Source organism: Rheinheimera soli, assembly GCF_031457405.1.
In the GTDB taxonomy this organism is placed as follows: domain Bacteria; phylum Pseudomonadota; class Gammaproteobacteria; order Enterobacterales; family Alteromonadaceae; genus Pararheinheimera; species Pararheinheimera soli_A.
The window spans coordinates 1-57,671 of record NZ_JAVDWR010000011.1; the positions used below are offsets into that span (position 1 = coordinate 1).

The 57,671-nt window shown below is 46.0% G+C and carries 56 protein-coding genes (1 of these 56 running past the window's edge); 13 read left to right on the top strand and 43 right to left on the bottom strand.

The features are described from left to right. Positions 1-275: 275 nt before the first annotated feature. Positions 276-791: a CS1 type fimbrial major subunit gene (locus J2W69_RS14415; RefSeq protein WP_310279738.1), complete on the top strand. Its 516-nt coding sequence runs from the start codon at positions 276-278 to the stop codon at positions 789-791. Between the two features lie 422 nt (positions 792-1,213). Here the strand turns inward: J2W69_RS14415 and J2W69_RS14420 are convergent, their stop codons facing one another. The 3 genes from J2W69_RS14420 to J2W69_RS14430 are packed head-to-tail and all read right to left on the bottom strand — an operon-like array spanning position 1,214 to position 6,252. Beyond that, a complete protein-coding gene (locus tag J2W69_RS14420; protein WP_310279740.1) occupies positions 1,214-2,419 on the bottom strand; it encodes an EAL domain-containing response regulator in 1,206 nt (401 codons plus the stop codon). Next, a complete protein-coding gene (locus J2W69_RS14425) occupies positions 2,420-5,632 on the bottom strand; it encodes a response regulator (protein WP_310279742.1) in 3,213 nt (1,070 codons plus the stop codon). It abuts the gene before it with no gap. Further along, positions 5,629-6,252: a response regulator transcription factor gene (locus tag J2W69_RS14430; protein WP_310279744.1), complete on the bottom strand. Its 624-nt coding sequence runs from the start codon at positions 6,250-6,252 to the stop codon at positions 5,629-5,631. Before J2W69_RS14430 ends, J2W69_RS14425 begins: the two co-directional genes overlap by 4 nt. A gap of 206 nt (positions 6,253-6,458) precedes the next feature. On the opposite strand from J2W69_RS14430, the gene sbcB reads away from it, so the two are divergent. The 3 genes from sbcB (at position 6,459) to J2W69_RS14445 (ending at position 9,946) form a co-directional block, all read left to right on the top strand. Next, positions 6,459-7,919 carry an exodeoxyribonuclease I gene (gene sbcB / locus J2W69_RS14435; RefSeq protein ID WP_310279746.1) on the top strand — a complete coding sequence of 487 codons (1,461 nt, stop codon included), beginning with the start codon at positions 6,459-6,461 and terminating at the stop codon, positions 7,917-7,919. Positions 7,920-8,167: 248 nt separating this feature from the next. Then, the gene (locus J2W69_RS14440) at positions 8,168-9,184 is read left to right on the top strand and encodes a hypothetical protein (protein ID WP_310279748.1); all 1,017 of its coding nucleotides are present in this window, start codon (positions 8,168-8,170) and stop codon (positions 9,182-9,184) included. Positions 9,185-9,400: 216 nt separating this feature from the next. After that, on the top strand, positions 9,401-9,946 hold the full coding sequence (locus J2W69_RS14445; RefSeq protein WP_310279750.1) for a hypothetical protein: 546 nt from the start codon (positions 9,401-9,403) through the stop codon (positions 9,944-9,946). A 196-nt stretch (positions 9,947-10,142) separates the two neighbouring features. Here the strand turns inward: J2W69_RS14445 and J2W69_RS14450 are convergent, their stop codons facing one another. From J2W69_RS14450 to J2W69_RS14495, 10 genes are all read right to left on the bottom strand, one after another. Next, entirely contained in the window at positions 10,143-11,219 is a 1,077-nt protein-coding gene (locus tag J2W69_RS14450; RefSeq protein WP_310279752.1) for a serine hydrolase domain-containing protein, read from the bottom strand. Between the two features lie 567 nt (positions 11,220-11,786). Further along, a complete protein-coding gene (lgt, locus tag J2W69_RS14455) occupies positions 11,787-12,602 on the bottom strand; it encodes a prolipoprotein diacylglyceryl transferase (protein ID WP_310279753.1) in 816 nt (271 codons plus the stop codon). 110 nt (positions 12,603-12,712) lie between these two features. Beyond that, on the bottom strand, positions 12,713-13,144 hold the full coding sequence (locus J2W69_RS14460) for an acetyltransferase (protein ID WP_310279756.1): 432 nt from the start codon (positions 13,142-13,144) through the stop codon (positions 12,713-12,715). Between the two features lie 65 nt (positions 13,145-13,209). Next, positions 13,210-13,449, bottom strand: coding sequence for a hypothetical protein (locus J2W69_RS14465; RefSeq protein ID WP_310279758.1), 240 nt, complete (start codon positions 13,447-13,449; stop codon positions 13,210-13,212). A 114-nt stretch (positions 13,450-13,563) separates the two neighbouring features. Further along, entirely contained in the window at positions 13,564-14,694 is a 1,131-nt protein-coding gene (locus tag J2W69_RS14470) for an alpha/beta hydrolase (protein ID WP_310279760.1), read from the bottom strand. A gap of 159 nt (positions 14,695-14,853) precedes the next feature. After that, a complete protein-coding gene (locus J2W69_RS14475) occupies positions 14,854-15,132 on the bottom strand; it encodes a hypothetical protein (RefSeq protein WP_310279762.1) in 279 nt (92 codons plus the stop codon). A 124-nt stretch (positions 15,133-15,256) separates the two neighbouring features. Next, positions 15,257-16,420, bottom strand: coding sequence for a serine hydrolase domain-containing protein (locus J2W69_RS14480; protein ID WP_310279763.1), 1,164 nt, complete (start codon positions 16,418-16,420; stop codon positions 15,257-15,259). Positions 16,421-16,464: 44 nt separating this feature from the next. Continuing rightward, positions 16,465-17,049, bottom strand: a complete 585-nt coding sequence (locus J2W69_RS14485) for a hypothetical protein (RefSeq protein WP_310279764.1) — start codon at positions 17,047-17,049, stop codon at positions 16,465-16,467. A 70-nt stretch (positions 17,050-17,119) separates the two neighbouring features. After that, the gene (locus tag J2W69_RS14490; RefSeq protein WP_310279766.1) at positions 17,120-17,431 is read right to left on the bottom strand and encodes a hypothetical protein; all 312 of its coding nucleotides are present in this window, start codon (positions 17,429-17,431) and stop codon (positions 17,120-17,122) included. Then, entirely contained in the window at positions 17,428-18,288 is an 861-nt protein-coding gene (locus tag J2W69_RS14495; protein ID WP_310279768.1) for a hypothetical protein, read from the bottom strand. Before J2W69_RS14495 ends, J2W69_RS14490 begins: the two co-directional genes overlap by 4 nt. A gap of 962 nt (positions 18,289-19,250) precedes the next feature. Between J2W69_RS14495 and J2W69_RS14500 the strand changes: the two genes are divergently transcribed. After that, positions 19,251-20,273 carry an alpha/beta hydrolase gene (locus J2W69_RS14500; protein WP_310279770.1) on the top strand — a complete coding sequence of 341 codons (1,023 nt, stop codon included), beginning with the start codon at positions 19,251-19,253 and terminating at the stop codon, positions 20,271-20,273. A gap of 48 nt (positions 20,274-20,321) precedes the next feature. Here J2W69_RS14500 and J2W69_RS14505 read toward each other — a convergent pair whose 3' ends face one another. Continuing rightward, positions 20,322-21,275 (bottom strand): redoxin family protein, encoded by a 954-nt coding sequence (locus J2W69_RS14505; protein ID WP_310279772.1) that lies wholly within the window; start codon positions 21,273-21,275, stop codon positions 20,322-20,324. 259 nt (positions 21,276-21,534) lie between these two features. Here J2W69_RS14505 and J2W69_RS14510 point away from each other — a divergent pair, with 259 nt between their 5' ends. The 3 genes from J2W69_RS14510 to J2W69_RS14520 are packed head-to-tail and all read left to right on the top strand — an operon-like array spanning position 21,535 to position 24,715. Next, positions 21,535-22,242 (top strand): 3-keto-disaccharide hydrolase, encoded by a 708-nt coding sequence (locus J2W69_RS14510; RefSeq protein WP_310279774.1) that lies wholly within the window; start codon positions 21,535-21,537, stop codon positions 22,240-22,242. Beyond that, positions 22,242-23,921 (top strand): GMC family oxidoreductase, encoded by a 1,680-nt coding sequence (locus J2W69_RS14515; RefSeq protein WP_310279777.1) that lies wholly within the window; start codon positions 22,242-22,244, stop codon positions 23,919-23,921. Before J2W69_RS14510 ends, J2W69_RS14515 begins: the two co-directional genes overlap by 1 nt. Next, positions 23,921-24,715 carry a gluconate 2-dehydrogenase subunit 3 family protein gene (locus J2W69_RS14520; protein ID WP_310279779.1) on the top strand — a complete coding sequence of 265 codons (795 nt, stop codon included), beginning with the start codon at positions 23,921-23,923 and terminating at the stop codon, positions 24,713-24,715. The genes J2W69_RS14515 and J2W69_RS14520 overlap by 1 nt, the downstream gene beginning before the upstream one ends. Before the next feature lie 235 nt (positions 24,716-24,950). Here the strand turns inward: J2W69_RS14520 and J2W69_RS14525 are convergent, their stop codons facing one another. From J2W69_RS14525 to J2W69_RS14560, 8 genes are all read right to left on the bottom strand, one after another. Then, entirely contained in the window at positions 24,951-25,340 is a 390-nt protein-coding gene (locus tag J2W69_RS14525; protein ID WP_310279780.1) for a DUF1801 domain-containing protein, read from the bottom strand. A 10-nt stretch (positions 25,341-25,350) separates the two neighbouring features. Next, positions 25,351-26,160, bottom strand: coding sequence for a class D beta-lactamase (gene blaOXA, locus J2W69_RS14530; protein WP_310279782.1), 810 nt, complete (start codon positions 26,158-26,160; stop codon positions 25,351-25,353). Positions 26,161-26,321: 161 nt separating this feature from the next. After that, on the bottom strand, positions 26,322-27,044 hold the full coding sequence (locus J2W69_RS14535) for a hypothetical protein (protein ID WP_310279784.1): 723 nt from the start codon (positions 27,042-27,044) through the stop codon (positions 26,322-26,324). Between the two features lie 192 nt (positions 27,045-27,236). Further along, positions 27,237-27,782: a DUF4256 domain-containing protein gene (locus tag J2W69_RS14540; RefSeq protein ID WP_310279786.1), complete on the bottom strand. Its 546-nt coding sequence runs from the start codon at positions 27,780-27,782 to the stop codon at positions 27,237-27,239. Positions 27,783-27,863: 81 nt separating this feature from the next. Continuing rightward, positions 27,864-28,100 carry a hypothetical protein gene (locus J2W69_RS14545; RefSeq protein WP_310279788.1) on the bottom strand — a complete coding sequence of 79 codons (237 nt, stop codon included), beginning with the start codon at positions 28,098-28,100 and terminating at the stop codon, positions 27,864-27,866. 159 nt (positions 28,101-28,259) lie between these two features. Next, positions 28,260-30,464, bottom strand: a complete 2,205-nt coding sequence (gene katG / locus J2W69_RS14550; RefSeq protein WP_310279791.1) for a catalase/peroxidase HPI — start codon at positions 30,462-30,464, stop codon at positions 28,260-28,262. A gap of 489 nt (positions 30,465-30,953) precedes the next feature. After that, complete coding sequence (locus J2W69_RS14555) at positions 30,954-31,103, bottom strand: hypothetical protein (RefSeq protein ID WP_186435240.1); 150 nt, start codon at positions 31,101-31,103, stop codon at positions 30,954-30,956. 358 nt (positions 31,104-31,461) lie between these two features. Continuing rightward, a complete protein-coding gene (locus J2W69_RS14560) occupies positions 31,462-31,833 on the bottom strand; it encodes a YebG family protein (RefSeq protein WP_310279796.1) in 372 nt (123 codons plus the stop codon). 137 nt (positions 31,834-31,970) lie between these two features. On the opposite strand from J2W69_RS14560, the gene J2W69_RS14565 reads away from it, so the two are divergent. Together J2W69_RS14565 and J2W69_RS14570 are read left to right on the top strand one after the other, a co-directional pair. Continuing rightward, positions 31,971-33,242, top strand: coding sequence for an anti-phage deoxyguanosine triphosphatase (locus J2W69_RS14565; protein WP_310279799.1), 1,272 nt, complete (start codon positions 31,971-31,973; stop codon positions 33,240-33,242). 33 nt (positions 33,243-33,275) lie between these two features. Further along, on the top strand, positions 33,276-34,313 hold the full coding sequence (locus J2W69_RS14570) for a patatin-like phospholipase domain-containing protein (protein ID WP_310279801.1): 1,038 nt from the start codon (positions 33,276-33,278) through the stop codon (positions 34,311-34,313). A 41-nt stretch (positions 34,314-34,354) separates the two neighbouring features. On the opposite strand, the gene J2W69_RS14575 is transcribed toward J2W69_RS14570, so the two are convergent. Both J2W69_RS14575 and J2W69_RS14580 read right to left on the bottom strand, forming a co-directional pair. Continuing rightward, complete coding sequence (locus J2W69_RS14575; RefSeq protein WP_310279803.1) at positions 34,355-36,220, bottom strand: hypothetical protein; 1,866 nt, start codon at positions 36,218-36,220, stop codon at positions 34,355-34,357. Then, complete coding sequence (locus J2W69_RS14580) at positions 36,154-36,372, bottom strand: hypothetical protein (protein ID WP_310279805.1); 219 nt, start codon at positions 36,370-36,372, stop codon at positions 36,154-36,156. The genes J2W69_RS14575 and J2W69_RS14580 overlap by 67 nt, the downstream gene beginning before the upstream one ends. 168 nt (positions 36,373-36,540) lie before the next feature. Between J2W69_RS14580 and J2W69_RS14585 the strand changes: the two genes are divergently transcribed. After that, positions 36,541-37,542, top strand: a complete 1,002-nt coding sequence (locus J2W69_RS14585; RefSeq protein ID WP_310279807.1) for a LysR family transcriptional regulator — start codon at positions 36,541-36,543, stop codon at positions 37,540-37,542. 117 nt (positions 37,543-37,659) lie between these two features. Then, positions 37,660-38,472, top strand: a complete 813-nt coding sequence (locus tag J2W69_RS14590; RefSeq protein ID WP_310279808.1) for a hypothetical protein — start codon at positions 37,660-37,662, stop codon at positions 38,470-38,472. Positions 38,473-38,572: 100 nt separating this feature from the next. On the opposite strand, the gene J2W69_RS14595 is transcribed toward J2W69_RS14590, so the two are convergent. The 8 genes from J2W69_RS14595 to J2W69_RS14630 all read right to left on the bottom strand — a co-directional run bounded on the left by J2W69_RS14595 (position 38,573) and on the right by J2W69_RS14630 (position 47,405). After that, complete coding sequence (locus J2W69_RS14595) at positions 38,573-39,070, bottom strand: GNAT family N-acetyltransferase (protein ID WP_310279811.1); 498 nt, start codon at positions 39,068-39,070, stop codon at positions 38,573-38,575. A gap of 121 nt (positions 39,071-39,191) precedes the next feature. After that, on the bottom strand, positions 39,192-39,581 hold the full coding sequence (locus J2W69_RS14600) for a hypothetical protein (RefSeq protein ID WP_310279813.1): 390 nt from the start codon (positions 39,579-39,581) through the stop codon (positions 39,192-39,194). 148 nt (positions 39,582-39,729) lie between these two features. Then, positions 39,730-40,923 carry a 2-methylaconitate cis-trans isomerase PrpF gene (prpF, locus tag J2W69_RS14605; protein ID WP_310279815.1) on the bottom strand — a complete coding sequence of 398 codons (1,194 nt, stop codon included), beginning with the start codon at positions 40,921-40,923 and terminating at the stop codon, positions 39,730-39,732. An 8-nt stretch (positions 40,924-40,931) separates the two neighbouring features. Next, positions 40,932-43,520, bottom strand: coding sequence for a Fe/S-dependent 2-methylisocitrate dehydratase AcnD (gene acnD, locus J2W69_RS14610; protein ID WP_310279818.1), 2,589 nt, complete (start codon positions 43,518-43,520; stop codon positions 40,932-40,934). Between the two features lie 203 nt (positions 43,521-43,723). Then, complete coding sequence (gene prpC, locus J2W69_RS14615) at positions 43,724-44,851, bottom strand: bifunctional 2-methylcitrate synthase/citrate synthase (RefSeq protein WP_310279820.1); 1,128 nt, start codon at positions 44,849-44,851, stop codon at positions 43,724-43,726. Between the two features lie 58 nt (positions 44,852-44,909). Next, positions 44,910-45,794 carry a methylisocitrate lyase gene (prpB, locus tag J2W69_RS14620; RefSeq protein ID WP_310279822.1) on the bottom strand — a complete coding sequence of 295 codons (885 nt, stop codon included), beginning with the start codon at positions 45,792-45,794 and terminating at the stop codon, positions 44,910-44,912. Further along, complete coding sequence (locus J2W69_RS14625) at positions 45,787-46,473, bottom strand: GntR family transcriptional regulator (protein ID WP_310279823.1); 687 nt, start codon at positions 46,471-46,473, stop codon at positions 45,787-45,789. The genes prpB and J2W69_RS14625 overlap by 8 nt, the downstream gene beginning before the upstream one ends. A 206-nt stretch (positions 46,474-46,679) precedes the next feature. Further along, positions 46,680-47,405 (bottom strand): DUF4386 domain-containing protein, encoded by a 726-nt coding sequence (locus tag J2W69_RS14630; protein ID WP_310279825.1) that lies wholly within the window; start codon positions 47,403-47,405, stop codon positions 46,680-46,682. Between the two features lie 249 nt (positions 47,406-47,654). On the opposite strand from J2W69_RS14630, the gene J2W69_RS14635 reads away from it, so the two are divergent. Further along, entirely contained in the window at positions 47,655-48,692 is a 1,038-nt protein-coding gene (locus J2W69_RS14635; protein WP_310279827.1) for a CNNM domain-containing protein, read from the top strand. A gap of 518 nt (positions 48,693-49,210) precedes the next feature. On the opposite strand, the gene J2W69_RS14640 is transcribed toward J2W69_RS14635, so the two are convergent. From J2W69_RS14640 to J2W69_RS14690, 11 genes are all read right to left on the bottom strand, one after another. Then, the gene (locus tag J2W69_RS14640; protein ID WP_310279829.1) at positions 49,211-49,990 is read right to left on the bottom strand and encodes a TatD family hydrolase; all 780 of its coding nucleotides are present in this window, start codon (positions 49,988-49,990) and stop codon (positions 49,211-49,213) included. A 42-nt stretch (positions 49,991-50,032) separates the two neighbouring features. Further along, positions 50,033-50,359 (bottom strand): PilZ domain-containing protein, encoded by a 327-nt coding sequence (locus J2W69_RS14645; protein WP_310279831.1) that lies wholly within the window; start codon positions 50,357-50,359, stop codon positions 50,033-50,035. A 12-nt stretch (positions 50,360-50,371) separates the two neighbouring features. Then, positions 50,372-51,277, bottom strand: coding sequence for a DNA polymerase III subunit delta' (gene holB, locus J2W69_RS14650; RefSeq protein ID WP_310279833.1), 906 nt, complete (start codon positions 51,275-51,277; stop codon positions 50,372-50,374). Beyond that, positions 51,270-51,941, bottom strand: coding sequence for a dTMP kinase (tmk, locus tag J2W69_RS14655; protein WP_310279835.1), 672 nt, complete (start codon positions 51,939-51,941; stop codon positions 51,270-51,272). The genes holB and tmk overlap by 8 nt, the downstream gene beginning before the upstream one ends. Next, complete coding sequence (mltG, locus tag J2W69_RS14660; protein ID WP_310279836.1) at positions 51,938-52,978, bottom strand: endolytic transglycosylase MltG; 1,041 nt, start codon at positions 52,976-52,978, stop codon at positions 51,938-51,940. The genes tmk and mltG overlap by 4 nt, the downstream gene beginning before the upstream one ends. After that, on the bottom strand, positions 52,975-53,739 hold the full coding sequence (gene pabC, locus J2W69_RS14665; RefSeq protein ID WP_310279837.1) for an aminodeoxychorismate lyase: 765 nt from the start codon (positions 53,737-53,739) through the stop codon (positions 52,975-52,977). Before pabC ends, mltG begins: the two co-directional genes overlap by 4 nt. Before the next feature lie 148 nt (positions 53,740-53,887). Next, positions 53,888-55,126, bottom strand: a complete 1,239-nt coding sequence (gene fabF / locus J2W69_RS14670) for a beta-ketoacyl-ACP synthase II (RefSeq protein ID WP_310279839.1) — start codon at positions 55,124-55,126, stop codon at positions 53,888-53,890. 124 nt (positions 55,127-55,250) lie between these two features. Further along, positions 55,251-55,487 (bottom strand): acyl carrier protein, encoded by a 237-nt coding sequence (acpP, locus tag J2W69_RS14675; protein WP_008898948.1) that lies wholly within the window; start codon positions 55,485-55,487, stop codon positions 55,251-55,253. Positions 55,488-55,670: 183 nt separating this feature from the next. Further along, positions 55,671-56,420: a 3-oxoacyl-ACP reductase FabG gene (fabG, locus tag J2W69_RS14680; RefSeq protein WP_008898947.1), complete on the bottom strand. Its 750-nt coding sequence runs from the start codon at positions 56,418-56,420 to the stop codon at positions 55,671-55,673. A gap of 15 nt (positions 56,421-56,435) precedes the next feature. Beyond that, positions 56,436-57,371 (bottom strand): ACP S-malonyltransferase, encoded by a 936-nt coding sequence (gene fabD / locus J2W69_RS14685; RefSeq protein ID WP_310279842.1) that lies wholly within the window; start codon positions 57,369-57,371, stop codon positions 56,436-56,438. A gap of 30 nt (positions 57,372-57,401) precedes the next feature. Further along, a protein-coding gene (locus J2W69_RS14690) for a beta-ketoacyl-ACP synthase III (RefSeq protein WP_310279844.1) crosses the window boundary here: on the bottom strand, positions 57,402-57,671 show its end. Its footprint extends 690 nt past the window's final position; only the last 270 of its 960 coding nucleotides appear in the window; the start codon falls outside the window, past its right edge — the gene reads right to left on this strand; its stop codon occupies positions 57,402-57,404.

Here is a 57,671-nt window from a genome sequence, read left to right on the forward strand (position 1 = left end):
CATCAAAGCAGGGCAATTACGGTCTTAGTTCCGGTCCATGAGCTACCAACTGACTGGTAACTCAATCGATCAGAATTAAATTGAAAAGGTACTAGCTCTGATCCTGAATGCTGCTTCTGCCCCTTGTACAGAATATTTTTATCCCGGCGCTATTTTCAGATTAGTCCGATAGAAGGGCCAGAGCGCCCCACTTAAGATAACCACTATGGTGAGTTGCTCATCATTGCGCAGTACCGCGAGGGCTGCATTACTTTTGATCACAGGAGCTTATGCCGATGAAAAATGTAACTACTCTCTTTGCCTCAGCCATGCTGTTAAGTCTTTCTGCGTCCAGCTTTGCAGCCCAGACCGAGCAAAAACAAATCACTATAGTGGCTGATGTGCCATCCACTGAGTTTTTTGTGAATGCATTGCCAGGGGACGACGTTTTTACTGCGCCACAGCGTATGGAATGGAACACTTTTAATAACGTATTAACCCCTATTCAGAAGCAACTGCATATGGGCAGCACCACTGGCGCTATTCAGGCCGCGGTGACCAGCTCAACCCTCATAGGCAGCACGTTCTCCAATACCATCAATTTAGCTGTTGCTGTGAATGGTGTGACTTTAACCACCACTGCCGCTGATGTAGTAGGTGCAAGTCAGGCTGCAGCAGGTCAGGTGGTAAATATGACCATAGCGCCAGTTGCCACCACCAGTTACACGCCGGATAACTACTCAGGTGTCGTCAGTTTGTCTTTTGAAACGCCGCTGCCAACAGCAGAGCCTGAACCAACCCCGGCTCCATAATCCTTCGTTAACCCCAACCGGTGCCTTGGCAGGTAGATGTTTTACCTGCCTTTTTTATTCCCGTCGTACTTGAAGCTGCAGCGTTGTTGACTGCGCTACTCGCCCCAGTCACATAGGACTACTATGCTCCTGGGGTCTCGCTCGCTTGTCGCCTAGCTGCAACTCCAATTACTTAGGGAATATCTATAACACCTATCGGGGCCAGCTAAAGCTGTTCAATAGTGCTCCCGGCACTATGGTGTCCGCGTCGTACTTGAAGCTGCAGCCTTGTTGACTGCGCTACTCGCCCCAGTAATTTTGGACATATCCACCTCGCACAAGTTACAACCTTGTTGACTGCTTGTTGTTCTGATAAAAAAACGGGCAGGGATCAACCCTGCCCCTACAGATCACCCCACCATCCCTGGCCCTGTTTATTTGTCTTAACTCGCTGCCTGTTGCTCCGGGCTATTACAAAGCACAAGAGTGCAGTCTTCTGCCGCTAAAGGCTTGTGGTACAAATAGCCTTGCACCAACTGGATGCCGCAGCGTTTTAACACCATGGCATCGGCCAGTCGCTCGACCCCTTCTGCGATCAAGCTTAAGCCCAGCTTATGTGCCAGTTGAATAGTATTTTCCAGTACCAGCCGCTGCTGTGGCCGCTCTGAAACGCCGTCGGTTAAACTACGATCCAGTTTCAGTCGGGTCGCTGGGATGCGGGATAACTGCTGGGCGTTGGCAAAACCTGTTCCGTAGTCGTCAATCGCAATGCCAAAACCCTTAAGACGTAAATTCGCCAGGCTTTCAATAGCGGCAGAGACTTGGGTAAAATCCTGGGTTTCTGTCACTTCAAAGCAGATCAGTTGTGGTTTGATGTCTGCCTGTTGCACTTTTTGCTGCAGTTGCTGAACAAAAGCCGCGTCCGACAAGGACAAAGGCGATAAATTAAAAGACAACTGCACAACAAGCCCTAAGTCGTGCCACTGTTGCAGTTGTTTTAACGCCTGCTCCAGTAACAGCAAAGTCAGTTCGTTAATCAGCCCCCACTGCTCTGCTGCTGCAATAAACACATCAGGCCTTACCATGCCAAGTTCTGGTTGGTTCCAGCGAGCTAAGGCTTCTACTGCGATGATCTGGCCTGAACTCATATCTACTATCGGCTGATAACAAAGCGAAAATTGCTGCTCACTGATGGCTTCGCACAACAGCTTTTGATCAAACACCGGAGTTTTTCTCTCAAAATCAGCAGGCCAAACCTCGGCTTTACGCCGACTTAAACATAAACTCAGTAAGTCTTTATTCAGCGGTTTAGCCAAAGTGCCAAGTACCTGCAAGCCGTCAGCTTCTGCCATAGTGGCCACGCTGTTGAGTAACAAGGCGTCTTTCGCACTGGTGATAATCACAGCCTGGCATAACTGCTGTGTTGCTATACGTCTTAATAACGCCACGCCATTCATGTGCGGCATGTCCAAATCGATCAGCATCACATCTGTTTGTTGTTGCTGTTGTAACAACTGAAGAGCCAGCTCACCATCGGATGCGTAACTGATGTGCTGGATCTTCAGCTGTTTTAATAGTTGTCCGGCATACAATTGCTGCGCCGCACAATCTTCGACTATTAACACATTCAATAGATTGGGGTTTTGCATTTAGTTTTCCTCGTTTGAGGCCAACTCCTTCTGGCTGTTGTCGCACCATAGCTGTGCTTCGCGGTTAAATACTTTTAAGGCGGCCAGCACACGTAAACTGGCACTGGTGATCTGCTGCTCTGTGGCTTTTTCTAATACCTCACAGCTTTCGAGTAACTGCTCTGCCTGCACTAACACTGCTGCACCTTTGATTTTATGCCCCAGTCGTTTCAACGCGTCCCAATCCGATTGTTGCAGCAGCAGTTTCAGCTGTTCTATGTCGTCACTATTGCTTTGACATAAAGTGCTCAGCATCTGGCGGGCAAAGGCAGGATCAGGCCCAGCTAGAGCGAACAAAGCGTCTATATTAAAAGCCGCTTTGCCTTTGGCGTACTTCTGAATACTTTGTTGTAATTCATTGATACTAATGGGTTTGAATAAGCAGTCATTCATACCAGCTGCTATACAGCGGGCAATTTCATCGGACTGAGCTCTGGCGGTCAGCCCCAGCACCGCTAAATGCTGCAAAGCCTGGGCAGCTCGAATGGCTTGAGCAAGCTGATAACCATCCATTCGTGGCATATTGCAGTCGGTCAGCACTAAATCCACCGGTTGTTGCTGTAAAAGCTCTAGTGCTTCTGCACCATCTGCCGCCTGCCAGACCTGATGACCTAAATAACTCAATTGGCGCTGCAATAGCATGCGGTTGACCTGATGATCATCCACCACCAACAGCTTTAAGGGTTGATGGTGCTGATCTGTGGTTGGTGCAGTTGTAATTTCGTTATGTTCACTATGCACTGCAGCCCTACAAGGTAGTTGCAGCTCAATCTGAATTTCAGTGCCCTGACCTTTTTCACTTTGGATAGAAAAACTGCCTTGCATCAGTTGCACTATGGTCTGGCAAATACTCAGGCCTAAACCTGTGCCTCGTTCACCAGAAACCTGTTCTGAGTTCGCCAGCTGTGCAAAAGGTTTCAGCACTTTTTCGCTTTGTTCAGGACTTAACCCCACGCCAGTATCTTTCACCTTCAGTTGAACCCGCAGTTGATCCCCCTGCTGCTCCAGCAAAGTTAAACTCAGTTCCACCCCGCCCTGCGGTGTAAATTTAATGGCATTGTTCAGCAGGTTCGACAGCAATTGTTTAAATAACAAAGGATCCAGCTCCACCTGATAGGGCTTTAAAGCCAAATCCATTTTGTAGTTCAGATACAAACCTTTGCTTTTGGCCATGCCCACAAAGACCTGATACAGCCGCTTTGCTTCATCCTGCAATTGCAGCCACTGGGGTTTGAGTTCCAGCTGGCCCGCTTCAATTTTGGCGATATCCAGAATATCGCCTATCAGCTCTTTTAAACCCTGGGCCGAGTCGTAAGCGATATCTATGGCGGTAAAATCCCACAGCTTGTCATCTGCCTGACGTTTAGCCAGCTCCAAAGTGCCAATAATGGCGTGCAGCGGAGTGCGAATTTCATGGCTCATAGTCGAGAGGAAAAAGCTTTTGGCTTTGCTGGCCTCAAGGGCCTGCTCTTTGGCTTGTTCCACTTGTTCAAGTAATAGCTGGCGCTCCCGCACCTGGCGGCGTAAATAGAAATTCCAGAATAAAAACGCCAACACAATCAGCACAAAAGCAGCAGCTGCCAGCATAAGCTGTTGGCGATAACTCTGCCAAAAGTTGGGGACCGCCGTATTCACCGACCAATCCGACAACAGCGCCAGTTGATCCGGCGGAATACTCAGCAGAGTTTTATCCAAAATGCTGTAAAGCTCTGGCTGTTGTTTTGATACCGCCAGACTAAAACGCGCTGCTGAGGGCATAAAGCTGGAGCTGATTTGCAGCTGATTTTTATAACTGTATTCAGCGTAAAAACGCGCTATGACCAGGTTTTCCACCAAAGCATCTGCCTGGCCCTTTAATACGGCATCCACGCTTTGCTGCAAGTTCTCAACATACTTCAGCTTTAGATCCGGATAGGTAGAGCGCAGATACGGATCTATTGCATGATGTTTCTGAATAGCTAAAGTTTTGCCAGCCATTTGCTCCAACCGCAGCTGTGACATAGACGCATCTGAGCGGGTTAACAGCGCATAGGAGGTCACCAGATAAGGCCTTGTGAAGTTCAGAAACTCTGCGCGCTCTGCATTTGGTGACAGAATGGCTGCCATGTCTGCTTTGCCCTCTTTAAGCAGTTGCAACAGCTCTGTTAACGATCGCGCCGCCACCCATTCAAACTCCAGCCCTGTTTTGGCGCTGATGGCTTCAGTAAGCGACTTTAAAATACCCACACCTTGGTTTAAGTCTTTTGAGCCCATCAAAAATGGTGTATCGCCCAGTATATGCACTAAGCGCACCGGCTTATTGCCTTCGATATAACGATGTTCAGCTTCGGATAACTCAATGCGCTCAGCCAGCATATAAAGCGCACGGCCTGCACTCCAGCGCTGCAAAATTTGTTGCTGCCCGGTTTGCGGCACAGCGGCAATAACTTTGTTCAGAAGTGCCAGCAGTTCTGTTTTTTGCGTTGAGGTATAAAAATTAAAATGCCCTGACGTTAAAGGCGTAAAGTTGCTGATGTGCAGCTCTGAAAAATGGCCGGTGTGAATTAAATAATGCGCGCTGATCACATTGCCCAGATACAGTTCCGCATGGCCTAAAGCCACAGCTTCTATGGCCTGAGTCAGATTGTCATAGGGCAACAGTGTTGCGTCAGGGAAACTTTGTTGCAGCAGTTCAGGGGTTAAATAATGTTTGGAAAAAGCCAGTTTGGGTGACTTCACAGTCTTTAGTTTTTCCGCTGACTGCTGATGAGTGCTGGTGACCAGCACTGGTATATCGTCTGCATAAGGCTCTGTCGCAACAATATCAGCCACATCCAGTTCATTCATACGGGCATAACTGTAGAAATCTATATCACCGGATCGCACAGCAGCTATCAGCTCTGCTTTAGTGGCGTAACTGCGGATCTCTACTGGCAAAGCCAAAGCGATGCTGATCAAACCCAGATAATCTGCGGTGATGCCCTCAAGATCTTTGCCATTGGTTTTAATCACAAAAGGCGGATGCTGATCGTCCAGCGCACCAAAGACCAGGCTTTTTTTTGCCATCAGCCAGTGCTGTTCAACCGCTGTTTTTTCGACTTGTATCACCGCAGTACTGCGGGAAAACAGCTGCAGTTGCTGTGCTGCCGACACCATAGGAATCAGCAACAGAAAAATCCACACCACTAACCTCATAACAGATTGTGCCTTTTGGCAAAATCAAACAGCTCCATTGAGGAGCCTAAATTCAGTTTGCTAAGAATATTGGTTTTGTGGGTACTGACGGTTTTATGGCTAATCGACATAGTTTCAGCAATGTCTTTATTGGCATGGCCTTTACATAAAAGCTCGACTATTTGCAGCTCTCTGTTGCTTAAACTCGCCAATAAAGCAGCTTCTGAACTTGCCAGCTGTTCGCCATAGAGTTCAGGTTGTGGGAATACTTTTTTCCCCTTCATCACCAAACGAGCCGCTTCTGCTAACTCTTCCAGCGGCTGGGCTTTGCAGACTATGCCACAAGCTCCGGCTTCAATGCAGCGTACTGCATAAACTGCCGGCTCCTGCGCTGTCAGCACCAGAATACGGGTGTCCGGATAACGCTGGTTGACCCGGCGTATCACTTCCAACCCACTCATTTGTGGAATATCCAAATCCAGGATCATCAACTGGCAAGGCGTTTTTTTCAGCAACCCAATCGCATCCACGCCGTTATCCGCCTCTGCAACCACCACAAAGTTATGCCGTTCCAGCACTGCTTTTACCGCCAAACGTAAAAACGGATGATCGTCCACCACAGCCACAGAAATGGGTAACATGCTTTTCTCCGGGTTATAGGTTCAGGGCTACAATTTAATTTACACAGCATAGGTAATTACGGACCGGCTAGCCTAAGCAGATCAGTCTGTTAAACACATAGGATTAATCTGATTTTGCTCTCACGCCATAGCAACCCAATCGACGCCTTTACGCACCAGTGCTACACTGCCCGTTCTTTGTCTTCGCATTTATGGATGCCACTGTTTTGAGCCAACCATCGACACCACTGGCAACACCACAGGCCAGCTTTTATTTTTATGACTTTGAAACCTGGGGAGCGGATCCAAAAAAAGACCGCCCGGCCCAGTTTGGTGGTATTCGTACAGATTTAGATTTAAACCCTATTGGCGAACCCGATATGTGGTATTGCCAGTTGGCGAACGATTATTTACCTCATCCTGTGGCTGCGCTGATCACTGGCTTGACGCCACAGCTGTGTAATCAAAAAGGTTTGCCTGAAACCGAATTCTGTCGCCGTATTCTGGAAAAATTCAGCCAGCCAAACACTTGTGTGCTTGGGTACAACAGCTTACGTTTTGACGATGAGGTCACGCGTTACAGCTTATACCGTAACTTTTATGAGCCTTATGGCCGCGAATGGCAACATGGCAACAGCAGATGGGATTTAATCGACATAGTACGCGCCTGTTATGCGCTGCGACCTGAAGGTATTGTCTGGCCAGAAAAAGCTGATGGCAGCCCAAGCTTTAAATTAGAAGATTTAACCAAAGCCAATGGCTTATCACACCAACGCGCACACGATGCCTTATCTGACGTGTACGCCACTATCGCCATTGCCAAACTGGTGAAAGAAAAACAACCTAAGTTATTTCAGTACCTGCTGGATTTACGTAAAAAAACTGAAGTCAGTAAGTTGTTTGATTTGGTGAATTTAACGCCGCTGGTGCATGTGTCCGGCCGCTTCCCTGCTATTCAGGGTTGTGTGAGCTGGATAGTGCCTTTAGCGCCGCATCCAAGCAATAAAAACGCCGTGATTTGCTACAACCTGCAAGCCGACCCCAAACCTTTGCTGGAGCTGGATTTAGCCTCATTGCAGCAACTTTTGTATACCAAAACTGCAGACTTAGATGAAAACCAACAGCGGCTTGGTTTAAAACTTATTCATATCAATAAATGCCCTGTGTTATCCCCTGCTAAAACTTTATCTGAGCAACGTGCTGCAGATTTAGGCATAGACAGAGCCGCCTGTTTGCAACATTTGGACTGGCTACGGCAAAACCGCTCTGCTATTCAGCCAAAAGTGATGGAGCTGTATCAGTTGCCAACTGATTACAGTGTGGAGACTAATCCGGACTATCAGCTGTACAACGGTTTTGTTTCAAACGAAGATAAACAGCGCATGGAACAGCTGCATCAGATGAATGCTGACCAACTGGCCTCCAACCCAGTGCTTTTTAGTGAAGACAGATTAAATCAATTGCTGTTTTTATACCGAGCCCGCAACTACCCACAAAGCTTAACCCATCAGGAGCAACAACGCTGGCAACGCTATCGCAGCGACAAACTAACGCATGGCCTGGATAAACCTAATTTAACTTTTGAAGAATTTGGTTTAGCGCTTGAAAACCTGGCGCATGAAGCAGGCGATGATGTGAAAAAAATGAATATCCTCAAGGCGTTATTTCAGTACGCTCAAAGTTTATAAAGCCGCCCGTCTAATGATACCGCGTGCCCATTGACGGGCTAGGACAAGCCACGGCCCCTACAACCCGCCCGTCTATCCCTTTAAATCTGCATTGCCCGAAATAAGGCAGCCAACAAAGCCGTAGCGTCGAACACAACAGTTACAGTTTTTTTGTTCAGCTGCCAGTCAGCTATCTATGTTTGACAGCCTATTTCTGCTAGCCTGCGCGCATTAATTAACCAATGTAGTTATTAGGTGTGGAGCCAGCTATGAAGTTGTGGTCAAAAATCAAAGTGATGTTGTGTAGTTTGTTATTAACAGGTTGTATTGCTCCGGCCTTATTAATGACCTCGCAGGCACAGCTTCTTGGTGAATTAATGCGCCCTTTGGTTGGCTTTAACCCGCTGGATGTGAACCTGTTTGAAAACCCGTTGATCCGAGACCCTATGGTGGCATTAATGGGTGAAAGTAATTACCGCACTGCAGTCACTTTATTAAATACAGCCACAGCCATACAGCAACAAGGCCCGTTGTTTTTTGTGGTATCAGAACACTCACCTTTGCCTCATCTGGCCGAAAAAGCAGGTTTTGTCTGGAACTCCGATCACAACCAAATGGCTATTTTGTTGGTGTCGGGCGGAAAAACCGAGATTTTCCATCAGGTTATTGAAGGTGCTGCAGGTAAAGTCATACCCAGTTGGCCAAAAGAGCTGGTCGACTACACCAGCCCTGAAAAGTTAAAACAAAAAGCTGTGGCCGCAGCTGCAGGCAAAATAGGCCAGGGATTGGGCTTGTCAGAAGAACAAACTGGTTTTGTTGAAACAGGTTTAGCAGGAGGTTCAGTGCAAAATGCGCTGGAAGAAAACCTGAAGCAAAAAGCCATGGATCCGCTGGAAGAAATCAGACAAAAGGTTGAAGAAGGCAAAGCCGATCTATTAAGCCAGCCAAAACAACGTTTTACCGAAATGAAACAAGAAGCCATGCTGACTGAAGAGGATATGTTCAAGCAATTTACCGGCAAATCAGCAGAAGAATTAAAAGCAGCGAAACAATACGCTGAAGAGGCCAAAGCCCGTGCCGAGGCCAATCAAAAGAAACCTTTCAACACCATCAAAGACAAAGCCACTTTAGAAAAAGAAGCTAAACAGTGGGCCAAAGATAAAGCCAATAAAAAAGTAGACGAAACCCGAGCCCCGGCTGATGAACTACCAAAAGAGTTAACCGAAGAAGTAAAACAAAAGACTACCCTGCCAGTGCCGGAGAAGAAAAAGGATGGCGGGGACTAGGTTTTATCCTGCAGCTACTCCGCTACCGATTCAGGATGGTACTTTGGTAAATTGACGTTCATAAGACGACTAACCATAATCGATAGAAACCACATCGAAGTACATGTTATTTAAACTAAAATTTGCTAAAAAATTAACGATTTCTAGTGTTCAATGCCGCAAGCTGCGCATCAGTTTTAAAAAGACTGCTTAAAGTGAAGGATAAAAGGCAACTATATGAAAGTATCTCAGAAAGGTTTGCTGGCGTCGGTTGTATTTGGCCTGATTCTGTGTGTTTCAGGATGCGCGACACAACAAAGTACGAAAGCATCGGCTCCAAATCAAACCAATCAAAACGAACCGCAGATTTCAAAAAGCATTTATTTTTTTCAACACAAACTCATCGCTCAATGGCTTTACGAGTCTGATGGTGCATTTTTTTCAGATTTGAAAAATGGCGATGTCACAAGGTTTATGGAAGTGGCCTCCGAAGTTATCAACCCAGAATACGCCAACAACATAGTGGTTACAGATCTGGCTGAACATGATGCCGTTCTGATCACATTTCCTGACCCCTATGATTTCCCAAACTGCTATTTTGTTTTGATGAAAAAACAAGGTGCAACCTTCTCTTATTACACTTATGAAAAAACCATGGATTTGGGGGAACAGAATATTGGCGGTGTATTGGGAGGCTGGACTGCTGAAGGAAGTCACCTGAATTACGGTCCTCGCAGCTACCGCACTGCTCCAGACTTTGTAAAGGATGTTTTGACAATGTAACAGCATGGGTCAGGTAGCCCACTTTGCTGCAAAAAAGAAACCCTCAGTGTCAGGTCTTGCATCGTGCCACATCCTATTGAGGCCTGCCTCAAAGTTGCTGGCTAAGAGGCCACGGTTCTTGCCCGGCGAAGCTGTCCCAATTGACTCCAGGTTCTATTGAACTCAATGGTGGGGTCTCAACTTTGTCATGCTACCGCTATTTCGGCACTATCAGCGTCTGGACCGAATCGACGAGCGTACTCGACCAGACACCATCTTTATTGCCGTTCGTCAGATAGATGACGATGTAATGATCATTGAGATCCTTATCGAACAGGATGCGCACCCTCACCTTGGTGCCACCGTCGTGGCCAACCTGGTGCCAGCGACCTGACCTGCCATAGTCCCAACCTGCAGCAAAAAAGCCAAGATCGCCGTTAGCGAACTGATAAGGCTGCCAAAGACGTTTTAGCTCCGCCTTTGAAACAAGAAGACCTTGCGCTACGGCGGACATAAATTTGCCTGCATCGTCCAAAGTCATGTAAGCACCTCCGTGCGCGATGCTGTAATCCGGCCAGGCGATCGTCAGATCAGGCACAAGCTTGCCCTCCTTCGCCCTGTAGCTTTCAACAAGGCGAGCCTTAGGAACGTCGGCGAGCTTAAGCCAGGTCTCCTGAAGGTCAAGCGCTTCAATAATGCGCTGGCGCACCAGTGTGCGGTATGGCGTCCGCGTGACAGACTCAAGGACAGCTGCAATCATCAGGTTGTTGGTATTGGTGTAGCGCGTTCGCTCGCCCGGTGCAGATACAGGCACATCTTTTAAGTTCGCAAAAACGGCCTCCAGGCTAGGCGGAAACGGCCGCGAAAAGTCATTACTGTCAAAATATTCAGGCACACCCGAAACATGGTTTAGAAACTGATCGATACGGATAGTGCGCCAGGACTGCGGCAGATTGTCGACATAACGGGAGGCTGGAGCAGAAATATCAAGCTTTCCTTCCTGCTGTAATTGCATAACGAGGGTGATGGCGAAGAGCTTGCTGACTGAGTAGACAGGGAAAACCGTCTTCGGCGTGACCAATGTGCTGCCATCGATCGCAGTAGTGCCAGTGGCATTGCGGTACAAAATATCGCTGTTGTGCAGCACAAGCACGGCCTGCGCGGGAATTCCATGTTTTTGTTCATTAGTGCGCAGTTGAGTATCAACTGCGGCATGGATATCAATAGCTGAAGTTTGTGCCCAGACGCACGCTGATAATAAGTAGAGCGAGGCAAACAGACTAAATTTTGTCATTTTATATCCAATTTAAATGGGGCAACATAAACCAAAATACTCTTCAGGAGACTCTGCTGACGCTGATATTGAGCCTTTATCATTGTTAATTCCAACGCCCCGCGCAAGCGCGAAATTGAGCATAGCCGCAGCCCGAAGGTGCATATGACGCGGTTTGTTATGAATGTTTATTTGTTACCACCTATGCTGAAGTGACTAAAATTTGGAACAACAACCTGTTCACTCTCAGTGAGCTTTGAACCACAGTAAGGACAAAATGCGATCTCTATCTGCACTGATTCTATGTCTTTCCCACTGACTCAAGCAGGTGATCCTTCTCAAGTTCTTCTTCAGTCGCAACCCGGCTCAGATTCAGAAAAATCGTTGAATCATCAGCTTCAAACCAAAGCTCTGCGAGTGAACAAGACCTGCATTCATGTATCAACATTGATGACCTCACTAAGCTGAGTATTCCTATGTCGTGCGCACGGGTGACAAACCGCCGCTTCTAAAACAATCATGCATAACCATAGTTCCTACCAAAAAACCAGATCGCACAAACTTCACTCTTACAACCTGACAACCGAATTAAGACATGCGGCGAAGCGGCTTCGGCTTAGACGTAATGTTCGCGGCTTTCGTTGCTCTCCAAATAAGGCTGATACCAAAAATAATGAATGGCACACTTAGTAACTGCCCGGCACTAAATAAAAGTGCTCCATCATACGAGGCTTGCGGTGTCTTGAAAATTTCAATAATTATTCGACTGCTGAAAACGAGGATCAAAGTGATGCCAAGCAAAAACCCAGAGCGTGCACCGACCCCCTTTCGGTACATCATCCATAGCATCAAGGCTATACAAAAATATGCACTAGCCTCGTATAGTTGAACTGGATGCCTGGCAACTTGATCTACTGACTCAAAAACGATCCCCCAACCGCCTGAAGTTGGATTTCCTACAATTTCTGAGTTCAGAAAATTGGCAACTCTAATAGCTGTAGCTGCAAGTAATGCAGGAATAGTGACGCGGTCGAATAACCAAACCACAGAAAGCGGAGGACTTTGCCGACGGGCAGCAAGAATCAGCCCTATTGCAAGTCCGACTATCCCACCATGGCTGGCAAGCCCACCTTCCCAAACCCGCAGGACTTGAAATGGATGTTGCATGTAGTACATTGGTTCATAGACAAAACAATGAACCAAACGGGCGCCAACAATGGCACCGACTAATGCATAGAGCAGTAAATTCTCAGCTATACGGGCATCAATACCTTCACTTCTGAACATCCGGCCCAAAAGCTGTTGACCAACGATGAAACCGCCGACGAACAAGAGACCATACCAGCGAATAGACAATGGCCCTAACTCCAACAGTATGGGATTAAAACTCCAATAAACGATCATAGTGATATCTGCTGGCTCCCAAATAGCTTACGCCGCCAGCATGCTCGGCTTTGTAGTGGAGGCGAAGCCGTAACGGAAAAGACGTCGCCAAGCCTGGCCTTGTTAAATTTTTAAAGCGCCATATGCAACAGCGGATAAGGCTTACCCTGACCATCTAGTGGTGAGCGACCTATCACTTTAAAGCCAATATGCTGATAAAATCCTAACGCCTGTTCGTTTTGTTCATTTACGTCGACCTTTGATGCACCCTGCTCTTTGATAGCGTGAGCTGAAAGCATTGCACCAATGCCTTTTCCGCGCGCATCTGGTGCGATGAACAACATTTCAATATTACCATCATGGACGCCGCAGAACCCTTGAATTTCACCATGCACATTTTTAGCACACCTTAAATCAACAGCGTCAAAGTAATGCTGCAGAATTAACGGCTTTAACTCCTGCAGATCATCTTCAGCTAAAAATTCGTGGGTTGATCTTACAGATGCCTCCCAGATTTCTAGCAGCTTAAGGTAATCAGCCTTTTCTACGATCTCAATATTCATCACTAAACCCGATTGAAAATTTAACGCAAAGCACATGGGCCGCGAGTGATGCGCCTTGTTAATTTTCATTTACTGTAAAAGACCTGATAAATCAGTATGCCTGCGTTTACCAAAGCAATAACAATGTTGAAAACGGCTATACGATTATTTGATTTACTTACTTCCTGTATTTGCTTGTGCTTCAGTAAGTCAATTTTCCTCTCATGCTCTTTAAGGGCATCGGGATCACCGAATCCACAACCTTGATCATGAATATTTATTAGCTCATCAAGCTCAGCTTCTATTCTTTTAGTTTTACTGAACACCAGACTCTCCATGAAATTTAACGCCCGCCACAAAACGCGAACAACTTGTTGTGAGTCGAGTGCCGCAGGTGCGGTTTGCTGGCGTTTGTTAGCGCATCTGAACTCGAAAACATGCTAAGTAAACAAAGCTTCAAGCTGTGCTTTTTGTTCAGGGCTAAGCTCATTTAATGTCTGCAATGCATCTCTAAGTGCTACTTTGGCATCTTCTGCCATTTTGAAATGTAAGTAAGCCTGAATTAAGGCTGTATGAGCATTCAAAGATTGCGGATAACTTGCTCGATTCCACTTCAGTAATGCCAACGCATCATCTTTCCGGTTTAAATATTGTAACCACCCAGCGTAACCGTTTGCTTTATCTTGTGGGATCATGAGGTCTGTTTTGAGAAGTTTCGAACGAATGGCAAATTTTGCTTGCAAATCAGCCAAAGTTTTAGGTTCACCTTCAGGAATAGGCCATTCGGAAAACAAATACTTTAACCCGGCATACTGCCCTTGCAACACGGTCGTATTGTGCGTTTCCTTGCTAAAAGTTTGAGACGCGACGAACAACTTGTCAGATGGATAACGTGCTAACAAATCAACAAACCTTTGATACGGCTCTGTCATGGTCGGTTCTTCATTGGCTATAGAAACAAACAAGCGCCCCTGCAGGCGATCACTTTTTAAAGCCGCCCCGGCAACGTCAAGCAATTGCTGGTTATCCCAATATAAAGAGGGGCTGATGGCGATAACACCATGAAACAAGTCTGGTCGTTTAACCAATGCATTGATAGCAAACTGACCACCATGGGATGTACCGGACAGTACTTGATAGTCCAGAGTTCGGTACTGTTGTTTCACAAAAGGGATAACTTCGTTTTCAACAAAGGCTAAAAATCTGTCTGCGTTTTCCAGCTGATTTGGGTTTTGCTTGTCTGAAGGGGTCAGCGTGAGATCTCTGTCTCGGGTTTGTCGGTTCACAATGCCAACCACAATCATCGGCGGCATCTGCTCGAATTTTGCTAAATAATCTATTGTGCCAGCGGTATGTGGTCCCTGAATGTCGCCATCGGTCAGGTATAACACCGGATAACGATCCTGACTGTTTTGGTAATCCGCTGGCAGGTAAATCACTAGGTCGCGCTTTTCGCCAAGCAAAGCACTATTAATCACCTGCTCTTTTACTGCAGGGAGATTCGCGGCAGCCCAACTACTCCAGTGACTTCCCAGTATGAGCAGCAGTAATCCATAAACCATTTTCTTCATTTTCTTCCTTAACTTTACAATGCTACCCGTAACTAGGATGCGAAACGCATTTTAGCCCTAACGCTGCCAGCAGGCACGCCGCAGTTTGGCGTCGCTCGCCTGGCTTTGTTAGCACTACTCAACCGAACACCGTGGTTGAAGTCAAAACGGTACCCCATTCTAATCTTCCTTTGTCTCCAATTCAGTAGCCGGGGCAGGTTCGAAAATAGAATCTTCCACCGGCATTAGCTCCCACAGTTCATTCTGGTACAACCAGAACGAATCAGCATTCTCCTCAATGAACTGATCTACCGGTATGCCATCCACAATCGGAGGCCGCTTTATTCTGACTTGCTTGCCATTCACAAAGACCCACTGATATTTCTTTTGTCGCTCAGCCTTCGCGGCTTTTTTCGCACGCTTTTGAGCCGAAGTAAGCTTTTTCTTAACCTTTGCCATATCTCAACTTTTTTGGTGCTAACGCCGCCACACACTCGAACAACTTGTTGTGCGTCGAGCGCACATAGGGGACGTTTTTCTGGCGTTTGTTAGCGCTTAGATAAGCCAAATCACAACGCTGTGTTTACTCATAAGGTTTTAATCGTTCAACAATACGCCTGCGTATATATTTTATTGCTTCATCGGCTTCAGCATCACCTGAGTTTATAGCACTAAGAACTATTATGTCACGCTTAGGCATAATGCGAATTTCAGCAAGCCAATAGCCGTTGCTACCGCTGTGAGTAAGAAGTAATAGCGTACCACTCTCCTCAGGTTGGTATGCGGCGCCCCAACCAAGCGCATAGTTACCGGTAACTGGCGTGTGTAATTTACGATAGGTTGTCGCATCTAGTAATTTCCCACGACCATGTACTCCATCAAGTTGGTCCTGTGCGAAGCGCATCCAATCCTTAAGTGAAATATTGATAGTTCCGGCTGGACCAAATGCTTGAAAGTTATCACTATGTTCGTCATCAGGTTCAACTGGTTTCAGCCTGCCCCACCAATTTTTCCGGTGTCCTCGAGGTTGATTGACTATTTTGGCGGAGCCTGGCGCACCGAACCCTGCATTGTTGATGCCTAGAGGATGGAATACATATTCACTGATGAGCTTTTCCCAAGATTTATTTGTTCGCGTCTCTGCAATAGAGGCTGCGATAATGAAGCCAAGATTAGAATATGCAAATGAACCAGCTACTGAGGTAGGTGGTTCAGAGAGGTAATAGCGCGCGATCGCCTTTCGTTGTGCAACCACGTCGGGATTTGATTTAATCACGGTTTCGAACTGCGATAGTTCCTCGCCGTCGGTCAACGCCGGCAACCCCGCTGTATTAGCCAACAATTGCATGAGCGTAATGCTCCGGTATGCAGGATCCATTTCGTTGGCTAACGTCGGTAATAACTCTGCAAGCGAGTCTTCAAATCGAATTATCTCTTGTTCAACTAGCCGTGCAATCATTGTTGCGGTTAGTGCTTTGGTGTTTGAACCAATATGCCAACGATCATCGACAGTCACAGCCTCTTGCCGATCACGCGCGCGAACACCATGCGCTGCCTCAGCCACTACCTCGCCACCAATTTGTATTACAGCAGCAACTGCCGGTAAATTGTATTTACCACTCGCCGCAGTAAGAGTCTCGGCAAGGAAATCTTGTAGCGCATCGTCAGCGTGTGCCACCTTGGTTCCGAGCCAAAAAACGAGTGCAGCCAAGATTATTAATGAAGTTTTAGATTGCGATCCATGCATCGCGTTATCCCTATGTTGACTAAGTATGAAAGCTAACGCCGCATTCAGCGGCTTGTCCGCTGAAATGCTTTGCTAAGTTCTTTACCACGCTCAGAAATTTGATATTGAAGGCTTTTCACATGCTTATTTATTACACCACCAGCATCGAGTACTTTGAGCATGTTGGACTGCCAACCTTGCTCATTGGTTTTTATATCAATTCTAATTACACCTTCTTGATAGCCCCAAAAGCAGTTTGCCTGTCCGAATATCTGTCTAATTGGTTCTGACATATCTGGATAATACAAATCTGTTATGGCTAAAGCATCATGGAGCCGATCGCAATTTTCGATATAACGCTTTCGAAAATCGGACAATTCGGTTTCTGATGATTGGATGTAACTCATTGTTTGCGAGTTCTCAAACGAGATAACAGAAAGGATCTTATGCAGCTTTTCGAGTTTATCGCGTTCAAGTGCAACCTCGTTCTTTAGCCTTTCATCAGCTAAACGATCTGCTTGGAGTCGAATATCTTTTTCCGAATTATCTTTTGCGATCTTTAGTTGAACTCCACTCGTATATCTCGCCACAAAAATTCCAATAAGCGCTGTTACTAAAGCACCTAAAAATAAATATGTCTCTTTTGGCATCTAAACCTCCATGAGAACTTAACGTCGGCAGAATGCGCGCGAGGTACGAGCGTCGCTGTTGCTGCCCTTGTTATGGCAAAATAATGGCAAATAGCTTTTTCAGCGGATTGATCGCCCATGAGTATTTTTCGTAAAGTACTCGTGCACGGTCAACAAGATCCTTGTCGTTATTTCCTCGAGCTAGTAAATCCACTTCTCGTTTCAAGCTCTCAATTTGGTCTTCAGTTACGTTACCTGTCCTTATTAAGTCAGAGATATTAGAATTAAAATCCTCTAGCGCTCTTTTAGTGGTGCTAGACATATTGTTATTATCTCCTTGAACAATATTGCCAAATTCTCCACTACCACCTGAAATAGTGATATTTATATTTCCTTTACTCATGACTTTCCTCCTTTAGCAGCATTGGATACTTTATTCATAGCGCCTTGAACAACATTCCCCATACTAACTTTACCACCAGAAATTGTGATATTCATTACTTGCATTTTTTGAGCTTTTAGCTCACTCGTATCAATTTCATTTCTTTCCAATTCATTTATCATTGCATTAAAGACTGCATCGTGAAGGCATCTTATTTGGGTAATTACATCAATATCATTGAATGAACCAGGATATATCGTTCTGACTCTGGCTAACAAATCATGCTCTTTTTTTACGTAAGGTATTATCCAAAACAAAAACGTAAATACAGAATATGCAACCAAATTAAATTTCTTATCACGGTCGATAAACCCGCCACCAAGCACTCGCCATTCTATAGACTGCATCTTCCCATATCTTGCCTGATTAAGAACAATTGTTATAGATGTGCCCCTTGAAGTATTAGTTGACGAGGCTCGAATAAAGGTTCGCCCCTCAGTTTCAGATAAGTCGTTATCTATATCTGTTATCGTGACCGTCTCCAAAGTGTTTATTGGAGTTTTATCACATAGCTCTGATTCGATAGCCAGATACAAGTTTTTTTCTATTATTTCTGAATGAGAAAAGACGTGCTGGAAACTACCAAATATCTGACCATAGTATTTAAAAGGAAAGTTTTTCTTGAATTTATTAGAGTTAGATGATGCTTCGACCATCTCTCTATTTATAAATGAGTTTGTTATCAGCCCTATGATCAGCAACAATATAAGTGAAATGCCAAGCGTAAAAACAGCCAGATATACATGGACAATCAAGGCTAAAATAACGCTTCTGACTTTGATTCTGTTTCTTACTTTCCCCGAATTTAATAAATCCATTTCATATCTCCTAAGTTAATTGCTAATTACCATAACGATATAGCTCAACGGCGCGTTTAGCGTCCGTTGCAGCGTCTTGTTCTGTCTTTGGTTTGCGGTGGACCACCATTCCCTTGGTTCCTTATGACTTAAGCAGTAAAACAATTCTCGACGCGAAAACTCGCCGGTGTTGGGGTTTGTGGCCTTACTCGAAGCTTGTGCGCGCCATCCGTCTGCATGCTCGCATCAGCGGTGACGCGAACGCTTCGAGCGTTGCAGAAAAACACAAACTTTTCAAGATTAGTTTGTTCTTTAAATCTGGACATTATGCTCCGCCGATCTAAAGCCCTTAACCCGGCGAGACAGAACATTTGTATATTGTGCCGGCACGCTTTCCCTGGTTTTACCAGATAACCGTCCTGCGTTAATTTATTGATAAAAAACATGAATTCCAAATAAATACCGCGCAATCCTGCCAAAAGCGTGCTGGCACATTATTACTTTTTTCTTGCCTGTTATTTTTAAGCTGGACCACTTTAAGTTACTAAATTAGAGCCTTTTTCTTTCTTCAGCAACAAATAAATGTGCCTGTGTATTGTGTCAAAACGGGCCGGATTTCTTGATAAAGCAAATAACACTGTGTATTTGTCCATATGTGCAGCGAAAATTGGCCGTTGTCACGCTACCGGCATTCAGATTCGCGTTTTCTAAGATAGATATGCGGGTCGGGGCAAGCCCGACCCCTACAGTATTTCTTTATTTCAGCTGATTAATTTACGCCTTCCACTATTTCCCAGGCCAGGCGCCCTAACCATTTGTGTAAACCCCTTTCACAATTTATTTATCCGCTTAACGTTTTTTCGCACAAAAGCCTGCTACGCAGAATTGCCTTGGTATCAACCTCGAAATCGTGTTTCTATAAAAGCAATGGAAAACCATAGCCTGGTAGCGCAAAGCGCCAGCAATACTAATCAGGAGTTTTTATGCGTATGGGCCAAGTTGCTGTTTTTTATATCGTCTTTTTTATTGCTTCACTTTTTAGCCTACAGGTGTTGGCGCTCAATGAAGTGAAGGTACATCAAGATATTGAATGGGTGAAGGTGAAAGGCTTTGCGCTGACGACTGATATCTACAGCCCGCAAAAAGCGGCTAAACCTTTGCCTGTGCTGGTGATTTTTCATGGCGGCGGCTGGCTGGTGAATAACAAAGCTATTATGAGTGATATGGCCTTGTATATGGCAAGCCATGCTGATCTTGTGGTGGTGAATATGAACTACCGTCTGCTTGGCGACAATAACAACAGCACCACAGTTAACGAGATAGTGGAAGATGCTTTGGGTGCTGTGCTTTGGGTTAAAGATCATATTCAAAACTACGGCGGCGACCCGGCTAAAATAGCTGTGACTGGCGACAGTGCCGGTGGTCATTTAGCGTCTATGGTGATGCTGGCAGGCCGCTCTTTGGATTCAACAGGTTTTACGCCACAAAAACAGAAGTTCACTCCAAGTTGTCTGCCAAAAGGTAAAACGGCTGAACAAGTGGCAGCTGCCGATGATGCCAAAATGCAGGCGGTGATCTTAAGTTACGCCGCTTTTGATTTACTCGAAAGCGCAAAAGGCGGTTTTGAAACAGAGCAAAACCCGTTCTGGAAATGGGGCAACGCCAGTCCACGTGGCTTGTTTGGCGAAGGCATTACCTATGAGAGCCATGAGCAGTATTACAAAGCGGTATCGCCTCTGTATCTGTTGCCAGAAGCTGGTTACAAACTACCGCCTCAGTTTGTATTGGTCGGCAGTGAAGATGGCCTGACCACACCTGAAGTTGCGAGTGGTTATGTCAGTTTGCTTAAAGCTGCAGGACAGCAGGTGGAGTTCAAAATATATCAAGGCAAAGGCCACGGCTTTCTTGATAGCGGCTGTAACGACTATACCAAGGGCTGCTTTAAAGATTTAGCTACACCTACTTTGGATGACATGATTCAGTTTTTAACTTCAGTGTTTAAATAAGCCGTCACATAGTAGTGGCACTACAACAGTGCCACTACTGCCCCAAACCTATTGCAGCTGTTTGACTAGGTGCTGCGGCTTTGAAAAATCACTGATCTCAGCCACCTTTTTGCCATCTTTTAGTTTCAGAAGAACAGGGATACTACGCACATTAAAGTGTTGAAATAACAGGCCGTAACTATCAATCTGAAAAGGTACTTTCATCTGATACAAAGCATTAAATTCAGCCAGAGCTTTGTCGTCCGTCCATAAATGGTTCACCACCCCACTCCAGTTTTTTTGCGGTAACAAAGCCGCTAACTGATTCAAGCCAGCTTGAGCATCCTTACATTGTTTTGCCATGTCAGGTCGTGATTCAGCCAGATACCAGTCGCACCAGGTTGCGGTAAAAAACACCAGTTGCTCACCGGTTTGATACTTAGCTAACAGCTTTTGTTGGGCTGCAGCAGTCAAATCCGATGTGGCAGCTTCTGCAGGTAACTGCTGACCTTGCCCCAGCCGACTGATAAAACCATCCAATACAGAGTCCGATTCATGGGAGCTGTACAGCTTTTCGCCTTTAGGGTTTAACAACACCGAATAAGGTGTGCCCACTAACCCCATAGCCAACGCCAACTGCCCTTGCTGATCCAGATAAATTGGCATTGTCAGCCCAAAGCGCTGCTGCAGCTTGCTGATCTCCTGACGTTTTTCGTTGATATTGATATTCACCGCCACAAAATTCACTCTATCACCATACTCTTGATACAGAGTTTCAAAATGCGGCATTTGCTCCATACAAGGCTGACACCAGCTGGCCCAAAACTTGATATAAGTGGGTTTGTTTTGGTCTAACTTGTTTAATGTAAAAGGCTGCAAGGTTTTAAATTGCTGCAACTGCACTGTTCTGTAGTCGGGCAATGTTTTATCGCCAGGCAACTCTTTATTGTCAGGTATTTGGGCCCAACCGGAAAAAGCCATACAAGCCAGAACAGGCACTAATAAACGAACGAATTGAAGCATCAGAACTCTCCTTAAAAACAACTTTACAAAGTCTGACAGCTGCAACAATTTTTGCCTTGTATATTTGCGACAACATTTTGCATCTGCAACAGAACAACAACTCAGCGCAAGCATGAGCAGTTGCAACTCAAAAGTAAAAACAGCGCTTGCATTTTACTACCGATACTTGTTTTTATAGAGCAACAATGAAACCCATTACATCAAACTAAATCAAAAAATAATGCCAGCAGAGTATTGAACCAACAACAGGGGTGACAACTTGATTTTATCTATAAAAACTAAAGCCTTAGCAGCCTTTATTCTTGTTTCTGCTATAAGCCTGCCCGTATTCGCCGCCGACAATCAACTGACAGCAGAGGAAATGGCAGACGGCTGGCAGTTACTGTTTAACGGCGCAGATATGTCGCAATGGCGCACTTTTAAACAGCCCACAGTGAACGAGAAGTGGCAAATTGAAGATGGAGCTATTACGCTGACAGCTGGCGGTGGTGGTGACTTAATCAGTAAAAAAAGTTACAGCAACTTTGAACTGACACTCGACTGGAAAATTTCAGAAGTGGGCAACAGCGGCATTCTTATTCTGGCCGATGAAAAAGGCAAATACATCTACTCCCACGCGCCGGAAATTCAAATTCTGGATAACGAACGCCATCCGGATAATAAACTCGACACTCACCTCTCCGGATCTCTGTACGACATGATTGCCTCCCCTGTGGCTTCGCATAAAAAAGCCGGTGAATGGAACAGCACTAAAATCCGTCTGGAGAATTCCGCTTTAACTGTTTGGCAAAACGACGTGCAAACGACAAAAGTGACCATAGGCAGCGATGAATGGAACAGTCTGGTCGCGAACAGCAAGTTTGCCAGTTGGCCTGGTTTTGCCAAAGCCAAAACAGGCCATATAGGTTTGCAGGATCATGGTGATAAGGTCTGGTTCAAAAACATCAAAATTAAAGAGCTGAACTAATGAAAGATTTTGACTTTGAAGTGCTGGTAGTTGGGTCCGGCGCTGGTGGTTCCATGGCGGCTTTCGAGCTGACAAAAGCAGGGCATAAAGTGCTGATGCTTGAAGCCGGACGGGATTACGACCCAAAAACTGAAACCCCTATGTTTAAACGCAACGGTGAAGCCCCCTTGATGGGCGCAGGCAACTCAGATAAAGACTTTGGTTTTTACGACGCTACTGTAGATGGCGGCTGGCAGGTACCAAACGAGCCTTATACAGCAGCTGACGGTTCTGAATTTTTGTGGTGGCGCGCTCGTATGTTAGGTGGCCGCACCAACCACTGGGGCCGCTATTCTTTGCGTTTTAGCGAACATGATTTTAAAGGCAAAAGCCGCGATGGTTTAGGGGCAGACTGGCCTTTTAACTACGAAGATATCGCGCCCTGGTACGATAAAACTGAAGCTTTAGTCGGCGTCTGTGGCACCAATACCGGGCTGGATGATATGCCGCCTTCATCCGATGGCATATTACAACCACCGCCTAAGCCACGTATTACTGAGCTGTTAATAGCTGCCGCAGCAAATAAGTTAGGCATTCCTTCGGCTCCTATGCACCGTGCCGTTTTAACCCGGCCTTTGGATAGCAGAGCTGCTTGTTTTTATGCCACTCCTTGTGGTCATGGTTGCTCTATTGGTGCAGCTTTTCAAACCACCACTTCGCTTATTCCTATGGCCAGAGCTACAGGCAACTTGCAGGTTCTGACCGATGCGATGGTGAAATCTGTTGATACCGACGAAAACGGCAAAGTGACAGGTGTCAGTTATGTGGATAAAAAAACCTCTACTGTGCACCAACTCAAAGCCAAAGTGGTGATCCTGGCTGCAAGCGCCTGCGAATCAGCACGTTTGTTGTTAAATTCCAAATCAACACGTTTTCCAAATGGTCTGGCCAACTCCAGTGGCCAGGTCGGCAAAAACCTGATGGACTCCACTGGTGCCAATATCGGCGCTATGGTGCCAGCCCTGCAAGGTCGCCCGATTTATAACGAAGATGGTCATACCGCCAATCATTTATTTATTCCATGGTGGGGCCATAAAGCACAGGAACGTAAAGAGCTGGATTTCCCCCGGGGTTATCACTTTGAAATTGGTGGCCGTTTTAGCGAGCCAGGTTCAGGTATTGCGGGTAATATTCAAGGTTACGGTACGGATTTAAAGCGTCAGGTGAAACAGAACTACGGTGCTTATGTAGGTTTTGCCCTGCGTGGAGAAATGGTTCCTAACGAGCATTGTTATATGGATATAGATCCTGAAGTGAAAGACAAATGGGGTATTCCTGTTGCACGTTTTCACTGGAAGTGGTCGGAACACGAGCTGAAACAAGTGGAACATGGGCTGAAAACCGCCAAAGCTATTTTTGCCGAAATGGGTGTTACTCTGGGGGAATTGCCATCACCAGAGCAAGCCATTTTAAAAGGTGGTGAAATTATTCATGAAGTGGGCACCACCCGTATGGGCGCTTCACCAAAAGACTCAGTCACCAACCAATGGGGCCAAAGCTGGGACTGCCCTAACCTCTTTGTGATGGATGGTGGCGTCTTTGCCTCTAACCCCCACAAGAACTGCACTTTGACCATTATGACGCTGGCCATGCGTAACTCATCCTGGTTGTCGGCTCAGTTAAAACAAGGAGCGATCTGATGGATCAGCATCAAGACAAGAGTGTGGATCAGCAAGAGATGCAGTACAAATCCGGCATAACAAGACGCGATTCGTTAAAACTGATGATGGCTTTAGCAGCCAGCGCTTTATTACCTGCAGCTTTAACGGGCTGCGACAGTGCGCCAGTCAGTAAAACTGATGCGGGAACAGGTGCAGCAAAAGCCAGCATTGAACATTGGCCAGAGCTGAAATTATCCCCAGTCACTGCAACAGGTTATGGCAAAGATCCAAACTTAATTCTGCCACCTGAATCGCCATGGCCTTTGACCTTAACTCAGGCTCAACTGAGCTTAGTGGCTGTTTTGTCGGATATTCTGGTACCACGGGAAGGCAGTGTGCCCAGCGCTTCTGAAGTGCATGTACCTGCTGTTGTCGATGAATGGGTCAGCGCACCTTACGAACGTCAACAACAAGACAGACTGACTATTTTGTCGGCTTTGGCCTGGATAGATGATGAAGCACAGATGCGTTTTAGTAAGATCTTTGTTGTGCTTACTAACCCCCAGAAAAAAGCCATTATGGACGATATTGCTTATGACAGAGCCGAAACACCACCTCAGTTTAAGCGCATAGCCACAGCGTTCAGCCGCTTTCGCGCTTTAGTTCTGGCTGCGTTTTTCTGTACGCCTGAGGGGACAAAAGACATAGGTTATATCGGTAATGTGCCAATAGCCGGTGATTATCCTGGCCCAACAAAAGAAGCTTATGCTCACCTGGACAAAGTATTGGCAGATTTAGGTTTAACTGAATTTGCCTATCCAATTCAGGCATGACGGAGCAGCTTGTTGCCATAATGATCGTAGGGGCGACCTTTATGGTCGCCCGCAACGGTATAGGAATGCGATGTAAGACGGGCGGGGATAAACCCTGTCTGGCATTGGATTGTAATTTTAGACGGGCGCGCTGTAGGTTACCCCAGTCCTTTTAAAATCTCCGCGGTATCAATAGACGGGCGGGTACCGTAGGGGCCGTGGCTTGTCCCGGCCCTTCACCCGCCCCTACCACGAATTATTTTAACCTTTCCAGCTGGCCTTTACGGCGGATCAGGTTTTTGTAATCCCACTGAATATCACGGGCTTTTGCCAGCCAGCGCTGTAAGTCGTCTGTATTCAATTGATTACTGTGGCTATAGCGTTTTTCAGCGGCTTTAAAACTGCCTTCAATTTTAAGTTCAGCTTCATCAAAAGATTGACCGCTCCAAAACAGCAGCCGAATGCCACCTTTGAGTTTGCTGTAGCCAACCACAGGATTACCATCAAGGAACCACACCGGATGTGCATGCCAGATTTTATTTTCAGCTTCAGGCAAAGCCGCATCAATCTGCTCTGCTAACAGCTGGCAAATCAGTTGTTCTTCAGCAACTTGCGCCTGGTTATAGCTTTGAATATCCGGATGCATGATCTCTCCGTTAGTTTGTTTCAGTTGGAGCTGGCAAGGCGCCCATAGACACCAAAACGTCCCGCACTATGGCTTCTCTTTTATAAAGATCCGCCAGTCGATCTGGCGTGTCTATATTTAACGCAAAAAACACTGGCCCTGTTGGCCACTCCACATAGCCTACCCACCAGCCAAAACGTCCTTCCCAGCCGGTTTTTGCTCTTAAGATCCAGTCTTTACCTGCTTCGTTGACCATCATATCTTTCACTAACAACTGATGTTCTTTAGCAAAAGGCAGTTGATTCAGATAGAGTTTTTGTAAAAACGCTATTTGTTCTTCTGCCGAAATAGCCAGCTTGCCATCCACCCAATAGGTGCCTTTGTCCGCCGACGGATTGGCATTGCCATAACCTATTTTTTGCAGATACTCGCCTGCCCGCTTCTCCCCAATCTGTTTGGCAAATATTTCGTAGACCCAGATGGCTGAGGTTCGCATGGCCGAGCGTAAGTTCTGATCCTGATTGTGGCCTGCAAAACTACGCTCCACACCATCCCAACGAAATACTTGAAATTCGTCTTTTAAAGCACCAGCATCCAGCGCCATCAGGCTATGAGGAATTTTAAAAGTAGAAGCAGGAGACATACGCTGTTTGGCACGCTCTGGGTTAAATACCTGCGATGTAGCGGGTTTCACCCGCTCATCCGAAATAACCAGTGTACCTTTGGCGTTAAATTTAGTGAACGTCGCTTGCCAGTCAGCCGTTTTTGTTGGCTCTGCTGCACTACAAAAAGACGCTGACGCTAAACATAAGATTGAAAATGTAACTTTTAGAACAGACACTTAGATTCCTTATAAAAAAGAGGTGAACTCATACCCTGGCCTTTGATGCTGCTGGTCAGAATAAATTCAAAGCTGATCAACCTTTTTTTCATATGCGCATACTCAATAGCAAGCCAGTGGAGTCTGAGCAGCGAAAAGCTCGCCGTTCAGGCTTCAGGGTATCACTTGCTTTCTTTGTACTTAAGTCCGTTGTCCGCATCCTGAGCATCCACCGCATCCAGCACCTCAGAAAGAGATTTTTGTGCATGCAATTGACGAATTTCTTCAGAGCGCGCCAATTCAGCACGAATTTGCGTTTCGTTCAGATGTTCGTATTTGTTGCCCAATATGCTGCGCACAGACTCATCCTGCAGCAGCAGATACCGCATCGCTCTGTAATTGGCTTCGAAATTTAAATGTGTTCCAGCACTATTGGCTTCATGCATGCCTTGCTGATAAACGGAGTATGCGTAATCCCGGAACAAAATCTTACAGCTCTGAACGTCCACAATGTAATACTCCGGACCGCTGTCGTCTTTTTCCCACTCGTCACGAATAGAGCTTTCGCCTGAATTGACAATCTCGCGCCTTTGGCTTTCAAAACGGGACTGGTAAACGCTGAAGTTGTCATGCACAAAATGATTGGCCGGATCAGCAACCAGGGCCGTTGTTTTTAAACAAACTTTTGAGCTTTTGTCGCAGTAGTGGGTTTTCACAATGACCATAGCTGCTTTTTTGTCTGGCGCTGTTTTTTTGCTGTGGTCGCACACATCTTGTTTAGTGTAAAAAGACGCCGACTCATTTTTTATCAGGCGGGTGGGTAAAAGCAGATCGCTGTCCGCTTTAGCGGGCCATAGAGCCGCCAAACTAAAAATGACGACACAAGAGTGTAAGGCTGTTTTCATAAATCTGTTCTCCGTAACTAATTCGTGTGAATCGATGCAGTGATGCGCTTCAGCGCTGATACACAGATATCGCAGCAATTTACATTCCAAAACATAAACCATTGAAATTTAATAATTAGTTGACTACAAACAGGATAAGCAGCTGAAATTTCGTCCGTATTCGGACGCTAATTCCGGATCCGAACGCTTTTCTCAAACTCGCAATGAAGCCCGGAATCCTCTGACGCCATAATAAGACTGAGCGCCATTGTGGTAGATAAATACACGGCCATATCGGTAGTCGCCAAAAATAGCGCCATCCAAAGCGCGAATTTCAGCTGGTGTTGCTAACCAGCTGGAGGTTTTGCTATCGAAAGCGCCAAACTGCTGTAAATAACGGTATTCATCTTCGGTCAGCAGCTCAATACCCATAGCAGCTGCCATATCCAACACGCTGTTGGCTGGTTTATGTTCTTTTCTGGAATCTAAAGCTTCGCGGTCGTAACATAAGCTTCTGCGCCCTTTCGGGCTTTCGGCTGCACAGTCAAAAAAGATAAACTCGCCGCTTTGTTCATCAAGCCCTACTACATCGGGTTCGCCGCCTGTTGCTTCCATTTCATAAAGCGACTTTAGTTTATCCGGACTAACCTCAAGCCTGGCCTGAACCCCGGCCCAATCGAGCCCGGCATGGCGGTTTTTGTGTTTTTCAAAACGTGTTTTTAATAGCCGGATCAGCGCTTCGAATTCTTGAGTATCCATCACTTTGCTCTTTTTTGTTTCTGTTGCTGAGAAATGTCAGGCCGCTGCGCTGACAGAACACTTCATCTGTTTCACCTGTTGTTATTGCTTATGCAAAGTAAAAATCGTAACGCCCTGAGTTGCACCAGCTTTTGTAGACAAAATTTTATAGTAGCCAAGCGATATGCCGTCTTGTTCAAAAGCATAACTTAATGTATGTGGTTTTTTCACAAACACAAGATCTGATACAGCCTCTGACAATCCAATATCAATCAATTCTTCATACATACGAAAGTATTCTGGTTGAACGGCGACAGCGTCAATCACTAAAAAGTCCATCTCTTGTCCTGTATTCATCCATTTTTGTATTCAGTCCAAACTAAGGGGAAAACCACTTCAATTCAACCCCTTTTCTAAAAACCACTGTTCAAAAAAGTAAAAAGGCAGCGATTAGAAAACCGCTGCCTTTGTTTCAGACCCGATTGAAAATGCGGATTTTTACTTTAAATCAAAGCGGTCAGCGTTCATGACTTTGTTCCATGCGGCAACAAAGTCACGGACAAACTTTTGCTTGTTATCCTGCTGAGCATAAACTTCAGCCAAAGCGCGTAACTGAGAGTTAGAGCCAAACACCAGATCAACCCTGGTTGCTGTCCATTTTGCAGCGCCGGTTTTGCGATCTTTGCCTTCAAACAACTCAGCCTCAGGTGAGACCGGAGTCCAGAGGGTATTCATATCCAGCAAATTGACAAAAAAGTCGGTGCTTAGCGTATCAGCCTGTTTGGTGAAGACACCGTGCTGAGTTTTATCCGCATTGATATTTAATACACGCAGACCTCCCAGCAGAGCTGTCATTTGCGGTGCTGTTAAAGTTAACAACTGAGCTTTATCCAGCAATAACTCTTCTGCTTTTACAGAGAATCTGCTCTTTTGATAGTTACGGAAACCATCAGCTGCAGGTTCCATCACAGCAAAAGACTCCACATCAGTTTGCTCTTGTGTCGCATCAGTGCGGCCCGGAGCAAAAGGCACCTCTATAGCTACACCAGCATTTTTAGCCGCTTGCTCTATAGCAGCAGCTCCTGCTAAAACAATCATATCCGCCAGCGACACCTTACGGCTTTCTGACTGGTTATTAAAAGAGGCCTGAATTTGCTCAAACACAGCCAACACTTTGCTTAATTGAGCAGGCTGATTTACAGCCCAGTCTTTTTGTGGAGCCAGACGAATACGGGCACCGTTTGCGCCCCCCCTTTTATCTGAACCACGGAAGGTTGAAGCACTAGCCCATGCCACTGACACCAATTCTGAAATGGATAAACCAGAAGCCAGGATCTGGCTTTTTAACGCAGCTATATCTTGTGCGTTCATCAGCTCGTTTGTCACTACAGGCACAGGGTCTTGCCATATCAATTCTTCGGATGGCACTTCAGGGCCTAAATAACGCGCTAAAGGCCCCATATCGCGGTGAGTCAGCTTAAACCAGGCCCTGGCGAACACATCAGCAAATTCTTGCGGATTCTGATGGAAACGGCGTGAAATTGGCTCGTAAATCGGGTCCATTTTCAAAGCTAAATCAGCTGTTGTCATCATTGGCGCATGACGTATGGTTGGGTCATGAGCATCAGGCACAGCTGTTGCGGCAGACTCATCCGTTGGGATCCATTGATGAGCGCCAGCCGGACTTTTAACCAGTTTCCAGTCGTAACCAAATAAGGTGTCGAAATAGCTGGTATCCCACTGGGTAGGCGTTGGAGTCCAGGCCCCTTCAATACCGCTGGTAATGGTATGCACACCTTTACCTGTACCAAAGGCGTTTTTCCAGCCTAAGCCCATCTCCTCCAGGGCCGCAGCTTCAGGTTCAGCCCCAACTAAAGAGGCATCACCGGCACCATGGCATTTACCAAAAGTATGACCACCTGCCACTAAGGCTACTGTTTCTTCATCATTCATGGCCATACGGGCAAAAGTTTCACGAATATCACGGCCTGAAGCCACTGGATCAGGGTTGCCATTCGGACCTTCAGGATTGACATAAATCAACCCCATTTGCACTGCGGCTAATGGGTTTTCCAGTTCACGGTCACCCTCATAACGTTTATCGCCCAGCCATTCGGTTTCCACACCCCAGTAAATATCTTCTTCCGGAGCCCAGATATCTTCGCGGCCACCGGCAAAACCAAAGGTTTTAAAGCCCATAGATTCCAGCGCACAGTTACCAGCCAAAATCATTAGATCGGCCCAGGACAACTGATTACCGTACTTTTGTTTGATTGGCCATAATAAGCGGCGGGCTTTATCCAGATTGCCGTTGTCCGGCCAGCTGTTTAAAGGTGCAAAACGTTGTGAACCTGAGGATGCGCCGCCTCTGCCATCTGATGTGCGGTACGTGCCAGCGCTGTGCCAGGCCATACGAATAAACAACGGACCATAATGACCATAATCGGCAGGCCACCAGTCCTGTGAGTCTGTCATCAGCGCATATAAATCTTGTTTCACAGCGGCCAGATCCAGATTTTTAAAGGCTTGTGCGTAATTAAACGGCTGATCCATTGGATCGGATAACGAAGAGTGTTGATGTAAAATACTTAAATTCAGTTGGTTCGGCCACCAGTCGCGGTTTGAAGTACCACCGGCTGCTGACTTGGTTAAAGCACCGTGCATCACAGGGCATTTACCTGCGCTGTTTTCGTTGTTTCCCATCTTTTTCTCCACTTGTTGCTGTTATAAATGGAATAAATCCATCAAAAGGCGATAACTCTGCAACTGGAACCTGCACATCCACGCGGGTTATCGATAACGACCAGATTGTTTTGATCCAAAACACCGGACCAGGCTAGTACTGAAAATGAGTGACATCAGCTGAACTCAGCCACTCTTAAGCTTTATGCCTGACATCAGTTTACCTGTCCCAGACCTGAGGCATAATGAAAAAATTCAATGTCTTCAATCACATTTTTAGATGTGACAACCTATGGGCACAAAACAGAGACCTCATAAAAATAGCCTAAGAGTTACAGATGACAACTAAATGAAGGCGGAAATGGCGGGAAGATCGTTCATAAAACAAACCAGTAGCGTGTTTTTATAGAGGTAAAAAAAACGCGCTTAGCAGCAATCTAAGCGCGTTAAAGGGGTTACGTTTTTTACAACCACAAGCTCAGCAAAACCTGTGGCAAGTCTTCAGCACCATTATTTGGTGTATACAGCTCCACTCAAACTTAAAGCGCGGCCAATCTGAGTTAAAAACTGATTGATGCGACGCACCAACAGCAGAGAAGATACGCTGCGCTCTGTAGTGCTAACGTTGGATTTTTCTACTGTGGTATTGATACTGTTCATAGCCAACCTCGTTAAGTCTGAGAAAGTGTTTTTCCGAAAACGTGGTTATTATGCTGTAAATTTAATCAGGCGACGAACGAGATAAATTAAGTTTTGACATTAGTTTTTTTAATGAAAATAAATTCATTCCCGTTAGCTTTATTCAGCCAGCTTTCATAATTGCTATTCATTGAAATAAACTAAAACCAATAAAAATGCTGTAAAACCAGTTAACTATGCAAAATATATCTTCTAACCCCAATAAAAAAGGCACAACCAGTTTATAGTTATGCCCTTTTTCGACCTGGCTTATAAATTAGCTGTTCTAATAAAAAATAAAGGTACAAGCAAATGCAGAGGTTAAAGCTCTGCTGCTAAATTAAGCAGCCATGTCATCTGCAACTTCTGTCACCTCTGTCACATCTTCAGGCACAGCGGCGGCTGTAGGGCTTTGTGCAGCCCCCTGCTCTTTTGCCTTGTCTTTCACTTGTTCTTTGTCAGTAACCTGAGTTTTATTGTGTTTGGTTTTCTGATTCAAGGTCTGGATCACCAGCTCTTTTTGCTGAGCTAAATACAGCGCCAGATCTTCGCGTTGTTGCTCATCAGGGATCAGTTCACTTTGACCCAGCATTAAAAACAGTTCGTCAGCAATATCCAGCATACGGTCATAGGCGTCTGCTTCAGGCTTTGAACTAAAGGTCATTTTTTCTACTCCAGCGCGCTCAACAATGTATTTAATAATAACGGCCATAAATCCTCCTGCTTTTGATACTGAACATTTATACAGCAACCACTGTTTATTTGTCCAGTTGTATTTGTAAAAAATACGCATCGCCTCTTTTCTGCTTTTGCCGTAGCATTAAAGTCATCATTTCAGAAGGATTTTGTATGCAGCATCTATGGGCCGAACGCCGTCTTGCCGAACTTAGTCAAAGACCAAACGATCACCGTACGCCATGGCAAAGAGACAGAGCCAGAATTCTGCATTCGGCAGCTTTTCGCCGTCTGCAGGCCAAAACTCAGATTATGGGCATAGGCCAGAATGACTTCTACCGAACCCGCCTGACCCACTCTTTAGAGGCTGCACAAATAGGCACGGCTTTAGTAGCGCAATTAAATTACCAGCAAGAAGATCCGGCATTAAGAGCTTTACTGGCACAGGACAGTCTGATGGAGGCCTTGTGTCTGGCCCACGATTTAGGCCATCCCCCTTTTGGTCATGGTGGTGAAAAAGCGTTAAATGCCTGTATGCAGCATTTTGGTGGCTTTGAAGGCAACGGTCAGACCTTGCGTATCGTAGGAAAACTGGAACCCTACACCGCCAGTGGTGGTATGAATTTAAGCCGCCGCACTTTATTGGGTTTGTTAAAGTATCCGATAGTACAACCCACTCCGGGGGAGTTCAGCAAAGGTATAACAGTCAAACCCTGCAAAGCTATTTATGCGGATGACAGCGACTTACTCGACTGGATCTTAAACCCGTTGTCAGCAGCAGATCGCAGCGTTTTTCAAGCTACTGAAACTCTGGCTAAAGCACCTTTTTTAAAATCGCTGCATAAATCGCTCGATGCCTCCATTATGGAACTGGCCGATGATATCGCCTACGGTGTACACGACTTAGAAGATGCAATAGTCACAGGCACTGTCACTATTGAACACTGGCGCCGTTTGGCTGAACCAGAAATGGCGAAGTTACCAACAGAGATTGCCAGCGCTTTAAAACATATCAGCCACAAATTATTTATGCCCGAACATCATATTCGTAAGGATGCTATTGGTGCATTGGTGAATTTGTTGATCACCAGTATAGAGTTGTATCAGTCGCTGCCGGACACCCGGGATCTGTTGATCCGCTACAATGCCCGCTTGCCAGAGCCGCAGCAGCAGTTGCTGCAACTGTTCAAAAGTTTTGTTTACGAAGCCGTAATTTTGTCGTCCGATGTGCAACGAGGCGAATACAAAGGCCAGCAAATTGTACGTTCATTGTTTGAAGCCTTTAGTTCAGAAGCAGAGCGGTTGTTACCGGCTAACACCAAAAACCGCTGGCTTATGGCGGATAACGAACAGAGCAAGATGCGGGTTATTTGTGATTATGTGTCCGGTATGACAGATGAATATGCTTTGCGTATGCATCAACAACTATTTGCCGCAACTTTGTAAGTTCTATAGGTAAAAACAAAGGAAAAAATTCGGGTGACAGTGTCAACATTAAGAGTACTGGCGGGAGCCACTGCCTTTGAGCATTTGCAACAACATGGCTTACGTCAGCAGGATATTCATTTAGTTTTGGGAGCCAGTGGTGGCCCTAAGTGGTTTTGTTTATTTGGTTTAGATCAGTATCTGTTTGGCGAGTTTTTTAAAGAAAGAAGCACACCTTTATCATTAGTGGGCAGTTCTGCCGGGGCCTGGCGTTTTGCTTGTGTCACGCAGCAAAACCCTGCTGCGGCCTCCGAACGTTTTGCCAAAGCCTACAGCAGTTTGTGTTTTCCGCCTAAGGCCAGTATAGATCAAATTACCTCCACTTCAGCTGCTGTATTGGATCAGGTATTCCCTACAGATGACTGCATTCTGCAAGTGTTGAATCACCCTGTGCTGCAACTGAATTTTATAACAGCCCGTGAAGTGAAGATCCGAAAGTCGCAGCATAAGGCCGCACAAATCCGCCGTTTGCTGTTTGCCGCTGGCGCTAATTTGCTAAAACCTGCTTTATTGCAACGCTTCTATAAAAGAGTGGTGATGCAAAACCACTCTGATACCAGCTTGCTGCAACAGGTACCTCACGAAGCTTATCAGCTGACACCTGATAATTTTAAAGCCAGTTTATTGGCTTCAGGTTCTATTCCTATGGTGATGCACCCGGTGAAAGATCCGGCTGGTTTACCCACAGGTCTGTATATGGACGGTGGCTTGCTGGATTACCACCTTTCCTTGCCTTATCAACAGGATGGATTAATTTTATATCCACACTTTTATCCGTACCTGATCCCAGGCTGGTTTGATAAATCTTTGCCGTGGCGCCGCGCTAAAGCAGCGCAGATGGATAAGATGATCCTGATTTGCCCGTCGGAACACTGGGTGAAGTCTTTGCCTTATGGCAAAATCCCGGACCGTAAAGATTTCGACAAATTAACAGATGCACAGCGCCTGGATTATTGGGCCACAGTGCTGGAACGTTCAAAAGAGCTGGCGGACGATCTTAAATCAGGTAACTATTTGCTGGAAAAAATTTAATGATGAGACAGCTTAGCCCCCCCTTTTGACTTAAAGTACTTTTACAGTCGTTTGATTTCTCGTTGATCGGCAGCTAACCATTGCATTTGGTCATTCAGGTACAGTAAGTCAGCCTGATAGCCTGCAATGGTTTGAGCTAACAAGCGGATATCCATTTTCTGTCCATCGCTAAAACTCAAAGTAAGCACAGATTGCTGGTTCTGATCCAGACGAACTCTCCAGACAAAAGTTTCTGCAGAAGTACGGCTGTAGCCTTCGCCATTTTGTTGCAACACCAGTTCTTGTGGTTGCAGCTGTTCAGCAAAAAATTCGTCGTTGGCTTTGTATAAAGGCAGCGACCAGACGCCCGCCAGGTCTCGTTCAGAAACCTCCAGACTTTCAGAATTTAATGCTTTACCCCACATATAATCATAGGTTTCAATTTCCTGTGGCAAAGACTCCATCAACTCGCCTTTTAGCCAAACAGGCTGCACCTGATAGCCAATACGGATTTGACGCCAGTACAAACCCTGGCCAGCGCTTTGACTGAGCCGGATTAAACGTTCTGCCAACAGGTTCAACTTAACATTCAGCCGAGTGATACCCGCCTGTTGTAACCAAATCAGTTGTTCTGGATCCAGACCCAGCTCATGCCTTTCGACATCCAGCCAATACAGAGGCGCATCGTCCACATTCACCTGAGACACTAAAACACCTGTCAATACAGACCATAAACCTTCAAAGGATGATGTTTTGTCCGCTACCCGTGTTTTGTTCTCTGGCAGAAATTGATAGAAACGATTGCCGCCAGGTATATATTCTTCAGTGTCCAATTCCGTTAAACGTAAGCCTGCACTCAGCTCTGCTTCCGTGAAATCAACTCTGTGGATAGTATTAAGAGGCAAATCTTCTGACAGCTGGAACAACAAATCATGCTGTGTTTGCAGCAAGGCATTTTTGAAGCCGACGTAAGTATTAGGTTGCATAATAGTGCTGAATACAGACAACATACCTGCAGGCAAAGCCACCTGATCCTGCTCTGCAAAAGCGGCAATAAGGATGGAGGCTTCAGCAACCTCAGCTGCAACCATCCTGGGTTCTGCATGCAATAAATCATCGATGCTATAAGGTAAAACACCCTGATTTGCTCTGGCTGTCATTGCAACCACAGCGGTGCTGTAGGGTGTCAGGTTAGTCACCAGTGTTGGGTCCTGCGTCAGAACTGAAGGCACTGTAGCAAACAATTCCATACCTGGTTTTGCCGCTGATTCGGCTTTTATTATGACAAAATCCGACTCTGCATCATCGTCCAGTTTCAAAGTCAGGCTATATCCAGAACTTGCATCAGCGACGGTGTGGAAAATTTCATTATTCACGACCGCGAGCACTCTGGCACCTGCCATATTTTTTGCAGATAAGTAGCCACTGACATGCACTTGTTGCCATAGAGGATCGATCTGCACATCCTTTTCAAGCACTGATACCTCACCATCGTCATCAGTTACATTGATACGTAGTCTGGCAACTTCAGTGGTAGTAACAGCTGGAACCTGAATTTTAACCTGCGGTTTATTAGTGTCCGTTAGTTGCATCACAGGGCCAGATAATTGCTGCCACTGAACGCTTTGCACAACGCCATCAGGATCCGCCACATTCACCTGCAGCTGCGCCTCAGATTTCTCCGTCAACGCCGGCAAAGTTGTCGCAGTAATAGTAGGTAGCTTATTGTTTTTCAGCGACACGGTCAGTTCGTCAGACACAGACTGACCTGCGCTGTCGGTGAGGGTTAGCCTAAGCACTGCTGTTGTATCTTCGTTGATAGTCGGCGCTTTAATAGTCAGGCTCTGCTCAGTGCTATTGCTCAGTTGTAGTGCAAGGCCAGAGACCTGACTCCATTTGAGCTGATAACCAGCATTGTCGTCAGACACGCGTGTAACACCGCACTACGGCCTTCTTTCAGACTGATATCTGCGCCCGCCTGAACTGTAGGGGCTGCATCAGTTCCAGATCCACCGCAGGCGGCTAAAGCCAGCGCAGCACTCAGGTAACCCATGGCAAAAACCAATTTTTTTCGTAACATATCAGCGCTATCCTTTGTTCAGCTGTCGAGTAATAGCTCGAATACTAATGTGAGCACTGCGGACAAACTGTAATCACTTGAGCAAAACTGTAACTCTGTGCTCAGTGGCGTGCTATTTGGGGTGAGTGGTGAAATTTTTTCACTATAAATTGCTTTGAATTTCGCTTTATGCAGCAAAAACTAAAAGAGCTGGCAGCCATTTTAAAATCCGGCAATGATATGCAGGAAAAATTCAAATACGGTGGCTGGACAATGGACAAACTCAGAGCGCTGAATGTGTACAAAAGAGTGGTGGAACTTGGAAGTTTTAAAGCTGCAGCAGAGGATCTGAACTTATCGAAAGCAGCCATCAGCAAAAATATTCATGAGTTGGAAGACTATCTGCAAAGTCCACTGATCAACAGAACCACCCGAAAATTACATGTTACGGAGCAAGGACAACTGTACTACCAACAGGTTTGTCATGTGCTGGATAGCCTTAAACTTGCTGATTTATCTGTGATGGAGGCAACACAATCTTTGCGGGGTTCGTTGAAAATCAGTGTGCCTATGTCGCTTGGTATTGTCGAAATCAATCCAATGGTCTGTGCCTTTATGGCACAACATCCTGGGCTGTCCATCGAACTGGTGATGAATGATCATTACATAGATTTGGTTGAGCAAGGGGTAGATATTGCAATACGCGGTGGTGCTGTATTAGCTGACTCCAGCTTTCGATGTCGTAAACTCACTGAGTTAAAGCGTGTACTTTGTGCATCCCCAGAGTATCTGAAACGATCAGGGCCACTGCTTAGCCCGGACGATTTGAGTGCACATAACTGCCTTATTTACAGTTTTTCTTCTTCAGCCAGACGATGGAGTTTTAAAAAGCAGGGGCAACTTAGCGAGATCGAACTTCCATTTGGTCACTATGTGGTCAATAACAGTCTTGCACTGGCACAAACGGTGAAGCTTGGATTAGGTATAGCTTTATTGCCCGAATACTTCGTAAAGCAGGAACTGGCAAAGGGCGAACTGCTGGAAGTATTGCCTGAGTGGAAAGCAGAAGATCATACTTTGTATTTGATTTACCCCTACCACAAAGAGCAGTCACAAAAAATCAGGACCTTTATCGACTTTATGGTGCAGCATTTTAGCCCAGACGGAGCTGCCAACAGTCTTACAAGTTAGTTTACTATTAGTAGACAATCCATTCACTAGGCTGCCATTTATTTACTAGTCGGCAGTTTCTATACTTGATTCGGACAACATAAGGTCAAATCCTTTTCTGAATTGGGAGATTTACTGGTGAATTTTTGGCAAAACATTATTGCTACAAGCTTAATTTCCGTACTGCCGCTGGCACACTGCCTGGCGGCTGATCCAACAGCAAGCGCTGGGCAATTAACACTGTCTTACAGTGATGGCCGGCCTGCAACTCACGGCGTTGTCCAAGTGAACAACGTACTGAAGTCTGTTGGTGTCAGGGTTAACACTGTCGCTATACCCGCTCAGGCGAAACCTGTTATAGAACAGGCAAAAACACGGGCTTTAACTCAAGAAGAAAACGAAAAGCTTATTTCTTTATTTTCTTTGCACCGTGGTGACTTGTTAGAACAAATTGAGCTGGCAGGCCGCGAGCCTGCGGCGCACAGAGGAGGTTTTTTATCGACCTCTGAAAAAGGTGTAGCACCCTACCCCAAAGTTTATGATATGAAAGCTATGACACCTGATGTGATGCATTACCTGCAAGCAAAATTTGGTAAATTGCATGTCAATAGTGCAGAGAATGGTATTGGTATTGATGAAGTGATGACTATTGTGTCAGGTGGTACCTGGACTTGGTTTTTTGTCTTACCTGACAATCTGGTAGCAAAATTGACTTTAGGTTATGTCCCGTCCGATGGTGAGGCATGGCGTATTAGTTACCCTGGCCTGGTCCCTCATGGCGGTTTTCTGGATGCTCCTTATGGTTTAGTAGTGGCATACGCTCACGGTCCGGAACATTTTGTCATGCGTTATGAAGAACCAAGCGTTCAAGGCTCTGAAACTCTGGGTACTAACCCATGGATTGATTTCAGCAAAACAGTACCAACGTTATTAAATACCGTTAAATTATAAGTTTATTGACGTCAAAGCCCGGCAAAGAAGTCCGGGCTTTATAATATGACAGGGCAATTTTTTAATTATAAAACAACAGCGTTTAATGCATAACTAAGTGCTAAAAGCGACAAGTCATATAACAGGCTTGTTCTGGCAAATAGCTATTCAGTACCGACTGTTGTTCCGCAGATAGATAGGTAACTTTTTCAAACCCCTGCTTTGCCCAATACCCTTCAGCGCCCTGCACTGCCACTAAAGCCATAGCTTGTAGCTCCATGTTTTTTGCTGCAGATTTGGCATAGTCTAATAACTTAGGCGCTAACGACTGTCCTCGAAAATCACTGGAAATCGCCATATCGTGCAGATATAAGCAGTTGGTATGCAGATACAGAGGAAAAGGGGCAGCTAAAGGCGTGATATTGCCTAGCACAGAGGGATAGGCCAATAAGTAGCCTGCCATTTGCTGATCCTTAAAATAGCCCCAGCAAGTGAGAGAAAATGCTGAAATTCGATCAGTCATTACAGCCGCAGATTCAACCAGTTCTTCACTGTAACAATTTTGTTGCACCAGCATCAGTTGCGGCACATCAGCAGCGGACAAAGTAGATACTGACATTACAAACACCGTTAAAAAAATCAGCGGCAAAGCTTACAAGCAATTAAAAACAAAAACCACCAGCTCTGGTTGAGACAAATGGTTTTTTTAACACACTAGGCGTAAACGTTATTTCAGCTGTTTAATTCAGGCTTTTTAACAGCGTTTGATCTAAACCGTCAGCAGACAATAACTTCACTATGGCCTTGCAGTGATCCAGTGTGAAATCACCTTCGCTGATTTGCATATTTAATGCTTCACGACGTTTTTGCACTACATCAGACAAAATTTTATTGTCAGCGTCAGCGCCTTTTAATTTCTGTTCTAACTTAGTCAGCCATGGATACAGCTGCTTTTCAGCATCATAAGCCTGCTGCCGCACTTCAGGATGATAGTCCTGACAGGCGTTAATGTTTAATAAATAGAAATTCAGATAACCGGCAACGGTCAGATACTGGTAGTCCACTGTTTGAGCTTTTACTGCAGAACTTAAACATAAGGCGGCAAACAGGCTGTAACCTAACTTCTTCATCTAAGACTCCCCAAAAAATCGTAAATTCGATACCCAATCTACAGAGAATAACCTGCCTTTTCAACATAGCAGGTTATTTATACTGGAATAATAAGCTGTAAATTATGCAACGCAGTTACAACTTATCATTTTTACCATTTTATTCAGCTTAAAATGTACCTGCAGGCACCCGCACCCAGCCTTCCATTACTACCCGTGCACTTCTGCTCATAATGGCTTTAGTGACTTTCCATTCGCCTGCCGTTAACGCCGCTTCAGCGCCTACTCTTAAGGTGCCGGACGGATGACCAAAACGCACTGCTTTGCGTTTTACGCCACCAGCAGCCAGATTGACTAAAGTGCCTGGAATAGCTGCTGCTGTGCCAATAGCCACAGCAGCAGTGCCCATCATGGCGTGGTGCAATTTGCCCATAGATAAAGCACGTACTACTAAATCCATATCTGCTGTAGTCACAGCTTTACCACTGGACGATATATAGTCTGTAGCTGGCGCAACAAAAGCTACCTTAGGCGTATGCTGACGGGTTTTGGCTTCGTCTATATGAGCAATTAAACCCATTTTTACTGCACCATAAGCACGAATAGTTTCAAACATGGCCAAAGCTTTGGCATCGCCATTGATGGCATCCTGCAGCTCTGTGCCTGTATAGCCAATATCTTTGGCGTTAACAAAAATAGTAGGAATACCAGCATTAATCAGAGTGGCTTTAAAAGTTCCAACGCCTGGCACCTCCAAATCATCGACTAAGTTACCAGTTGGGAACATGGAACCACCGCCCTCGCCGTCTTCATCAGCGGCCGGGTCAATAAATTCCAGTTGCACTTCAGCGGCCGGGAAAGTCACACCATCCAATTCAAAGTCACCACTTTCCTGCACTTCGCCATTGATCATCGGCACATGAGCAATAATGGTTTTACCAATATTGGCCTGCCAAATCCGCACTGTGGCTTTGCCGTTTTGTGGGATACGGCTCGCATCAACCAAACCTGTGCTGATAGCAAAGGAGCCTACAGCTGCAGATAAATTGCCGCAGTTGCCACTCCAGTCGACAAAAGCTTTGTCGATGGAAACCTGACCAAACAGGTAGTCAACATCGTGATCGCTTTTTGTGCTTTTGGCTAAAATCACAGTTTTGCTGGTACTGGAGGTAGCACCGCCCATACCATCAATTTGTTTGCCGTAAGGGTCAGGGCTGCCAATGACACGCAGCAATAACGCATCACGCGCTGCTCCTGCTGTTTGTGCTGCTTCCGGCAAATCCTGCAAACGGAAAAACACACCTTTACTGGTGCCACCCCGAATGTACGTGGCCGGTATTTTTAGTTGTGGTAAATAGCTCATAGTTTTCCCTACACCTTAGCTTCAAGGAAGTCTTTGGCAAAACGCTGTAACACGCCACCTGCTTCATAAATTGACACTTCTTCGGCTGTATCTAAACGGCATGTCACAGGAACTTGCAGCACCTCACCGTTTCTGCGTGTAACCACTAAAGTCAAGGTAGTGCGAGGTGTACGTTCACCTAAAACGTCATAACTTTCAGTGCCATCCAAAGCTAAGGTTTTACGATTGACACCTGCTTTAAACTCCAGCGGTAAGACGCCCATACCCACCAGGTTAGTGCGGTGAATACGCTCAAAACCTTCGGCGACTATGGCTTCAACACCTGCTAAACGTACCCCTTTAGCGGCCCAGTCGCGGGATGAGCCCTGACCATAATCAGCACCAGCAATAATGATCAAAGGCTGCTTACGTTCCATATAAGTTTCAATGGCTTCCCACATCCGGGTGACCACACCTTCTGGCTCAATCCGGGCCAGTGATCCTTGTTTGATTTTGCCATCCACAACCGCCATTTCATTGATCAGCTTAGGGTTGGCAAAAGTAGCGCGCTGCGCTGTTAAATGGTCACCGCGGTGAGTGGCATAAGAGTTAAAATCTTCTTCCGGCAGACCCATTTTATGCAGGTATTCACCGGCAGCACTGTCCATCATAATGGCGTTAGAAGGCGATAAATGGTCTGTGGTGATGTTGTCACCCAGCACAGCCAGCGCCCTCATACCTTTCATGCTGCGCTCACCCGCCAAAGCACCTTCCCAATAAGGCGGACGGCGAATATAAGTGGTTTGTGGGCGCCAGTCATACAGCGGACTGATTTTTTCACCGTAATCCACAGAAACCGCAAACATAGGCTCATACACTTTACGGAACTGTTCAGGTTTGACGCTGCTTGCCACTACTGCATCAATTTCAGCGTCGCTTGGCCAGATGTCTTTTAAGCGAATTTCGCTGCCGTCTTTATCCAGCCCCAGCACATCTTTTTCGATATCAAAGCGGATAGTACCGGCAATGGCGTACGCCACGACTAAAGCAGGAGAAGCTAAAAACGCCTGTTTAGCATAAGGGTGAATACGTCCATCAAAGTTGCGGTTACCGGACAACACAGCAGTGGCGTATAAATCACGCTCTATCAGTTCTTGTTGGATCACAGGGTCTAAAGCGCCACTCATACCGTTACAGGTAGTACAGGCAAAACCAACAATACCAAAACCTAAGCTTTCTAAATCGTTGAGTAAGTTGGCTTCTTTTAAATACAGCTCAACAGTTTTAGAACCCGGTGCCAGCGAGCTTTTCACCCATGGTTTACGGCTTAAACCTTTGGCTTTGGCGTTGCGGGCCAGTAGTCCTGCAGCTATGACGTTACGTGGGTTACTGGTGTTGGTACAGCTGGTAATAGCGGCAATAATGACAGCACCATCCGGCATTAAACCCGGCTCGTTTTCTACCACACCACTAATACCTTTGGCCGCTAAATCGCTGGTTGATACCCGGGCATGAGGATTGGAAGGACCTGCAATAGTGCGGCCCACACTGGATAAATCAAAACGTAAAACCCGCTCGTATTCAGCAGTTTTTAAACTGTCAGACCATAAACCTGCAGTTTTAGCATAGGTTTCAACTAGCTTGACCTGCGCTGGCTCACGGCCAGTCAGGGTTAAATAATCCAGAGTTTGCTGATCAATAGAGAACATAGCGGCTGTAGCGCCATATTCAGGTGTCATATTGGAGATAGTAGCTCTGTCACCTAAACTCAGGCTGCTGGCACCTTCGCCAAAAAACTCCAGATAAGCAGAGACGACTTTTTCTTTACGTAAAAATTCAGTCAAAGCCAAAACTATGTCGGTTGCCATGATGCCTGGCTGAGCTTTACCCGTCAGCTCCACCCCAATAATATCCGGCAAACGCATCCAGGAGGCGCGACCTAACATCACGCTTTCGGCTTCTAAACCGCCTACCCCAATAGCAATAACACCCAACGCATCGACATGAGGCGTATGGCTGTCAGTACCCACTAAGGTATCCGGAAAAGCCACACCATCTATAGCGTGAATAACAGGTGACATCCGCTCTAAATTGATCTGGTGCATAATGCCGTTGCCTGGTGGTATCACATCGACATTTTTAAAGGCTTTTTTAGTCCAGTTAATAAAGTGGAATCTGTCGTCGTTGCGTCTGTCTTCAATAGCGCGGTTTTTCTCAAAAGCATCTTTTTCAAAACCACCATGCTCTACAGCCAAGGAGTGGTCAACAATCAGCTGAGTTGGCACTACAGGATTTACTTTGGCCGGATCGCCGCCTTGCAGCGCAATGGCATCACGCAGGCCTGCTAAGTCGACTAAAGCGGTTTGACCTAAAATATCGTGGCAGACCACACGGGCCGGAAACCATGGGAAATCCAAATCCTGCTTGCGGTAGATCAGTTGCTTTAATGAATCAGTTAAAGTCGCAGGATCGCAGCGGCGCACCAGGTTTTCAGCATGCACACGGGAGGTATAAGGCAGTTTGGCGTAAGAGCCAGCTTCAATGTCGTTGCATGCAGCTTCTGCATCAAAATAATCCAGGTTGGTGCCTGGTAGGTTTTTACGGTAATTAGAATTCATGGCGTGGCCACTCAGTTAAAAGGTTGCTTCAGATCCTACAAAAGCCCTTAACGGGCTTTTATACCTGTCGTACTTGAAGCCGCAGCTTTGTTGGTTTGCTCGCTCACCCCAATCACATAGGACTACTATGCTCATGGGGATTCGTCGCTAACCGCCTCGCTGCAACTCCAATTACTTAAGGTATAGATAAATGTGTTTTTTGCTTAACGGCTTGATAGTGGCGTTACCGTACGTGGTTCCACGCCAGTATATTCAGCACTTGGGCGAATAATACGGTTGTCAGCACGTTGTTCCATCACATGAGCGGCCCAGCCTGTTAAACGTGAACAGACAAAAATAGGCGTAAACAGCTTGGTGGGAATACCCATGTAGTTGTAAGCCGAGGCGTGGAAGAAATCAGCGTTACAGAACAGTTTTTTCTCACGCCACATCACCGCTTCACAGCGCACAGAGATGTCATACAAAGAGGTGTTGCCGTTGGCATGACCCAGCTTTTCTGACCATTCTTTGATCACTGCATTACGTGGGTCGGACTCTGCATAAATGGCATGGCCAAAACCCATAATTTTTTCTTTACGTTCCAGCATGCCCATTAACTTCGTTTCGGCATCATCCGGATTGTCCATCTTTTCAATCAGTTCCATAGCCGCTTCGTTCGCACCACCGTGCAGAGGGCCACGTAAGGAACCAATGGCGCCAGTGATACACGAGTGCATATCACTTAAGGTAGAAGCACAAACACGGGCTGTGAAAGTAGAAGCATTAAACTCGTGCTCTGCGTATAAAATCAGCGAGGAGTTCATTACATCTGTGTGCAGTTGAGTTGGTTTTTCACCGTGTAAAGTCCAGAGGAACTGCTCGGCAATAGAGTCGGCCGCTGTTTCCACTTCAATACGCTGGCCTTTATGGCTGAAGTTATACCAGTAGTTAATTAAACCTGGGAAAATCGCCAGCAAACGGTCAGTCGCGTCTTGTTGCCCGGCAAAACTTTCTTCAGTTTCTAAGTTACCCAACATAGAGCAACCCGTACGCATCACATCCATAGGATGGGCTGAAGCAGGAATACGTTCCAACACTTCTTTTAGCGCCTGTGGCAGGTTACGCATCGCCTTTAAGCGTTTTTTGTACGCAGCAAGTTCTGCTTCGTTGGGTAACTCGCCTTTTAAAATCAGGTGCGCTACTTCTTCAAATTCACAATGAGCGGCTAAGTCTTTAACATCGTAACCACGATAGGTCAGGCCTGAACCTGTTTTGCCTACTGTGGATAAAGCGGTTTTACCTGCAATTTGGCCACGTAAGCCTGCGCCTGATAATTCTTTTGCGTTCGCCATCTTGTCTCTCCGTTTTTAATTTGTTCTGTTGATTTAGTGAATGCTGTTTGGCTTATGGTTATTTTTTAGTGGCAAACAGGGCGTCTAATTTCTGCTCATAACTGTGATAGTTCAGGAAGTCGTAAAGTTCAGCACGGGTTTGCATGCTGTCAACCACAGCTTTCTGATCGCCGTTGGCCAGAATAGACTCATACACATTAAGTGCGGCTTTGTTCATAGCACGGAAGGCACTCAACGGATACAACACCATATCCACACCTACGCCAGCCAATTCTGCTTTATTAAACAACGGTGTCTGACCAAACTCGGTAATATTGGCCAGCACTGGTACTTTTAAGGCATTGGTAAAAGCCTGATATTGCTCCAGCGTATAGACAGCTTCAGCAAAAATGGCATCGGCACCAGCAGCTTCACAAGCTAAAGCGCGCTCGATGGCGGCTTCTAAACCTTGTTGTTGCAACGCATCAGTGCGCGCCATAATAAAAAAGTTTTCGTCTGTTCTGGCATCGACAGACGCCTTAACGCGATCGACCATTTCTTCCAAAGACACTATTTCTTTGTTTGGTCTGTGACCACAACGTTTTTGCGCCACCTGATCTTCAATATGAAAACCTGCAGCACCAGCATTGGTCATCTCTTTGACAGCACGGGCAATATTAAAAGCACCACCCCAGCCTGTATCAGCATCAACCAACAAAGGCAGTTCAGTCGCACCAGTAATACGGCGGATATCTTCACAAACATCGTTTAATGAGGTCATGCCTAAATCCGGCAAACCAAAAGAAGCATTGGCCACACCAGCGCCTGATAAATACAGGGCTTTATGACCCACACGCTCAGCCATCAAGGCGGTGTACGCATTAATAGTGCCTACCAGCTGTAATGGATGATTGTCTTTAATTGCCTGACGAAGCAGAGCGCCAGCGCTTTTTACATTAGCCATGTGAAGTCCCCTGTTGAAGTAACTGTTGTTCAATATTACGTTTGGATGCGGCTATATGACGGCGCATCAATAAATCGGCAAGTTCGCCATCACGGTTGGCAATGGCATTAATAATAGCTTTATGTTCGTCAAAAGCCCGTGATACCCGAGGGCCGTTCATGCCAAGCTGCACCCGATACATCCGTACCAGAAAATACAGCTCGTCACTTAAAATATTAATCAGATAAGGATTTTTACTGCCTAAGATGACGCGGTAATGAAAGTCGACATCCCCGGCTTCCTGGTAATAACTTTCACCTTCACGCACGCGTTGTGTCGACAAATGCTGATCAAGTAGCGCCCGCACTTCAGCAATTTCCTGCTCTGTCATATGCTCTGCAGCTAAACGACAGGCCAGGCCTTCCAGCTCTTCACGCAGCTGATACAAAGAACGTAAACCTTCAATCGATAGCTTCACCACTCGGGCGCCAGCGTTAGGTGTGCGTTCTATTAAATGACAACGCTCTAAGCGCGCTAAAGCTTCACGCAAAGGTGCACGGCTTAAATCATAACGCCGCGCCAGTTCTGGCTCACTGATTTTGGTACCAGCAGGAATTTCACCTTCCACTATGGCAGTACGAATTTGCACCAGCACCCGGTCGGCAGCAGTAATAGCGTCTTTAAATTCGGTAGCAAGCATCAGATTGTCGACAATTACAAGAAAGTGATAACGTTTTACCGCTTTAAACTGCTTTGGTCAAGGATGAAGGACTAGTTATGTCGACATAAAGACTAAAGTACTAGAGGTGGTTGTATGGATTTATGGACGGGTATTGTGGCTGTGCTTTTGCGAAACAGCGGTCACTGCCCTTCGAAGTCATTGGCAGTAACCACAGCGATTCCAGTTTATGAAGGGACTTGTGCGCTGGTATCCCACTTCTGCATATTCACGCCTTTGATTATCATCCACAGGCTCAGTGCTAACTCGCCCACTAATACCGGTAACATGATCCAGGGGAATAGCAATGATGCTAAATCAGGTGCCAGCAATAAAACCACACTATTGATCAGATAACACACACCTGCCAGAGCTAACATCACACCTATAAAAGCCGGAAATAAACCGGATTTAATAATCAGATAACCACGCAGCCAACAGGCGAAAGCAAAAAAGATCAGGCCTATGCCAAAACCATAACCATGTAGCCCAATCGCCAGAGAAGACCAGGCAGCTAATTGCTCAGAGGAAAATACTGAGGTTGCTGCCGCTCCACTTAATAACAAGAGTGGAATCACTAACAACAGCTTATTGGCGACCAACATAGCTGTTTGGATCAGATTAAAAAAAGTCGCAGCCAGATTCAAACCAACACTGACGCGCTTAAACAACATATAAAACAGCACTATCATCGGAATATCAAGAGATTGCATCGTCAAATCCCCTACTATGCCTAAACCCCAGAGTGTCGGGGACGCTGCGATATTGAAGGCTGTCGCTGCTGCATCGGCTGGCACAACCAAAGACCCTCTGACCATCAGCTCACCAAAAAGTCCTAAACCAATAATAAGCAGATAAAGCAAACCTCCCAGGCGTACATAAAACTGGGGGGATCGTTCAAAAGAAGAAATCATAGAATGCCTTAGACTGATAAAACAGTGGAGCAGCTACAGAATAACTCCTGCCTGAGCGGAGTCAGATGTGGTTCCTGATGGACTTTTGAAACCTTGAATTACACTGGCAGATCCAAATAAAAAAAGCCACAGGCATACAAAGCTGTGTTCAGTAAAAAATGTAACACCGTATTTTTGTCCTCGATTTTCTGACACGGCTGTGATTGAATATCTGCTTCGAAGCAAAATGGAGTGTTGTAATCAACCCGTATGAGTTTACTAATCGCGTTTGTGGTTTTATCAATTTCAGTATCTTTTATCTGTTCTATCCTTGAAGCAGCGTTGTTATCTATCACGCCCAGCTACATTGCCCAGCAAAAACTGACCCAACCCAAGCTGTACGAAAAACTGAAAGCTCTTAAAGAGAAAATTGATCAACCTCTGGCTGCGATCCTGACATTAAACACAGTAGCTCATACAGTGGGAGCCACTGGTGTAGGTGCTCAGGTGACTGTAGTTTTTGGTGACGGTTATCTGGGTATTGCCTCAGCCATCATGACGCTGTTGATACTGGTGTTGTCAGAAATATTACCTAAAACTATTGGTGCCCGCTATTGGCCAGGTTTGGCTCCGGTTTTACCTACCCTGCTCAACGGCTTGATTTTTATTCTGAAACCTTTTATCTGGTTATCAGACCAGGTCATGAAGCTGTTTGGCGGTGGACAGCATGATCATGATTTACGTCAGGAAATCAAAGCACTGACTATATTAGGCCGCGAGCTCAACAAACTCGATGAAGATGAACAAAGGGTCATCGCAAATATCCTTGATTTACATGACATTAAAGTGCGCGAAATTATGACACCACGCACTGTTTGTGAATCCGCTAAGCCAGATGAAGCCTTATCATCTTTAGTAGAACGCGTTAAAAAAGACCGTTTCTCACGTTATCCGGTGCTGGATAATGATGAAGCCCCTCTGGGTATAGTATTTCGTTACGACATGCTGGAATTCAGCGAAGAACAAACCGCTGCCGACATTATGAAACCTGTGAAAGTGATTTCAGATATGCTGAATGTGGAACAGCTGATGTCACAGTTGATCCGGGAACGTCAACATATGGCATTGGTTTATGATGAATACGGTAGCTGGATGGGTCTGGTCACCATGGAAGATGTGATTGAGTCCATTATTGGTCAGCCTATTATGGATGAAACAGACGATATTCCAAACATGCGTCGTTTTGCCAAACGCCGCTGGGAACACAAACAAAAGCAGCTTAGCGACGAGAAAAGTCAGCAAGGATAAAACCTGCACAGTTCAAGCCGGCGCTCCTGAACATGTCAGAGCGCCCGGTTTTTTAACTTTGATGACTGACAAGATCACTCAAACAAAACCTCTGCAATCTTTCACATGCCACAATCTGATAAAACAGCAGTTTCATCTCTGCTTTCACTGGCGACTTTGCAGTTTTTATTAGATTAATTTTTTCTAACATTAATGGTTTGTAAAAGCTTTGGCTTCTATAGCGAATTTGTGGCACTTGTCTTTTTTAGTGAGCAAAAGCTTACCAGTCCTGAGGTGGAGTGAATAAGCTGGGGATAACGCAGGTATAAGATCAGGATAAGTTTTGACTTCTGTTTCGGATTGAATCACTTAAAAGCAAAGAGACATACAGGAAAATTTCAAAAGCCTTGTCTACACTCAAAACCTGTAAGTTGACCTGTTTGTCCTCTTTGGTTCCGTATAGCGCACGGCTCATTTAGATGAGCCATTCCCCTAAGCCCAGAATGAATCATTTGATTCTGGGCTACTTTTCTCATCAACTAAACTCTTTTAACCGATTGAAACAGCTGATAAAAATTTTCAGTCGTTTGTTCTGCCAGTTGTTCAATGCTGACTTCACGTTGCCCGGCAATACAAGCTGCAACAGCGCTGACATAAGCGGGCTGGTTGGTTTTTCCACGATAAGGCACAGGGGCCAAATAAGGCGAGTCGGTTTCGATCAACAGACGATCCGCTGGTATTTGCCGGGCCACAGCACGCAGCTCGTCGGCGTTTCGAAAAGTCACAATGCCAGATAACGAAATATAAAAACCTAAATCCAGCGCTGCTTTCGCCGTGTCCCAGTCTTCTGTAAAACAATGCAAAACACCACCACAATCGGCAGCTCCGCCGGAACGTAATAAATTTAAGGTATCAGCTCTGGCATCGCGGGTATGCACTATTAAAGGCTTTTTTAATTCACGACCTACAGCTATATGAGCAACAAAAGCTTCCTGTTGAATAGCTTTGCTGTCCGGGCTGTAAAAATAATCCAGACCCGTCTCGCCTACTGCCACTACCGCAGGATCAGCGCAATAACGGCGCAGCAGTTCTGCATCAATTTGCTCTTCCTGATGCAGCGGGTGTTCACCACAGGATACTGACACTTGTGGATAAGCAGCCACCAGTTGTTTCATCGCGGGGAATTCTTTCAGACTGACAGATACACAAAGCATATGTTCTACTTTGGCAGCCGTAGCTTGCTGTAAAACTTCAGGTAACGTCAGGGCTAATTTATCCCATTCAAGGCGATCGAGGTGGCAATGTGAATCAACAAACAAAAGATTTCTCCAAAAAAAAAAGATTTAAAACAGCCACTGAACTTAAAGGCTGTAGGTAGGCTCAGTCGAATCGAGCATACCGCCCAGTAATTTCTCAATTTTATCCTGTAGCTGAAACTTATCGTCAATAAAAGCCACACCAATACCAGCTGGTGTCGAGCTTTGCGCACCTTGGGGTGTCAGCCAGGCGACTTTGCCGGATACTCTTACTGGCTCGAGCGCATCAGGCAAAGTCACAACCAAAGACAATGAATGCCCCATACGATAAGGCCTCGCTGTGCGTACAAATAAACCGCCATTTTTCAGAAATGGCATATAGCAACGATACAGCTCTTTCAGCTCAGTAAAATCCAGTGAAATTTCGTCCACAACAGGCTCCTGTTACAACAAAGCAGAACGGAGTTGCACTAACAAGGCCGATAAATTCAGCGCGGCATTTTGCCCAGTGATCAACTGCCGGTCACGGCCCCATTGTTGTAAAGACACTAACAACTGATGGTGTTTCAGTTGCATCTCTTTGCCTCTGTTCCACAGCTCCTGTCGTACAAACCAGAATAAGGTGGAAGCTAATTGTTCTGTATCCGGCAAATGCGCCAGCAGCTCATACATATCCAGCTGAGCGGACACGAACTTCTTCAGCATAACCAATTGTGCAGAAATTGCTGCTGCTTCGTCGTTTTCCAGCAATTTCAGCGCCAATAAAGGTGCACCACCGACGTATTGCAGCAGAAAATCAGGCACAGGCCTACTGCTGTGCTCCTGCAACCAGTGTTCTATCTGTTCGCCATAGACAGGAGCTAAAGCCCAGCTTTGACAACGACTTAAGATAGTTGGCAACAGCTGAGCAGGATGGGCACTTTGCACGATCAGAAAACTGTTTTGTGGTGGCTCTTCCAGTGTTTTTAATAAAGCATTGGCTGCAGCTTCCGTCATTAACTCTGCATGCGGAATAAGCGCAAGCTTCACACCACCTTGTTGTGAAGCGCCCTGCATAAACTGGCCAAGCGCACGTATAGGGTCAACCCCAATACTGCTGCTGCCTTCAGTAGGCAATTGCCACAGATCCGGGTGATGGCCGGATGCCATTAGCTGACAACTTTTGCATAAACCACAAGGCAGTTGCTTTTGCGGGCTTTTGCATAACAAATAAGCAGCCAGACGTTTGGACAACGCCAGTTTGCCAATACCTACAGGGCCCGTTAACAATATCGCATGATGCAACTGCCCTGCTTCTGCCAATTCAGTCAGTTTGTATTGGTATGAGTCCAGCCAGGGAAAATCAGACATCAGGGTTAAGATCCGCCTTTGCATCACGGCTTAAAGATCCGCTTTGATAGGCCTGTTGCAACGCATCCAGAATTTGTTGCTGCACCTGCTGCATCGACTGGCTGGCATCAATAGTAACTATATTGGCTTCAGTGGCTGCAATCTGTTGATACTTAGCCCGGGTACGCTGGAAAAACGCCAGTTGCTCTAATTCAATGCGGTCCAGCTCACCCCGGGCCTGAGCACGTTGTAAGCCGATGGCCGGATCTATATCCAGATACAGCGTTAAATCCGGCGTTAAATCACCTAAAACCACCTGACGAATACTGTTAATCAGATTTTCATCCAGTTGACGGCCGCCGCCCTGATAAGCCCGTGACGATAAATCGTGGCGATCGCCCAGTACCCAGCTGCCTTGCTGCAAAGCGGGCTGGATCACGGTTTTAACCAATTGCACCCGGGATGCGTACATCAATAAAAGTTCGGTTTCAGGGGCCACGATTTCATCCTGCACTTGTTTGACTAGAGTGCGTATTTGTTCAGCTAAAGGTGTACCACCAGGTTCACGGGTGCTGATAAATGGGATTTGATGTTCGCTCAGCCATTGCTGGATAGTGCGGATAGCACTGGTTTTACCGGCACCTTCCAGCCCTTCCACTACAATAAAACGACCTGAAGTTGTCATGGTTTTTTCTTTTCCAAAATTCTTTTGCCTAATATATATTGCCGCACTGCAGCATTATGCTCTGCCAGAGTGCGGGAAAACTGATGAGTTCCATCCCCTTTGGAAACAAAATACAACCAGTCACTTTGCGCTGGTTGAGCTGCGGCTATAATAGAACTGCCACTTGGCGCAGCTATAGGGCCTGGCGGTAAACCAAAATGCTGGTAAGTATTATAAGGATGTGGATTACGTAAATCAGCTCTGGTGATATCGCCATTAAAACTATCCCCCAAACCATAGATAACAGTTGGGTCCGTTTGTAGTCTCATACGAAGCGCTAAACGATTCACAAACACTGAACTGACAAGCGGTTTTTCGGGTTCATGACCACTTTCTTTTTCGATAATAGAAGCCATGATCAACAGCTCATAGGGGGTTTTGTATGGCAGTTGGGGCTGACGACTATCCCAGGCCTGTTGTAGACGTTGCAGCAACAACTGGTTAGCGCGTTTTAATAATTCAGTGCTGGTGCTGTTGGCGGAGTAATTATAAGTTTCAGCAAAAAACAGTGCTTCGGCATTGATTGGTTTTTCACCCCAGCTTTCTGGCCATACAGCCAAAGTCACCATATCCGTATCTTCTGTCAGATCGTGTTTTAAGTACTGGGCTTCGGCTAAACGTTTTAAGCTTTGGCTTAAGGTTTCACCTTCTTTGATGCTAAAAGAAAACTGTGCCACTTTGCCACTGGCGAATAAATGCAGCATTTGTAATAAGCGGGTTGGCTTTTGATCCTGCGGTACCCTGTATACGCCCTGATGTAGTTTGGCCAACTCAGGGTGCATACGTAAGTAAATAGACAACCAACGGCACTGTGCGCCAGTCAGCAATTCTTGTTGCTGCCAGTTGCGACATAGCTTCATCGCGCTGTCACCCGTTTTAATTTCGATATAAGCTTCAGTCAGCGGTAAAGTGCTTTGGCTGTACTGCTGCCATACATGACTTAGCCCCAGGTAACTAAGCAGCGCAACTAACAGGACAACAAATAAAGTTCGGATCAAAGCTCAACTCCGCTGACAAACTGACGTACCAGTTCGATATTTTTAGTTTGCCCGGCAAATTCCTTTACCGGCACTACACCCATCAGGGCATTACAAATCAACAGGGCATCGGCTTGCTGCAGATCAACAAGGCCAAAGTTACCTTCGGTGACCAACAGATGAGCCATCAGATGTTGACGCATCACACCACAGACACCAGCCTGATCCAGCAGTGGCGTAAACCACTGGCCGTTTTTACAAAACATCAGATTAGCAGCTGACACTTCAATCACTGTTTCACTTTGATCCAGTACTACAAATTCATCAAAACCGCTTTGAGCTAATTCGGCTTTAACCAGCACCTGTTCCAGCCTGTTATTATGCTTCAGGCCAGCCAAAGCGGGTTGCTGTGCCAGTTTAAATTGTGCCACACCGAGGCGAATACCTTGCTGTTGCCAATTGGTGTAATCAGGTAGAGCTGCAGTACTGATATAACAGCAAGGCGATTCAATACCTTGTGGACTATAACCCCGGCCGGCCTGACCACGGCTGATTAGCACTTTAATGACCTGATCAGATGAAGAAATAGCGTGCTGGACTTGCGCCGTTAGTTCAGCAGTATCAAAAGAATGGATCAACAAACGTCTGACGCCTGAGACTAAACGCTGCAGGTGCAAATCCCACAACATAGCTTTGCCGTCTTTTACCCGCACTGTGGTAAAAAGTCCGTCACCATAATGAAAGCTACGATCAGTGCTGTTGGGAGCCTGCAGGTAAAGCATCAATACCAGTCCACGTCATTTGAAAAAATTCTGGCCGAAAGTATGCCTGAAATCAGTGACTTTGGGAATGCAGGGGCCGAGTCATGGTTCAGACTCAAAATGGATAAAGCAGATAAGGGGTCAGAGCTTTGGCTCTGACCCCGAAGTTTTAGATTTTCTTAAACAGAATAGAACCGTTAGTACCACCAAAACCAAAAGAATTACATAAAGCATATTCCATTTTGGCATCGCGGGCCGTATGCGGCACATAGTCTAAGTCACAACCTTCATCCGGATTATCCAGGTTGATGGTTGGAGATACTTTCTGGTCGATCAGGGACAAAATCGTAATAATGGATTCAACAGAACCCGCAGCACCTAACAAGTGCCCCATCATCGACTTGCTGGAACTGACCATTAATCCTTCTGGTTTTGCACCAAAAATAGATTTAATCGCCATAGTTTCAGCTATATCACCTGCAGGCGTCGAGGTACCATGCGCATTGATATACTGCACCTGTTCGGCATTCACACCTGCATCACGCAGTGCGTTTTTCATCGCCAAAGCAGCACCACGACCATTCTCTGGAGGAGATGTCATATGATAGGCATCACCACTCATACCAAAACCTACCAGTTCGGCGTAAATCTTAGCGCCACGGGCTTTGGCATGTTCATACTCTTCCAGCACTACCACACCAGCGCCATCGCCTAATACAAAACCGTCACGGTCTTTATCCCATGGACGACTGGCCTGCTGTGGCGCATCGTTACGGGTTGATAAAGCACGGGCTGCACCAAAGCCACCCATACCTAAAGTAGTAGATGCTTTTTCTGCACCGCCTGCAATCATTGCGTCCGCATCACCGTAAGCTATCATACGGGCGGCCTGACCAATGTTATGCACACCTGTAGTACAAGCGGTCACAATACTGATATTTGGACCTTGCAGACCTAACATGATAGATAAATGACCGGAAATCATGTTGATAATGGTAGAAGGCACAAAAAACGGTGATAAACGACGTGGGCCGCTGTTCAGCAATTTGGTGTGGTTTTCTTCAATTAAACCTAAACCACCAATGCCTGAACCTACAGCAACACCTATACGTTCGGCGTTTTCTTCGTTAATTTCCAGTCCGGAATCCCGAAAGGCCTGCACACCGGCAGCCACACCGTACTGGATAAATAAATCCATTTTTTTGGCTTCTTTGGCCGGGAAAAACTGTTCGACGTCAAAATTTTTGACTAAACCTGCAAATTTGGTGGTGTAAGCCTCTGGATCAATATGATCAAACAGTGCTATTCCACTTTGACCTTGTAATAAAGCCTGCCAGGTCGACGTTACATCGTTTCCCAGGGGCGTTAGCATACCTAAGCCCGTCACAACCACTCGACGTTTTGCCACAGAATCCTCCGCAGTCGAAAAATAATCTTTAAAGCTGTCAATCCACTCCTGCATTTAGTACGTAGCAGACAGCTTCAGAAACAAAAACGGGTAGCAGAGGCTACCCGTTTTGTCAGCGCAACGCTTACTCAGCGTGGGCCTTGATATAGTCGATAGCAGACTGTACCGTTGTAATTTTTTCAGCTTCTTCGTCTGGGATCTCTGTGTCGAATTCTTCTTCCAGAGCCATAACTAATTCTACTGTGTCCAGAGAGTCAGCGCCTAAATCGTCAACGAAAGAAGATTCATGCTTCACTTCTTCTTCTTTAACGCCTAACTGCTCGATGATAATTTTTTTAACGCGTTCTTCGATGTTGCTCATCTTTTCTTCCTTTTTCTCATGTAAATCGCAACAATTGGTGCAATTTTGTGTGGCGGCTAGTTTATGCGTAAGCCCGGTTTGTTGCAAGCAAAGGCATTCGCTTTTCCTGCTGGTCAAACCATTTGCCTTAGTTCCTGAAACCGCAGTTTTATTGACTGCAACTTCAGGCACATGGGCAAAAGCTTACACCATATACATACCACCGTTGATATGGATGGTTTCACCCGTAATATATGCTGCCGGACCTGAAGCCAAAAAGGCTACAGCGGCTGCTATCTCTTCCGGCTGGCCCAGACGATTCGCCGGGACCTGGCTGAAAATTGCTTCTTTTTGCTCTTCAGACAATTCTTTGGTCATATCGGTGTCGATAAAACCTGGTGCAACAGCGTTCACCGTGATACCACGGGAGGCCACTTCTTTAGCTAATGACTTGGTAAAACCTAACACGCCCGCTTTCGCTGCAGCATAGTTCGTCTGACCCGCATTCCCCATAGAACCCACCACTGAACCTATGCTGATGATCCGGCCGTGACGCTTTTTCATCATGCTACGCAGCACAGCTTTACTTAAACGGTACACTGATGTCAAATTGGTTTGCATGATGTCGAACCATTCTTCTTCTTTCATGCGCATCAACAGGTTATCGCGGGTAATACCAGCGTTGTTCACCAGAATATCAATATCGCCAAACTGAGCTTTAATAGTCTCTAAACACTGCTCAATAGAAGCCGTATCGCCGACATTTAACACCAGGCCTAAACCTTTGTCACCTAAATAAGCGGAAATAGCAGCAGCACCTGATTCAGTTGTTGCAGTTCCAACCACTTTAGCGCCTAAAGCGGCTAATTGTTCAGCAATAGCGCGACCAATACCACGGCTTGCACCAGTGACTAAAGCTACCTGGCCTTCTAAAGAAATAAATGGAGTCGTCATAATCTGTTCAGCCTTTTATTTTGCAGCTAAAGCGTCTTTTAACGACGCTACATCTGTCACTGAAGCTGTGTTCAGTTCTTTGTTAATACGTTTAATTAAGCCACTTAATACCTTGCCTGCACCCAATTCAATCACTGTGTCCACGCCCTGTGCAGCTAAAAACTCGATACTTTCTGTCCAGCGCACCGGACTATACAGCTGACGAACCAATGCATCTTTGATTGCAGCGGCATCAGCTGCGGCAACAACGTCGACATTGTTCACTACGGGTATGACAGCTGTATGAAACGAAATACTGTTTAAATCATCTGCCAGTTTGTCTGCCGCTGGCTTCATTAAAGCGCAGTGTGACGGCACAGATACAGGTAAAGGCAGCGCACGTTTGGCACCAGCGGCTTTACAAAGTTCATTTGCACGCTCAACTGCGGCTTTGTTACCGGCAATCACCACCTGACCAGGTGAGTTGAAATTCACTGGAGACACCACTTCACCTTGCGCTGCTTCTTCGCAGGCTTTGGCAATCAGCGCATCGTCCAGACCAATAATGGCTGACATAGCACCAGTACCGGCCGGCACAGCCAGTTGCATATACTGACCACGTTTTTCTACCAGCTTGACGGCATCAGACAAGGTTAATACACCAGCACAAACTAAAGCGGAGTATTCCCCTAAAGAGTGACCTGCTAAATAAGCAGGAGTTGCGCCGCCCTGCTCCAGCCATACCCGATAGACAGCAACAGAAGCTGTTAATAAAGCAGGCTGAGTACGGTGTGTTTCATTTAAGTCAGTGTCGGGACCATTGGCGATTAATGCCCATAAGTCATAACCTAAAGCTGCAGATGCTTCGGCGAAGGTGTCGCGAACAGTCGCAAACTCAGCGTGAAGTTCAGCTAACATGCCGACGCTTTGTGAACCCTGTCCCGGAAATACCAATGCAAGTTTATTGTTCATCATTTTTCCTGCAATATTCTCGTAATATAGTTAATAACGTATTAAAGCAGAAGCCCAGGCAAAACCGCTGCCAAATGCTTCGAGCAATATAGTTTGTCCACGCTGAATACGACCATCACGCACAGCTTCATCTAAAGCTGTAGGCACAGTCGCAGCTGAGGTATTGCCGTATCGGTCCAGGTTAATCACCACCTGATCCATCGACATATCCAGTTTACGGGCTACAGCGGAGATAATGCGCAGGTTGGCCTGATGCGGCACTAACCAGTCGATTTGGGATTTATCCATGTTGTTGGCGGC

Excerpts from the sequence above, each read along its gene's own strand:
- J2W69_RS14415 (WP_310279738.1), top strand. The coding sequence starts at position 276 with ATGAAAAATGTAACTACTCTCTTTGCCTCAGCCATGCTGTTAAGTCTT.
- J2W69_RS14420 (WP_310279740.1), bottom strand. The coding sequence starts at position 2,419 with ATGCAAAACCCCAATCTATTGAATGTGTTAATAGTCGAAGATTGTGCG.
- J2W69_RS14425 (WP_310279742.1), bottom strand. The coding sequence starts at position 5,632 with ATGAGGTTAGTGGTGTGGATTTTTCTGTTGCTGATTCCTATGGTGTCG.
- J2W69_RS14430 (WP_310279744.1), bottom strand. The coding sequence starts at position 6,252 with ATGTTACCCATTTCTGTGGCTGTGGTGGACGATCATCCGTTTTTACGT.
- J2W69_RS14440 (WP_310279748.1), top strand. The coding sequence starts at position 8,168 with ATGAAGTTGTGGTCAAAAATCAAAGTGATGTTGTGTAGTTTGTTATTA.
- J2W69_RS14445 (WP_310279750.1), top strand. The coding sequence starts at position 9,401 with ATGAAAGTATCTCAGAAAGGTTTGCTGGCGTCGGTTGTATTTGGCCTG.
- J2W69_RS14450 (WP_310279752.1), bottom strand. The coding sequence starts at position 11,219 with ATGACAAAATTTAGTCTGTTTGCCTCGCTCTACTTATTATCAGCGTGC.
- lgt (WP_310279753.1), bottom strand. The coding sequence starts at position 12,602 with ATGATCGTTTATTGGAGTTTTAATCCCATACTGTTGGAGTTAGGGCCA.
- J2W69_RS14460 (WP_310279756.1), bottom strand. The coding sequence starts at position 13,144 with ATGAATATTGAGATCGTAGAAAAGGCTGATTACCTTAAGCTGCTAGAA.
- J2W69_RS14470 (WP_310279760.1), bottom strand. The coding sequence starts at position 14,694 with ATGAAGAAAATGGTTTATGGATTACTGCTGCTCATACTGGGAAGTCAC.
- J2W69_RS14475 (WP_310279762.1), bottom strand. The coding sequence starts at position 15,132 with ATGGCAAAGGTTAAGAAAAAGCTTACTTCGGCTCAAAAGCGTGCGAAA.
- J2W69_RS14480 (WP_310279763.1), bottom strand. The coding sequence starts at position 16,420 with ATGCATGGATCGCAATCTAAAACTTCATTAATAATCTTGGCTGCACTC.
- J2W69_RS14485 (WP_310279764.1), bottom strand. The coding sequence starts at position 17,049 with ATGCCAAAAGAGACATATTTATTTTTAGGTGCTTTAGTAACAGCGCTT.
- J2W69_RS14490 (WP_310279766.1), bottom strand. The coding sequence starts at position 17,431 with ATGAGTAAAGGAAATATAAATATCACTATTTCAGGTGGTAGTGGAGAA.
- J2W69_RS14495 (WP_310279768.1), bottom strand. The coding sequence starts at position 18,288 with ATGGATTTATTAAATTCGGGGAAAGTAAGAAACAGAATCAAAGTCAGA.
- J2W69_RS14500 (WP_310279770.1), top strand. The coding sequence starts at position 19,251 with ATGCGTATGGGCCAAGTTGCTGTTTTTTATATCGTCTTTTTTATTGCT.
- J2W69_RS14505 (WP_310279772.1), bottom strand. The coding sequence starts at position 21,275 with ATGCTTCAATTCGTTCGTTTATTAGTGCCTGTTCTGGCTTGTATGGCT.
- J2W69_RS14515 (WP_310279777.1), top strand. The coding sequence starts at position 22,242 with ATGAAAGATTTTGACTTTGAAGTGCTGGTAGTTGGGTCCGGCGCTGGT.
- J2W69_RS14520 (WP_310279779.1), top strand. The coding sequence starts at position 23,921 with ATGGATCAGCATCAAGACAAGAGTGTGGATCAGCAAGAGATGCAGTAC.
- J2W69_RS14525 (WP_310279780.1), bottom strand. The coding sequence starts at position 25,340 with ATGCATCCGGATATTCAAAGCTATAACCAGGCGCAAGTTGCTGAAGAA.
- J2W69_RS14535 (WP_310279784.1), bottom strand. The coding sequence starts at position 27,044 with ATGAAAACAGCCTTACACTCTTGTGTCGTCATTTTTAGTTTGGCGGCT.
- J2W69_RS14540 (WP_310279786.1), bottom strand. The coding sequence starts at position 27,782 with ATGGATACTCAAGAATTCGAAGCGCTGATCCGGCTATTAAAAACACGT.
- J2W69_RS14545 (WP_310279788.1), bottom strand. The coding sequence starts at position 28,100 with ATGGACTTTTTAGTGATTGACGCTGTCGCCGTTCAACCAGAATACTTT.
- katG (WP_310279791.1), bottom strand. The coding sequence starts at position 30,464 with ATGGGAAACAACGAAAACAGCGCAGGTAAATGCCCTGTGATGCACGGT.
- J2W69_RS14555 (WP_186435240.1), bottom strand. The coding sequence starts at position 31,103 with ATGAACAGTATCAATACCACAGTAGAAAAATCCAACGTTAGCACTACA.
- J2W69_RS14560 (WP_310279796.1), bottom strand. The coding sequence starts at position 31,833 with ATGGCCGTTATTATTAAATACATTGTTGAGCGCGCTGGAGTAGAAAAA.
- J2W69_RS14565 (WP_310279799.1), top strand. The coding sequence starts at position 31,971 with ATGCAGCATCTATGGGCCGAACGCCGTCTTGCCGAACTTAGTCAAAGA.
- J2W69_RS14580 (WP_310279805.1), bottom strand. The coding sequence starts at position 36,372 with ATGTTACGAAAAAAATTGGTTTTTGCCATGGGTTACCTGAGTGCTGCG.
- J2W69_RS14585 (WP_310279807.1), top strand. The coding sequence starts at position 36,541 with ATGCAGCAAAAACTAAAAGAGCTGGCAGCCATTTTAAAATCCGGCAAT.
- J2W69_RS14595 (WP_310279811.1), bottom strand. The coding sequence starts at position 39,070 with ATGTCAGTATCTACTTTGTCCGCTGCTGATGTGCCGCAACTGATGCTG.
- J2W69_RS14600 (WP_310279813.1), bottom strand. The coding sequence starts at position 39,581 with ATGAAGAAGTTAGGTTACAGCCTGTTTGCCGCCTTATGTTTAAGTTCT.
- prpF (WP_310279815.1), bottom strand. The coding sequence starts at position 40,923 with ATGAGCTATTTACCACAACTAAAAATACCGGCCACGTACATTCGGGGT.
- acnD (WP_310279818.1), bottom strand. The coding sequence starts at position 43,520 with ATGAATTCTAATTACCGTAAAAACCTACCAGGCACCAACCTGGATTAT.
- prpC (WP_310279820.1), bottom strand. The coding sequence starts at position 44,851 with ATGGCGAACGCAAAAGAATTATCAGGCGCAGGCTTACGTGGCCAAATT.
- prpB (WP_310279822.1), bottom strand. The coding sequence starts at position 45,794 with ATGGCTAATGTAAAAAGCGCTGGCGCTCTGCTTCGTCAGGCAATTAAA.
- J2W69_RS14625 (WP_310279823.1), bottom strand. The coding sequence starts at position 46,473 with ATGCTTGCTACCGAATTTAAAGACGCTATTACTGCTGCCGACCGGGTG.
- J2W69_RS14630 (WP_310279825.1), bottom strand. The coding sequence starts at position 47,405 with ATGATTTCTTCTTTTGAACGATCCCCCCAGTTTTATGTACGCCTGGGA.
- J2W69_RS14635 (WP_310279827.1), top strand. The coding sequence starts at position 47,655 with ATGAGTTTACTAATCGCGTTTGTGGTTTTATCAATTTCAGTATCTTTT.
- holB (WP_310279833.1), bottom strand. The coding sequence starts at position 51,277 with ATGTCTGATTTTCCCTGGCTGGACTCATACCAATACAAACTGACTGAA.
- tmk (WP_310279835.1), bottom strand. The coding sequence starts at position 51,941 with ATGACAACTTCAGGTCGTTTTATTGTAGTGGAAGGGCTGGAAGGTGCC.
- pabC (WP_310279837.1), bottom strand. The coding sequence starts at position 53,739 with ATGCTTTACCTGCAGGCTCCCAACAGCACTGATCGTAGCTTTCATTAT.
- acpP (WP_008898948.1), bottom strand. The coding sequence starts at position 55,487 with ATGAGCAACATCGAAGAACGCGTTAAAAAAATTATCATCGAGCAGTTA.
- fabG (WP_008898947.1), bottom strand. The coding sequence starts at position 56,420 with ATGACGACTCCATTTATTTCTTTAGAAGGCCAGGTAGCTTTAGTCACT.
- fabD (WP_310279842.1), bottom strand. The coding sequence starts at position 57,371 with ATGAACAATAAACTTGCATTGGTATTTCCGGGACAGGGTTCACAAAGC.